The organism is Leifsonia sp. KNZ12-8B (assembly GCF_056755495.1).
Map to the genome: position 1 here is coordinate 1 of NZ_JBPGXM010000005.1, position 56,126 is coordinate 56,126.

Consider the following 56,126-nt stretch of genomic DNA (forward strand, 5'->3'; position numbering starts at 1 on the left):
GGCCCCCCCCCCGCGGCCCCCCCGGGGGGGCCCCCCCCCCGGCCCCCCCCCCCCCCCCCCCCCCCCCCCCCCCCCCCGGCCGCGGGGGGGGGGGGGGCGGGGGCCCCCCCCCCCTTCGATCCCGCGGGAGCGCGGCTACTTGCCGGCTGCCGGCGTCGGGAAGGTGACAGAGCCGCTGTCGCCGGCGTCCGAGACCGCCGCGGCGACGAAGGCCTTGAACTGCTCGGCGTCGGTGAAGCCGCCCTGGTAGCGCTCGCCGTTCACGAAGACCGTCGGCGTGCCGAAGCTGCCCGTGGTGGGGTTGACGAGCTGCTTGTCCTTGACCGCGGCCTGCGTGCGGTTGGTGATGAACTTCGCGTACGTCTGGTCGTTGACGCACTTCGTGATCGCGTCGGACTCGACGCCCGCATCCTTGAACACCTTGAGGATCTCGGCGTTGGTGAGTCCGCTGCCCGTCTGCTCGTCCGGCTGGTTGGCGAACAGCGCGCTGTTGACGTCGAAGAACTTGTTCGGCTCGGAGTTGGCGACGCAGGCCATCGCGGCGGCCGCCCTGGTCGAGTACTCGTTGTTCTGCGCCGAGTCGAGGATGGCGACCGGGTGGATCTCGAGGGTCGCGTTCCCGTCCGCCATCAGCTGCTTCATCTGGTCGGAGTTCGTGGTCTCGAACTGGTTGCAGTACGGGCACTGGTAGTCGAGCCAGATCTGGATGTGCGCCGTCTTGCCGTCGAGCGTCTGCTTGGTCGCGGTCGGCTCCTCGCCGGACGCGATCGCCGGCGTGGTGACGGCCTGGTCGGCCTTCTGGAGGAGGATGCCGCCGCTCAGCATGTTCTTCGGGTTCGCGACGTTGCTGGAGGCGCTGACGCTGGTGAAGATGACGACGCCGATGATGGCGAGCACCGCGACGATGCCGACGATCACGGAGCTCTGCACGATCACCTTGCGGCGCTTGGCCTTCTTGGCGGCCTCTTCGCGCATCTTCCTGGCGGTCTCCCGCGCCTCTTCGCGGCGATCCCGCTTGGACGGGCTGGACGCCCCTCTCCCCGTTGCCATTCAGCTCATCCCATCGACAGGTGACAATTCCCTGTCGATCGTAGGGGGGAATTGCTTTGAAGCGGCTGTGCCGGAGGGTCAGACGGCGGTGCGGACCGCCCCCGTTCGGGGCGTTGTTATGCGATTCGACCGACCGCCAGACTCGTGCGCGAGCATGAGGAGGGCGCGATGGGTGCGCGGCAGTTGGGCAAGAAGGGCTGGGCGGGGATCGGACTCGGCGCCGTCCTGGTCCTGATCATCGGGATCTCGGCGAATGCGGCGGCGCACAGCGGCGACGACACGGCTGCGGAGGTCGGAGAGGCGCAGACCGTCGCAGCCTCGGCCGAGAGCACCAAGCCGACCCCGACTCCGACGCCGACTCCGACCCCCACCCCTGTGGTCACGACCGTGACGGAGGAGGTGCCGGTCGCCTTCGCCGCCACAACCGTGGAGGACCCCAACCGCGACGTGGGGATCAGCGAGGTGACGACGGCGGGTCAGAACGGCGTCACCACCCGCACGTGGCGCGTGACGACGGTCGATGGTGTCGAGACCGGCCGCGAACTCGTGTCCGAGGTCGTGACGACCCCGCCCGTGGACCAGGTGACGAGTGTCGGCACGAGGCAGCCGGCGCCTCCGCCGCCTCCTGCCGCGCCGCCCGCACCATCGGGCTGCGACCCGAACTACGGCGGATGCGTGCCGATCGCCTCTGATGTCGACTGCGCGGGCGGCAGCGGCAACGGCCCCGCCTACGTGCAGGGGCCCGTCCAGGTCATCGGCGAGGACATCTACGATCTCGATCGCGACGGTGACGGGATCGGCTGCGACGCATAGCCGATCCCGTCGGAGCGACCCCTTACGCCTCCGTCAGCGCCCGCGCCGTCGCCTCCTGGCGGCCGAGCGGGACCAGGCGGGTCAGCTGGGTGACGTGGGCGGGGGTGAGCTCCTCCAGCGTCGACACCTCCAGCAGCTTCATCGTGCGGACGAGCTGGTCGGTGAGGATCTGGATGGTGCGGTCGACGCCGGCGCGGCCGCCGGCCATCAGGCCGTACAGGTAGGCGCGGCCGATCAGCGTGAACTTCGCGCCGAGGGCGTACGCGGCGATGATGTCTGCGCCGTTCATGATGCCGGTGTCGATCGCGACCTCGGTGTGCGCGCCGACCTCCTTCACGACCTCCGGGAGGAGGTGGAACGGGATGGGCGCGCGGTCGAGCTGGCGGCCGCCGTGGTTGGAGAGCACGATGCCGTCGACGCCGAGGTCGACCAGCTTCTTCGAGTCCTCGACGTTCTGCACGCCCTTCACGACGATCTTGCCCGGCCACATGCTGCGGATGATGTCGAGGTCCTCGAAGCTGATCGACGGGTCCATCGCGGCGTTCAGCAGGTCGCCGACCGTGCCTCCGGTCGAGGAGAGGGACGCGAACTCGAGCTTCGGGGTGGTGAGGAAGTCGTACCACCACCACGGCCGCGGGATGGCATTGATGATCGTGCCGAGGGTGAGCTGCGGCGGGATCGAGAAGCCGTTGCGCTTGTCGCGGAGGCGGGCGCCCGCGACCGGGGTGTCGACCGTGAAGAAGAGGGTGTCGAACCCGTTGGCGGCGGCGCGCTTGACGAGCTCGTACGAGATCTCGCGCTGGCGCATGACGTAGAGCTGGAACCAGTTGCGGCCGTTCGGGTTCGCCGCCTTCACGCCCTCGATGGAGGTGGTGCCGAGGGTGGAGAGGGTGAACGGGATGCCCGCGGCCCCGGCCGCACCGGCTCCGGCGACCTCGCCCTCGGTCTGCATGAGGCGGGTGAAGCCGGTGGGCGCGATGCCGAACGGGAGGGCGGAGGGGCCGCCCCAGATCGTGCACGAGGTGTCGACCGTCGACACGTCGCGCAGGATCGACGGGTGGAACTCGATGTCCTGGAAGGCCTGGCGGGCGCGCGCCAGCGACAGCTCGCCCTCCGCGGCACCCTCGGTGTAGTCGAACGCGGCCTTGGGGGTGCGGCGCTTCGCGATGCGCTGGAGGTCCTCGATGGTGAGGGCGTTCTCGAGCCGGCGCTTCTTGAGGTCGAGCTCGGGCTTCTTGAACTGCATGAGCTCGAGGAGCTCGACCGGCTTGGGGAACTGGCGGTTGACCATGTGCGTGCCTAACGGTGTTCGTGGACGGGGGACGGGGACGCGGCGGAGGCCGTGACGGGGGAGGCGTCGCGGTAGTAGCCGCTGATGTGGTCGTGGATGCGGGTGCGGGCGGCGCCCGGGTCGCCGGCGGTGATCGCCTCCAGCACCCCGCGGTGCTCGGCGCGGAGGCGGCCGGCCATCGCCGCCCAGTCGTCGACGCGCGCGGCGCCGGCGAGCACGTAGCCCTCGATGGAGCTGCGCAGCCCGGACATCGTCGCGGCGACGACCGTGTTTCCGGAGGCGTCGGCGAGGGCGAGGTGGAACTGGGCGTCGAGCGCGAGGAACTCCTGGGGCGTGAGCGCCGCGTCGTCCATGGCGTCGAGGAGGTGGCGGGCGTCGTCGAGGTCGGCGCGGCCGGCCGTCCCGCCCGCCCGTTCGGCGAGGTCGGCGGCGACTGCGGTCTCGAGGAGCAGCCGGGTGCGGACCACGTCGGCGACCGGGAACCCGCTGGCCGCGACCTGCAGCCGCATGAGGGCCTGCATGCCGCCGCCGGGGCGGGCCACGATGATCGCGCCGGAGCTCGGGCCGGAGCCGGTCTGCGTGCGGACGAGACCCATCGCCTCCAGCACCCGGATCGCCTCGCGGACGCTGGAGCGGGCGACGCCCAGGTCGGCGGCCATGGCGCGCTCGGCGGGGAGGTGGTCGCCGGGGCGGAGGCGGCCGTCGACGAGCTGCGCCTCGATGTGGGCGAGCACGCCCTCCCAGGCCTTCGGCTCTGTCGTCACGCGCGCCTCCCGCGTCATCACTGTGGTCCGACCATGTGGTCCGACCACACTACCACGCGGGCGCGGGCCTCAGTCGGCGGCAGGGGAGGCGGAGAGCTCCACGTCCTCGACGCGGGCGTGCGGCATCGCGAGGGCGGCGACGATCGTCAAGGCGGCGACGATCGCCGTGGCGACGAAGACGGCGGTGGAGGCGGCCTGCACGGTGCCCGGGTCGTGTTCACCCCCGGCCGAGCCGGCGATGATCGCGTTCGCCACCGCGCCGAACACGGCGACACCGACGGCGCTGCCGATCGAGCGGGCGAACATGTTCGTCCCGGTCACCACGCCGCGCTCGTTCCACGGCACGCTGGACTGGGCCGCGATGAGGGTCGGCGTCGCGACCAGGCCCATCCCGAGTCCGACGACGAAACAGCTGATCGCCACCCACGCCACGCTGGGCTGGAGCGACGTCGCCGCCAGCGCAGCGGCGCCGATCACCGCCAGGGTGGTGCCGATCAGGGCGGTGCTCCGGAAGCCGATACGCAGGTAGAGGCGTCCCGACTGGCTCGCCGCCAGCGGCCAGCCGAGGGTCAGGGCCGCCACGGCGAGGCCCGCGACCAGCGGCGCTGAGCCGATGGTCCCCTCCAGGTAGGTCGGCACGTACGACGTCAGCCCGATCAGGATGGCGCCGATGCCCAGCGACACGATCGTCGTCGTGAGCAGGAGCCGGCGGGAGAGCACCCACAGTGGAAGGACCGGCTCGGCCGCCCGCCGCTCCACCAGCACGAACGCCACGAGCAGCAGTGCACCGAGGCTGAAGGCGCCGATGCTCCATGCCGAGTCCCACGCCCACGCCTGGCCGCCTTCGAGCACCGCGAGGATCAGGAGGCTCATCCCCGCGGTCAGGAGGATCGAGCCCGCGTAGTCCACCCGGTGGCGTCGGCGCTCGATGCTCTCGTGGAAGGTGCGGATCAGCATCCAGGCCGCGAGGATGCAGAGCGGCACGTTGACGAAGAAGATCCACCTCCACGACAGGAACTGCGAGAACACCCCGCCGAGCGTCGGCCCGACCACCGAGGAGATGGCCCACACGCTGGCCAGGTAGCCCTGTGTCTTCGCGCGCTCGGCGACGGTGTAGATGTCGCCGGCGATCGTGATCGACATCGGCTGGATGGCGCCGGCGCCGAGCCCCTGAACCGCTCGGAAGGCGATCAGCGCGGGCATGCTCCACGCGAACCCGCAGAGCACCGACCCGAGCAGGAACAGGGCGATGCCGACGAGCACGATCGGCTTGCGCCCGACCGTGTCGGCCAGCTTGGCGTACACCGGCACCGACACCGCCTGGGCGAGCAGGTAGATGGAGAACAGCCAGGGGAACTGCGCGAAGCCGCCCAGGTCGCTCACGATCGACGGCACCGCGGTCGCCAGGATCGTGGAGTCGATGGCCACGAGGCCCGTCGTCAGCATGAGCGCGATGAGGATGGGGCCGCGTTCCGATCGGAAGCCGACGCTCGCCCGGGTTGGTTCGTTCACACGGGTCAACAACATGCGCGACCTTCGCGCGCATTCCCGGCTTGACGTGAAAGAAGTCTTTCGCAATACTCTGAAACATGTCTTTCGAATCGCGCCCCGAGCAGCGCCGCACGGTCACCGACCCGCGCGCCCTCCGCGCCCTCGCGCATCCTCTGCGCATCGCGCTGCTCGACCACCTGATGTCGTTCGGCCCGCGCACGGCGAGCGAGTGCGCCGAGGTCATCGGCTCCACCCCCTCCAACTGCAGCTACCACCTGCGTGCGCTGGCGCGCTTCGGACTCGTGGAGGCGGTGGAGGCCGCGGACGGCCGCGAACGCCCCTGGCGCTCGGTGTCGACCGGCCTGAGCTACGGCGACACGGACAACCCGGACGCGGAGCTGGGCTCCGGCACGATCGAGCGCGCCCTGGCCGACCGCCAGGTCGACGACGAGGCCGCCCTCGTCCACCGCGCCATCGCGCAGCGCGACGAGCAGCCGCGCGAATGGCGCGAGGCGACGATGCTCTCCGGCTACGCCCTGCGGCTCACGCCCGCCGAGCTGCGCGCGCTGGGGGAGAAGCTGGATGCGCTCATCCGCCCGTACATCGCTCTCACGCGCGTGGACGCGCCGTCCGATGCGGACGTGGTCGCCCTCCACCTGAACGCCTTCCGGCACCCCGACGCGCTCGCCGTGGCCCGTGCCCAGGACGACGCCGCCCAGGACGACGCCCAGGAGGCCGCGGAATGAGCAGCCGTCACCTCCTCCTGCGCCGCGACTACGGGCTGCTGTGGTCGGCCGGACTCGTCTCGGACACCGGCGACTGGCTGCTGATGATCGCGCTTCCGCTGTTCGCGTTCTCGGCGACGGGGTCGGCGCTCGGCGCCTCCACCGTCTTCCTGGCGGAGCTCGTGCCGATGCTGCTGCTCGGCAGCCTGCTCGGCGTGCTCGTCGACCGCTGGGACCGCCGCCGCACGATCATCGTCGTCGCGCTGCTGCAGGCGGCTGCCCTGCTCCCTCTCCTCGCCGCCTCCGCCGACCGGATGGGCATCGTCTATGCGGTGGCCGCCGTGGAGGCGGTGCTCGGCGCGATCATCAACCCGGCACGTCAGGCGATCGTCCCCGGCATCGTCGGCGCGGAAGAGCTCGGCGCCGCGAACGGCCTGATCGCCGTCAGCGACAACCTCGCCCGGCTGGTCGGCTCGCCGCTGGGCGGCGCTGCCTTCGCCTTCTGGGGCCTCGGCGGCATCGTGCTGGTGGATGCGGCGACCTTCGTCGCGACCGCCCTCCTGGTGCTCGGCACCCGGCGCGGCATCGGCCGGGCGCCGGTGCAGCAGGCGGGGGAGGAGGCCGTGGGGCATGCCGAGCGCCGCCTCCTGCACGAGTGGGTGGAGGGGCTGCGCACCCTCCTGTCGTCCGGCACGCTGCGCACGATGACCCTCATCGCCGTGCTCGCGGGCGCCGCGCAGGGCATCTTCCTCGTCCTCTTCATCGTGTACCTGACGGACGACGTCGGCGCGGGCGACGCGGGCGTCGGGCTGGTCCGCGGCCTCCAGGCGGTCGGCGGTGTGCTCGGCGGCCTCGTGACCGGGAGGCTGCTGCGCCGGTTCGGTGCGCGCGCCGTGGTCGGCGTCGGCTTCCTGGTCTTCGCCGCGCTGCTGCTGGTCACCTGGAACCTCGCGCCGGTCACCACCGTGCTCGCCGTCTACGCCGGCCTCTTCATCGCGATGGGCATCCCGGCCGTCGCCACCGGCACCGGCGAGATCACGATCGTGCAGAGCGCGACGCCTCCCGCCGCCCTCGGCCGCGTGATCGCCGCCGTGACGACACTGGGCGGCGCGGCGCAGGGCGTCGGCCTGCTGCTCGGCGGAGCGCTCGCGGAGACGGTCGGCGCCGTCCCTGTGCTCGACGCGCAGGCGGCCCTGTACGCACTCTGCGGGGTGCTCGCCCTGGTCCTCCTGCGCGGACACGGGAGGCCGCGCGATCCGCTGCGCTCGCCCGCCGCCGAGGTCACGCAGCCGAGCGCGGCATCGTAGCGGATCGCCGCGAAACCCGCCCGAATTGCCCGGGTTTCCTGGGTCGGGCACGTAGGGTGTCCGTGTGTGGCGACTGGATAGGAAGACGGAGGACGACGCGATGGCGTCGGACCTCAGGGACGACGACGCCCTGCATCCCGCCGGCAACACGACCGCTCCGCACATGCTGAGCCTCGGCGATCCGGCCCTCACCGCCGGCAACATCGCCGAGCCGGTGTGGCAGCGCTGGCGCGACGAGATCGCGGCGATCGGGGGCACCTCCCCGCTGCTCCACTTCGAGGACGGCCCCCGCACCCGCATCGAGCTCAGCACCACGCACCCGGGCGGTCTGCCGCAGTTCATCACGGGCAAGAGCACCCTGCTGTCGAGTCTCATCCGCGACGAGCTGGCGCTGCGCACCGCGCGCGCCGCCGCCAATGCGATCACGGCCAAGGGCATCGAGCTGCGCTCCGTACGCGGCATCGAATCGGTGCACCTGGCGATCGGGCTGGCGCAGTGGAGGCACGGCGGCGACGAGTTCTTCGCCCCGATCCTGCTGCGCCCGCTCGCGATCCGCCGCTACGGCCGCGACTTCGAGCTCAAGCTCAAGGGTCAGCCGTTCCTCAACCCGCAGCTGGCGGAGGCGCTCGCCGAGCAGTTCCAGATCACCCTCGACGCCGACGCTTTCGTGGCGCTCGCCGTGCAGAACGGCGTGTTCAAGCCGCAACCGGTCATCGACCGCCTGCGTGGGCTGACCTCCCACCTGCCCTGGTTCAACGTGCAGCCGCGGCTCGTCGTCTCGTCGTTCGCCGACGTCGCCCCGGCGCTGCGTGCCGAGGCCGACGACCTCGACGCCGTGATGCTGGATGCGCTGGCCGGCAACCCGACCGCGCGCACGACGGTCGAGAGCGCCTTCAACCCGGTGGACCCGATCAAGCAGGACGAGCGCCCGCCCGCGACCGACACCCTCCTCCTCGACGCCGACGAGGCGCAGGAGAACGTCGTCGCCCAGATCGCCGCCGGCAACTCCATCGTCGTGAAGACGCTGCCGGGCACCGGCGGCACGCAGACCATCGTCAACGCCATCGGCGCGCTGGTCGGCCAGCACAAGCGCGTGCTCGTCGTGACCCCGCGCCGGTCGAGCCTCGACGACATCGCGCAGCGGCTCGCGCGCGCGGGCCTCCCGGGCCTCGCCGTCACGCCGCGCACGCTGCGCCGCGACCTCATCCAGGCCATCGGCCGCAACGAGAAGGCGGAGCAGCCGCGCGTCACCGATGTGGACGAGGCGCTGGTCCGCCTCCGCAAGGTGCTGCTCGACTACCGCGCCGCGCTGACCCGCCGCGACCCCGTGCTCAAGGTGTCGGTGCTGGATGCGCTGCGCGAGCTGTCGCACCTGTCGCTGCTGCCGGCGCCGCCCTCCACCACCGCCCGGCTCGGCCGCCGCTCGATCGAGGCGCTCGCGCACGACCGCGCCTCGGCCGCCGACGCGCTCATCCGCGCCGCGCGCCTGGGCGAGTTCCGCTACGGGCCCAACGACTCGCCGTGGTACGGCGCCTCCTTCACGACGACGGAGGAGGGCAAGGCCGCGCACGAGCTGGCCAAGAAGCTGAACCGCGCCGAGCTGCCGCGCCTCATCGACCGCGCCAACGCCCTCATCGGGCAGACCAGGATGCGGCCGTTCGAGTCGATCGCCGAGCTCGGCGTCTACCTGCGGCTCCTCGCCGACATCCGCGAGACCCTCGACCGCTTCACCCCGGCGGTGTTCGACCGCTCGCTGGCGGAGCTGATCGCGGCCACCTCCTCCCGCCGCGAGTCCCCGGCGATGTCCGGAGCCAACCGCCGGCGCCTGCGCAAGCTCGCGCTGGAGTACGTGCGGCCCGGCGTGCACGTCACGGACCTCAACGAGAGCCTGCGTCGCATCCAGCAGCAGCGCATCCTCTGGAACCGGTTCGCCGTCGCCGGTGTGGTTCCGGAGGTGCCGGTCGGCATCGCGGACGTGCAGGTCGCCTACCAGCGCGTCGCGGAGGACCTGGCCCGCCTCGACATCCCGCTGCGCCGCACCGGCACTCCGAACTCGCTGGCCGCGCTGCCGATCGAGATCCTCACCCGCCAGATCGCGGGCCTCGCCGCCGAGTCGGAGGTGCTCGCCAACCTGCAGGAGCGGACCGCGCTGCTCGGCCAGCTGCGCGAGCTCGACCTCGACCCGCTGCTGTCGGACCTCTCCATCCGGCACGTGCCGGAGACGCAGGTGAGCGCCGAGCTGGAGCTGGCGTGGTGGCAGTCCGTCCTCGAGACGCTGCTCGCCTCCGACCGCGCCCTGCTCAGCGCCAACACCAGCGTGCTCGACCGGCTGGAGGCCGACTTCCGGCTCGTCGACGAGGCGCACGCCTCCGCCACCGGCAAGCAGCTCGCGTGGATGCTCGCCGAGACCTGGAAGATCGGCATCGTGGACTGGCCGGACGAGGCCGCCGCGCTGAAGCGCCTCCTGACCACCGAGAACCCGACCGCGCAGTCGCTGAACGCCGCCGCGCCGCACCTGGCACGGCCGTTGGCTCCGGTGTGGCTGGTCTCGCCGTACGAGGTCCCCGACATCAGCGGGGAGGTGTCGTTCGACGCCGTGCTGCTGGTCGACGCGGGCGCCTCCAGCCTCGCCGAGAACGTCCCGGTGCTGCGCCGCGCCAAGCAGGTCGTCGCGTTCGGCGACCCGGTCACGCAGACCCCGTCGCGGTTCGACATCGGCGTGCACGAGTACGGCACGACGGTCGACGCCGACGACCTCGACGCGATGCACGCGGACTCCGCGCTCGCCCGGCTCTCCGAGCTGCTGCCCGTCTATACGCTGACGCGCAGCTACCGCGCCGGCGGCGAAGACCTCGCCGAGCTCGTCAACCGCCGCTTCTACGGCGGGATGATCGACTCGTTCCCGTGGGCGGGCACCTTCCTCGGCCACGGCAGCCTCGCGCTGCACTACGTGACCGGCGGCCAGGGCATGCCCGACACCGACACCGGCGCTGTGGAGAGCACCGACGCCGAGGTCGCGACCGTCGTCGACCTCGTGCTCAAGCACGCGACCGAGCGGCCGCGCGAGTCGCTCATGGTCATCACCGCGAGCGAGCGGCACGCCGTGCGCGTCAACCAGGCGGTGCTGGCCGCCTTCTCCAAGCGCAGCGAGCTCGCCGACTTCATCCTGGGCGACCGGGCGGAGCCGTTCACCGTGGTCACCCTCGACCAGTCGGTCGGCCAGAGCCGCGACCGCGCGATCTTCAGCATCGGCTACGGGCGCACGCCGCACGGCCGCCTGCTGTCGAACTTCGGCGCGCTGGCCGAGCCCGGCGGCGACCGCCTGCTGGCCGTCGGGATGACCCGCGCACGCCGCGGCATGGACATCGTGTCGTGCTTCAAGCCGGAGGACATCGACGAGTCGCGCATGCGGCACGGCATCGCGGCGCTGGCCCAGGTGCTGGGGGAGGCCGACCAGCTGCAGGCGGCGGCGCCCGAGTACCTCAGCCACGACGCGGACCCGATGGTGCTCGACCTCGCCAAGCGCCTGGTGCGCCGGGGTCTCGACGTGCACCTCGGCTACCGCGGCAAGCTGACGCTGGTCGCGTCGCATGGCGGCCGTGCGGTCGCGGTCGAGACCGACGAGGATGTCAACAAGGGCAGCCTCCGCGAGTCCCTCCGCCTGCGCCCCGACGTGCTGCGCCGCCTCGGCTGGCACTACCTCCGGGTGCACAGCTTCGAGCTGTTCGCCGACCCGGACGCGGTCGCCACGCGCATCGCGAAGCTGATCGGAGCGGAGGTCGGCACCGAGACGGCGCCGATCACGATCCCGGTCGGCTGAGCGCCGTTACCCTGGAGGGGTGACCTCCGACCGCGACCAGCGCACCGTCTCCGGCGATCCGGCGCGCCCGCGGCGCAGCCGCCGCGTGCAGCGGCCGGGCGCGCCCGGAGCGGACCCGACGCCGGCGCTGCCGGCCGCGCCCGAGCCGGCCGCGACCGACAGCGACCACACCCCGTCGTTCGGATCGAACGACGAGCGCCTGCGCCGCGACGTCCCCCCGCACTGGTGAGCGGCCCCGCCCCGAGACCAGACCAGGGCACGATTTGCCCCAAATCGCGGTTATCAGCGCCGCATAACCGCGATTCGGCGCAAATCAGCGGGACTAGATCTGGGGGTCGGCGTGCTTGCCGGTGCCCTGCGGCGGGGTCTGCTGGGTGGCGAGGAGGTCGCGGATCTCGGTGAGCACGTCCAGCTCGGTGACCGGGGCCTCCGGCTCGACGACGCCCTTCTTGCGGAGGCGCTCCGCGCGCTTGCGGACCTCGTTGATCGGGTAGACGAAGACGAAGTACACCACGACCGCGACGATCAGGAAGTTGATGATCGACGCGACGACGGCGCCGAACTTGACCTGTGCGTCGCCGATGGTGAGCGTGAGCGCGTTGTCCAGGCTGTCGCTCATCGACAGGGCGCCGATCAGCGGGTTGAAGATGTTGGTGACGATCGAGTTCACGACCGCCGTGAACGCGGCGCCGATGACGACCGCGACGGCCAGGTCGATCACGTTGCCGCGGAGGATGAACTCCTTGAAACCCTTGAGCATGACCGGTCCTTTCTGCAGGAGGGGTGGTGCTGACTAGGCGGCGGACCCCGCGGAGGAGGACGACGACCCGGACGACGAGGACGACGAGGAGGAGGACGACGAGGACGACGATCCCGACGAGGACGACGAGCCCGATCCCGACGAGGACGACGAGCCCGATCCCGACGAACCCGACCCCGCCCCCGCCTTCGTCCCCCGCGAGTCGGTGCGGTAGAACCCGGACCCGTTGAAGGTCACGCCGACGGCGCCGAACACCTTGCGGAGCGAGCCGCCGCAGTTCGGGCACACCGTCAGCGCGTCGTCGGTGAAGGCCTGCTGGATGTCGAAGGCGTGGCCGCAGTCGCGGCACTGGTAGGAGTAGGTGGGCATCTGCTTCCCGTGGTCGGTCGGGTCCGGAGTGGACCGGTGGGTCAGGAGAACTGGACGATCCGGGTCGGCGTCACGGCGCCGTCGACGGGCTGGTCGTGCCGCTCGCGCGGGACCTCGTCCACGAGCTCGCCGTCGTAGAGCACGGCGTAGACCGGAGGACATTTTTCCATGCTGCCGAGCGTCTTGTCGAAATAGCCGCGGCCCCAGCCCATCCGCATCCCGCTCGCATCGACGGCCGCCGCTGGGACGAGGATGAGGTCGACATCGTTGATCGCGATCGGGCCGAGCAGCTCGCCGACGGCCTCCGGCATCCCGAACAGGCCCTCGGTCTCGGTCTCGCCGTCGCCGGTCGTCCAGTCGAGCAGGCCGTCCTCGCGCGAGATCGGGAGCAGCACGCGCAGCCCCTGGACGTGCGCCCAGTTGAGGAACGGGCGGGTGTCCGGCTCGATCGGCGTCGACAGGTAGGCCGCGACCGAGCGGGCGGAGAGATCGGTCGCCAGGTCCACCAGGTTGCGGGTCAGCCCCGCGGTGGCGCCGGAGCGCTCGGTCGACGTGAGGTTCTGCCTGCGTTCGCGGAGCTCGGCGCGGAGCGCCCGCTTGCGGTGCTCGGCGGTATCCGGGTCCATACCGCAATCCTAGAAGACCGAGCCTGTGACCGCCGGAAATGCGGATACTGTAGGCGGCATGGCAAACCACGTGACGAAAGCGGTCATCCCTGCGGCGGGTCTGGGCACCCGGTTCCTCCCGGCGACGAAGGCGATGCCGAAGGAGATGCTTCCGGTGGTGGACAAGCCGGCCATCCAGTACGTCGTCGAGGAGGCCGTCGACGCCGGCCTGCACGACGTGCTCATGGTGACCGGCCGCAACAAGAACGCGCTGGAGAACCACTTCGACCGCAACGCCGAGCTCGAGGACACCCTGCAGAAGAAGGGCGACACCGACCGCCTGCAGAAGGTCAACTACTCCACCTCGCTCGCCGACGTGCACTACGTGCGCCAGGGCGACCCCAAGGGCCTCGGCCACGCGGTGCTCCGCGCCAAGATGCACGTGGGCCGCGAGCCGTTCGCGGTGCTCCTCGGCGACGACATCATCGACCACCGCGACCCGCTGCTGACCCGCATGCTCGACGTGCAGCACGAGCTCAACACCACGGTGGTCGCGCTCATGGAGGTCGACCCCGACAGCATCCACCTCTACGGCGCCGCCGCGGTCGAGCCCACCGACGAGGACGACGTCGTGCGGATCACCGGCCTGGTCGAGAAGCCGGACAAGGAGCACGCCCCCTCCAACCTGGCCATCATCGGCCGCTACGTGCTGCGCCCCGAGGTGTTCGACGTGCTGGAGCGCACCGAGCCGGGCCGCGGCAACGAGATCCAGCTGACCGACGCCCTGCAGTCGATGGCCGAGGCGCCCGACTGGACCGGCGGCGTGTACGGCGTCGTCTTCCGCGGCCGCCGCTACGACACCGGCGACCGCCTCGACTACATCAAGGCCATCGTGCAGCTGGCCGTCGACCGCGAGGATCTCGGCCCGGAGCTGCGCCCGTGGCTGCGCGACTTCGCCGGCGGCCTGCAGGACGACCCGCAAGAGGTCGTCGAGGAGATGCCGGCCGAGCCGGTGCAGCCGGTGGAGCAGCCGGAGCCGGCCGAGAGCTGAGCGGAGCGCGGCGGAGGTACGGGAGACGGCGAAGGAGGAGTCCGTGGCGATCGTGATCCCCACGCTCGGCGAGGGCCGGGTGGGGTTGCGGCCCATCCGCCTGCGGGATGCGCGCGCGCTCGAGCGAGCGCTGCTCGACAACCGCTCGTGGCTGCGGCAGTGGGAGGCGACCAGCCCGTACTCGGCGGGCGCGTTCGACACGCGGGCGAGCATCCGCTCCCTGCTGGCGAACGCCCGCGCCGGCCACGGCCTCCCCTTCATCGTGGAGTACGACGGCGAGCTGGCCGGCCAGCTGAACGTGTCGTCGATCACCTACGGCTCGCTGTCGAGCGCGACCATCGGCTACTGGATCGCCGAGCGGTTCGCCGGGCACAACATCACCCCGACAGCCGTGGCGCTGGCGACCGACTACTGCTTCTACCAGCTCGGACTGCACCGGATGGAGATCTGCATCCGCCCCGAGAACGCGCCGAGCCTGCGCGTGGTCGAGAAGCTGGGCTTCCGGTACGAGGGACTGCGACGGCGCTACATCCACATCAACGGCGACTGGCGCGACCACTTCTGCTTCGGCCTGGTGTCGGAGGAGCTGACCCAGGGCGTGCTGCGGCGCTGGCTCGACGGCCAGGTGCCGGCGGACGCCGCGACGATCAGCGCGGAGGACCGTGCGGCCTCCAGCAACCCTCTGCCGGTGGCGCGCGTTCGCTGAACGTCGACTCGACGGCCGCTGAGCGGAAGACACACCCGTCCACCTGCCGGGGCCCGGCGCGTGCGGGCCTCTAGCGTAGAGGCATGAACGGGGATGTGATGGGCGGTGGGGTGGTCGTCGCCATCGCGGCCGCCCTCTGGGTGGCCTATCTGATCCCGGTGTGGCTGCGCCGGCGCGAGTACCTCGCGACGGAGCGCAACGCCGTACGGCTGCAGCAGACGCTGCGCATCCTGGCCGAGACGAGCGAGCTGCCCGACGAGGTGCGCATGGAGGCCACGGCCCGCACGGTCGCAGAGCAGCAGCGCATCCTGCGCAAGGCGGAGGAGAAGCGGATGGCCGTCGCCCGCGCCGAGGCCGCCGCCCACGCCCGTCGCGAGCAGGCGATCGCGGAGGAGCGTCGTCGTGCCGCCGAGGAGGCGGAGCGCGCCGCCGCCGAGGCCATCGCCGTCGAGCGCGCCGCCCGGGCCGCCGCCGCGCAGCGCGCGCGGGCGCTGTCCGCGTCGACCCGCGCCTCCAGCCTGTCTCCGCAGCGCCGCCGTCGGCTCCGTCGCGCGCGCGCCCTGAGCACGCTCGCACTCGTGGTCGCCGCGGTGGGCGTCGCCGCGGGGACCGCCCTCATGGCCTCCACCGGCGTCTGGCTGGTGCCCGCGCTGTCGGCCGCACTCGGTGTCGCCGCGGTCGGGATGCTCACCCGTCTGGCCCGTCCGCAGGAGGCTGCGCCCGCAACCTCCGTCGTGGCGCCGTACGCGCCTCCCGCGCCCGAGCTGTACGACGACGCCCAGCACGACCTGCCGGTGCAGGAGCGCCTGCGCCAGAGCTGGACGCCGCGCCCGCTCCCGAAGCCCCTCCACCTCTCGCCCGGGACCGTGGCCGCCGCCGCGATGGCGTCGATCGACGCGGCCACCGAGCTGCGCCGCGCCGCCGCCCGTGCGGACTTCGAGCGGAAGGCGGCGGAGGTCGCCCCGCCGGCCCCCGCGCCCGTGCCGTTGCGTCCGGTGGCCGTAGCGACGGGGTCCGCCGAGATTCCTGCCGCGTCCGCGGCGCCCGTCTCGCCGGTCGCGCCTGCGGCCCCGGTCGCTCCCGTCGCTCCCGTCGCCGAGGCGCCCAGCCGTTACGCGAGCATGGGCATCCTCGACGCGATGGACGACCGCGCCCTCGACCTGGACGCCGTCCTCCGGCGTCGCCGGGCGGCGAGCTGAGCGGTGCTCGATTTCGATCTGACCGGGATCGGGTGCTATTGTTTCTAAGCAGTTCCCCGGGGCTATGGCGCAGTTGGTAGCGCGCTTCGTTCGCATCGAAGAGGTCAGGAGTTCGAATCTCCTTAGCTCCACCACAGAGTCCGGAAGGCCACCCGAGAGGGTGGCCTTCCGGCGTTTCCGGGCTCTAGATTGTGCTCGTGGAAGAGGCGACGGCCGGCCGCGAGGCGCTCGACGCGCTGGCGGCGGAGTACGCGGACGACCCGCGCGTCCGCTTCGGCACGATGTTCCGCAGCCCGGGCCTCCGTGTCGACGGCAAGATCTTCGCCTTCCTCGGTCACGGTGACGGGCTCATCGGGAAGCTCCCGCGTGACCGCGCCGTCGCGCTGATGACGGCGGGCGTGGCGCACGACGTCACCATGGGCACGCGCACGATGAAGGAGTGGGTGGCCCTGCCTCCCGACACGGCGGAGGGCTGGAGCGGCTACGCGCGCGAGGCATACGCGTATGTGCGTGCGCTCGCGGACGGGAGCGAGATGCAGCGGCCGGACACGGCGATCGACTGACCGATCGGCGGCCCTACTCGGTCGCCTGTCGGTCGTAGCGGGATCGTGCTTCGGCGATCGCCTCCCGGTGCGACAGCGACCAGTCGGCGAGGGCCTTGACCAGGTGAGTGAGACTGGCCCCCGTCTCGGTCAGCCGGTAGTCGACCTGGGCGGGGACCGTGGGGTACACGGTGCGCAGCACGAGGCCATCGCGCTCGAGGCGTCGCACCGTCACGGTGAGCATGCGTTGTGAGATGCCGTCGATCGCTCGCTGGAGCTCACGGAAGCGCCGGGGACCGGAGGCGAGTTCGACGATGACCAGCACCGACCATTTGTCGCCGACGCGGTCGAGCACATCCCGGATCCCGCAGTCGGGATGATCCTGCGAACCGCAGGGCTCCAGATCGGCGGCGTCTGGTCTGACGCGGGGGGTTACCGCGGTGTGCGTGGCGGACATTGAAGTGCCTCCTTGTGCGGGCCGGACCCGGGTCTGAGGATGAGTTCCGGTGACCGGCTGGTTACCAACGATAACCACCTCGAAGGACTCTGCATGATTCTCGTCACCGGTACCAGCGGGCAACTGGGCTCCCTGACCCTCCAGCATCTCCGCGGCCGGCAGACGCCCGCCATCGGGGCGAGCAGGACGCCCGGACCGGCGGGACGGGCGATGAGTTTCGACGACCCGGCCACCCTCGACCTGCGCGATGTCACGACGCTCGTGCTGGTGTCGGCGGGCTACGCCGAGGACGACGTCGTCATCGCGCGACACCAGCGCGTCGTCGAAGCCGCTCGCCGCGATGGTGTCGAGCACATCGTCTACACCAGCGTCGTGGGCGAGGGCGACCACCTCGGGTTCGCACTGGCTCACCGCGCGACCGAGCGGATGATCACGGCCAGCGGCATGGCGTGGACGATCCTGCGCAACGGGCTGTACGCCGAGTTGATCGGCGACCTCCTCGGCTGGCAGGACGGCGTGCTGCAATCACCGTTCGGTGAGGGGAGGGTCGCCGCCCCTGCGCGCGACGACCTCGCCCGCGCGGCGGCCACCGTCGCACTGTCGCCCGAGCGCCACAGCGGACGGATCTACGAGCTCACCGGGCCAGCGTTCGGGATCGTGGGCATCGGACACGTGCTGGATGCCTCGATCCACGACCTGTCCGTGGGCGACTACCGCGACCAGCTGACGTCATCGCCCGGCCTGCTGCCGTTCCAGGCTCCGATGCTGCTGAGTATCGCCACGGCGATGCGGCACGGCTTCCTCTCCACCCACCACAGCGACCTCGCCGGCCTCCTGGAGCGGGAGCCCCAGGACGGACTCGGCGTCGCTGCGGCGGCGGCAGCCTCCGCTCGGGCCGCTTAGACGACCAGCAGCACCGCCAGCACCAGCATCAGCACCGCGATGCCCGCGTCGAGCACGCGCCACGCCACCGGCCGGGCGAAGACCGGTGCGGCGAACCGGGCTCCGAATCCCAGCAGGGTGAACCAGAGCAGGCTCGCGGTCGCGGCTCCCGCGCCGAACACCCAGCGGCCGGGATCGCCGTGCGCGGCCGACAGCGAGCCGATGAGGAGGACCGTGTCGAGGTACACGTGCGGGTTCAGCCACGTGATCGCCAGGCAGGTGCCGACCGCGGCGAGCAGGGAGGTGGCGGTGCCGTTCGCCGCGGTCAGGGCGCCCGGCTTCAGCGCCCGGCGTGCCGCGACGACCGCATAGCCCACGAGGAAGGCGAAGCCCGCCCACCGCACGATCTCGAGGGCCAGCGGAGCGCTCTTCACCAGCGCGCCGATCCCGGCGACGCCCGCCCCCATCAGCACCGCGTCGCTGAGCACGCAGATGACGACGATCGGGAGCACGTGCTCGCGCCGCAGCCCCTGCCGCAGCACGAACGCGTTCTGCGCGCCGATCGCGACGATGAGGGAGGCGGAGGAGCCGAGGCCGGCCAGGAAGGTGCCGAGAGCGCTGCTGAACATCGATTCGACGCTACGGGGTGCTTCCGATCAAGTACAGCTCATGATTCTTACTGTGCATTAGCATCACTGTCGATGGATGCGAACGCCGAGCACCTCCGGACCCTGGCCGCCGCGGTCGATCACGGCACCTTCGACCGGGCCGCCGTCGCGCTGCGCATCACGCCGTCCGCCGTCAGCCAGCGGGTGCGGGCGCTGGAGGAGCAGAGCGGCCGCGTGCTGCTGCGGCGCAGCAAGCCGATCGAGCCGACGGAGGCGGGCCGCGTGCTGCTGCGCCTCGCCCGGCAGCTCGCCCTGCTGGAGGCCGAGGCCGCCGCCGAGCTGGCGGGGGAGGAGGGCGCCACCGCGAGCATCCCGCTCGTGATCAACGCCGACTCGCTCGCCACCTGGGCGCTGCCCGCTCTCGCCGCGGTGCCGGGACTCGCGTTCGACATCACGCTCGACGACCAGGAGCACACGCTCGACCGGCTGCGGGACGGCACCGCGATGGCCGCGATCAGCTCCGACCCCGAGCCGGTGCAGGGCTGCACGGTGTCCCCGCTCGGCTCGATGGTCTACCGGCCGGCGGCGAGCCCGGCGTTCGTCGAGCGCTGGGCGCCCGAGGGATGGACGCGGGAGGCCGCCGCCGCCGCGCCGATGCTGGTCTTCGACCGCAAGGACGCCCTTCAGGACCGCTACCTCGACCGCTTCGCACCCGGCGCACGCCCGCCCCGGCACTACGTGCCCGCGTCGACCCAGTTCGTCGCCGCGGCCGAGCTCGGCCGCGGCTGGGGGATGCTGCCGGACCTCCAGGCCGCCGGCCTGGTCGCCGACGGCCGCCTCAGCGTGCTCGACGAGGAGGGCGCCGTCGAGGTGCCGCTGTACTGGCACCAGTGGTCGCTGCGCTCCTCCGCGCTCAGCGCCGTCGCCGACGCCATCGCCGCCGAGGCGGCAGGCAGCCTGCGGCCTACAGCGTCGCGAGCACGAGGTCGAGCGCGTCCGCGAAGCGGTCGGCGCTCTCGCGCGTGATGCAGAGCGGCGGCTTGATCTTGAGCACGTTCTTGAAGTCGCCGGTCGGCTGCACGATCACACCCTCGGCCAGGAGGCGGTCGCAGACCAGGTGCGCTTCGGCCGTGGCCGGTTCCAGCGTCTCGCGGTCGCGCACGAGCTCCACCCCGAGGTAGAGGCCGAGGCCGTGGACCGCGCCGACGAGCGGGTGCCGCTCGCCCAGCTCGCGCAGCCGGGCCGCGAGGTGGTCGCCGACCGTCGCCGCGTTCTCCTGCAGGTGCTCGTCGCGCATGATGTCGAGGACCGTCAGGCCGACGACCGCGCTCACCGGGCTGCCGCCCGCTGACGAGAAGAAGCTGCCCTCCGCCGCGAACGACTCGGCGATCTCCCGCCGGGTGATGACCGCGCCGAGCGGCTGCCCGTTGCCCATCGCCTTCGCCACCGTGATCACGTCGGGGATGACGCCCTGCTGCTCGGAGCCCCAGAAGTAGTGGCCCATCCGGCCGTAGCCCACCTGCACCTCGTCGGCGATGCAGACGCCGCCGCGGGCACGGACGCGCTCGTAGACGCCGGCCAGGTAGCCGTCGGGCAGCATGACGCCGCCGGCGTTGCCGAACACCGGCTCGGCGATGTACCCGGCGATCCCGATGCCGGCCGCGTCCAGCTCGGCCAGGTCGGCGTCGAGCTCGGCGAGGTAGGCCGGTCCTGAGCCGGCGCCGCGGTGGGCGCCGTGGAAGATGTTGGGGGAGGAGACGAGCTTCACCCAGTCGGGTCGCGTCTCCAGCGCCCGCGGGTTGTCGCCGAGCGACGACGTGACCGCGTCGGCGCCGACGGTCCAGCCGTGGTACGCCTCCTTCACCGCCAGGATGGTCCGGCGGCCGGTGTGCGTCTGCGCCAGGCGGAGGGCGAGGTCGACCGCCTCCGAGCCGCTGTTGACGAGGAACACGGTGTCGAGGCCCTCCGGCGCGATCGCGGCGAGCCGCTCGGTGAACCGCGAGAGCTCGTCGTAGTGGAACCGGGAGTTGGTATTCAGGCGCGCCCACTGGTCGCGCACCGCCTCCACCAGCCGAGGATGCCCGTGGCCGAGCTGCGTGACGTTGTTCACCATGTCGAGGTAGCTCTGCGCCCGGGTGTCGAGCAGGTGGTGACGCCAGCCGCGCTCGATCAGCGGCGGCTCGGTGAAGTAATGCTCCTGCACCTGCGCGAACGTCGCATCCCGCCGGGCGAGCGACGCGGCCGGGTCCGGCTGGGGCGCGGCGAGGGCCACCCCGAACAGGGCGGACGGGTCGGGCGAGATGGCGCTCCACCGCTCGACGGGAACGGCCGGCGTGACCAGCGCGGGCGGACGCCACCCGCGCAGCCGGCTGAGCTGCACGGTGAGCCGCACCGCCGTGCCGAGCTCGTCGCCCGCGGCCACGGTGGCGGTCGTCAGCGGGCGGCTGAGGCCGTCGAGCCACAGCTCCAGGCCGTCGCCGCGCAGCAGCCACGCGCCGCCGACGAGGGCGAGCTCGCCGGAGAAGGGGGCCAGCACGGGCACGCCCTCCGGCGCCTCCAGCGTCACGGCGAGGGCGATGGTGGCGGAGGCGGAGGTGCGGTTCACCCGCGCACGCGTCAGGCGCGCCTCGCCGTACCGGGTGACGGCGTGGCCGGCCTCGCGGCAGACGCGGGCGAGCACGGCCGCCTCGGCGCCGTCCTGGAGCCAGGCGCCGGCGTCCTGGTCGCGGCCCAGCACGGAGAGATCGGTGAGGTTGCGCCCGGTGGTCTCGAGCGCGACCAGGCGGCCGAGCGCGGGAGGCTCGGTCGCCGCCGCCACCTGCAAGCGGCCGCGGATCAGCGCCTCCACCTCGGTCGCGTCGAGGCGGCGGGCGACGTCGAAGGCGACCCATTCGTGCGCGCGGTTCTCGTCCGCATAGGCGTTGTCGCCGTCGAGCGCGACCTGCTGCTCGCCGCTGACGACGAGCACGGCGCCGCGCAGCACGACCAGCGGCCACAGCGCGGCCAGGTCGGCGTCGTCGAGCGGGGACTCGGCGTGGAAGGCCGCCACGACCTCCAGCACGGCGTCGATCGGAGCGTCGGGGACGTGATGCAGCGCGCTCGTGACGGTCGCGGCGAGCTCGGCGACCAGCCAGCCGTCGGCCACATCGCCGAAGTCGATGACGCCGGGGCCGCCCTCGCCGAGCACGATGTTGTCGTCGGTCACGTCGCCGTGCACCGCCTGGACCCGCAGCCGCGAGCGCAGCGGCTCCAGGCGGGCGAGGGCGTCGTCGGCGGCGCGGCGGACGACCGCGCGCTTGGCCGGCTGCTCCACGTGCTCCAGCAGCAGGTCGATGACCTCGCCGCTGACCCGGGCGTCCCACTGGGTGGTCCGGTCGAGGCCGGGGTGGCGCAGCTCCGACAGCCCGGCCGCGACCGTGCCGGCGAGCGCGCCGAGGGTCCGCAGCTGCTCCCGCGTCGGCCGCGCGACGCCGGTCAGCGGGTCGCCGTCGAGGTAGCGCAGCACGCGGGCGAGGAGCGTGCGGCCCTGCGCCTCCACCTCCACCAGGTCGTCGCCGTCGAGCGAGCGGATGACCTCCGGGATGCGGATGCCGGAGCCGGTGAGGGCCGCCAGCGCCGCGTTCTGCGCCCGCAGCTCGTCGGCCGAGAAGACCGGGTTGGCCAGCTTGAGCACGTACCGGTCGTCGCCGGTGTCGACGAGGAAGTTGCGGTCCTGCTGGCTGCCGAGCTCGGTCACCCGCCCGTGGAGGCCGAACCGCGCGGCGGCGATGGCGACGGCGTCGTCGGCCGTGACGTCGGGGCGCGGGAGCGAGGGCTGAGCGAGGAAGTCGAAGTTCGGCACGGAGCACTCCAGGAGGGTGGCGACAGGTCGCCAGCGACAGGCCGCTGCGACAGTCCGGTGCGACAGGTGAGGCCAGTCTAATGAGGAGGTGCCGCCCACCTCGCACCCAGGCAACGCACGGGGCCTCCCCGTAGCATCAACGGGTGAAATCCTGGAGGACAGCGGCGCTGGCGTTCGTGCTGGACGCGGCCCTCGTCCTCCTCTTCGTCCTCATCGGCCGGCGCAGCCACGGCGAGAGCGCGGGCGTCTCCGGGCTGCTCACGACGCTGTGGCCGTTCCTCATCGGCCTGGTCGTCGGCTGGCTCGTGACCTGGGCCTGGACGCGGCCGCTCGCCATCGTCTGGCCGGGCATCCCGATCTGGCTGATGACGGTCGCGCTCGGCATGCTGATCCGCACGGCCTGCGGGCAGGGCGTGCAGCCGAGCTTCATCGCGGTGGCCGCGGTGGTGCTCGGCGTCTTCCTCGTCGGCTGGCGGCTGGTCGCGCTGCCGTTCGCCCGGCGGCGGAGGCTGCGGCAGGACACGGCCTCGGTGACCGCGGTGCGCTGACGGCGACCGTCAGAACGGCGCCGCGACGCCCGTCGCCGAGTGATGGGCCTTATCGCCGGAGCTTGACAAGGTCGAGTCCGTGCGGCGATACGACGGCTGACTGACTCGCGGCGGTGAAGAGGCGTGAGACTCAGGCGGCGAGGTGGCGGCCCGAGTCTCAAGCACTCAGCTGCGACGCCTTGCCCGAGCGAAGAGCATGTTACCCACAAACGCGATCGCCGCCACGAACAGCGGGACCACGATCGTTTCCCAGACGGGCCATCCGACACTCGTTCCGAAGAACGCGAGCACGACTCCGACAGTAACTGCGAGGAGCAGACTCGCGCCGAGAATGCTGCCCTGCTTCGCGTCGTTTGCGCTCATGTTAGACATTCTAGTTCCCCTTTAGCTAAGCACGCAGACTACAGATGTCGCGACGTAGGTCGCCGCCATTGCGGTGGCAAGTCCACCAGCGGTTACAACGTCGACACCAGGAATCCAGACCGTCACAAGCGCGACCACCCCTCCAGTCCCGCCAACGACAAGCGCCGCGGCCGATCCCTGGTGGTTGCAGTCTGAGATCTTCTTCAACGCGGCATTGGTGTTGCTCGCAGAAACAAGCGTTCCATTCGCCATCACCTTGACGCTCTTGGTGGTGGACGACCACCCGGCCCCCTTCGCGCCGACTGAGAAGCGATAGGCCTTACCTCCCGTTGCAGATCTGTAGGGGAAGTTGGCATAGGAAATGTTGATCGACGTCGAGGTGGTCGTGAAGCCCGCGTACGGACCCGCGTATCCATCACGGGACACGATGACGGTGTACAACGTAGCTCCGGGGACAGCGCTCCACCCGACTGTCGCACTCTTGGTGTACAGATTCACGTGGACGTTCGAGGGTGCTGCACCAGCCGCATTCGCTGCATGAGCTCCTGCTCCTAGCACCATGGCAAGAATCAGGGCGCCAATTGCCCCTAGCCGTTTGAAAGTACGCATCGTTCAATGCTCCGTTCTTCCTTGAATGGAGTGGACGGAGTTTGCGACCCGTCGCCGGCGCGATCCTTGTCCTCGACCCTGCACGTAACTCGCGCTGGCTCGAGTCTGTCGATCGGCCGTAGCCGGCGGCCGAGTCAATAACGCATTTGCGGGGCCGCGTGCGTCAGGTTGAGTGCCTTTCTCCGACCTGGAAGCAGACGCGCGGTGGAATCTCGGTAGGTTGAGACCATCTGAAGCGGACGACTCATGAGTTACCGGGTCATGACCGAATCCACCCAAGGCGGCTACAGCAGCGCAGCGACCCCCGTGGCCACGCTGTAGATCGCGAGCCCGGCCAGCGCTCCGACGACCGTGCCGTTGATGCGGATGAACTGGAGGTCGCGCCCGACCTGCGTCTCGATCTTGTCGGTGGTCTCGGCCGCGTCCCAGCCCTGCACGGTCTCGCTGATGACGTGCGCGATGTCGCTGCGGTAGGTCGACACCAGGTGCAGGGCGGCGCCGGAGAGCCGGGCGTTCAGGGAGGCGCGCAGCTCCGCGTCGTCGAGGATGCGCCGGGCGGCGTCCGCGACGAACGCCTGCGCGCGGAGCCGCAGCTCGCCGTCCTCGTCATTCAGCGCCTCCACCGCCGCCGTGCGGGCCGCGGTCCAGGCGGACGCGGCGAGCTCGCGGATGCGCGGGTCGTCGAAGGCGCGCGCCTTCGCCCCCTCGAGCCGTTCGATGGTCGCCTCGTCGTGCTGCAGGCGGTCGGTCAGCTGGCCCAGATACGCGTCGAGGGAGCGGCGGAGGCGGTGCTCCGAATCCTCCCGCACGTCCCGCACGAAGCGGCGCGCCTCGGAGTGCAGCCGTTCGTCCACCAGCCGGTCGACGAACGACGGCAGCCACGACGGCAGGCGCCGCGAGACCACGGAGGCGAACGCCTCCGGATTCGCGGCCAGCCACTCGTCGAGGCGGTCGAGGAGCAGGTCCACCGCCTCCCGGTGGCCGCCCGACTCCAGCACGCGCTCGCCGAGCCGGCCGAGCGGCGGGCCCCACAGCGGCGCGACGAGGTGCGTGCGGACCACCGCCTCCACGGCATCCCGCATCCGCTCGTCGTCGAGGAGGCCGGCGAGACCTGTGAGCCCGCGCGACGCCTCCGCCACGACCCGGCGCGCGTTCACCGGCTCCTCCAGCCAGCCGGCGGCGGCGCCGGCGAGGTCGATCGAGCCGAGCTTGCGCGCCACGACGTCGTCGGAGAGGAAGTTGGTCTCCACGAACTCGCCCAGCGCGGCGCCGATCTCGTCCTTGCGGGTCGGGATGATCGCGGTGTGGGGGATGCGGAGGCCGAGCGGATGCCGGAACAGCGCGGTGACGGCGAACCAGTCCGCGAGCGCGCCGACCATCGCCCCCTCCGCCGCGGCGCGCACGTAGCCGAGCCAGGCGAACCGGTCCTCGAGCGCGAACGACACGGTGAAAACGACCGCCGCGACGACGAGCAGGCTCGTCGCGAGGACCTTCATCCGGCGCAGGGCGCTGCGGCGCTCCGCGTCGCGGTCGGCGATGGTGGCGGTCACGCGACCAGGTGCAGCTCGCGGCTGGTGTTGTTGAGCCGGTGAGCGCCGTCGTGGTCGGCGACGACGATGTCCTCGATCCGCACGCCGAACCGGCCCGGCAGGTAGATGCCGGGCTCGATCGAGAACGTCATGCCGGCCTCGATGGACCGCTCCTCGCCCTCCACCAGGTACGGCGGCTCGTGCGTCGTGACGCCGATGCCGTGCCCGACGCGGTGGATGAAGTACTCGCCGTACCCGGCGTCGCGGATGACCGCGCGGGCGGTCCGGTCGATCTCCTGGCACGGCACGCCGACGGCGACCGCCTCGAAGGCCGCCTGCTGCGCCCGCTTCACCGTCTCGTACACCTCGTGCTCCTCGTCCGTCGGCTCCCCGACGTGCACAGTACGCGTGGTGTCCGAGCCGTAGCCCTCCAGGAGGCCGCCGAAGTCGAGGACGACCATGTCGCCCTCCTCGATCACCCGGTCGGCGGCGTCGTGGTGCGGGTCGGCGCCGTTGGGCCCGCTCGCGACGATCGTGAAGTCGACCTGCGCATGGCCGTGCTCGCGGAGCAGCCGGTCGAGTTCGCCGGCGATCTCCCGCTCCCGGCGCCCGGAGAACCGGACGCCGAGGATGTCCTCGAAAGCCGCGTCGGCGGCGGCGCCCGCGGCGGCCAGCCGGTCGACCTCGTCGGGCGTCTTCACCGCCCGCAGCAGCGGGAGCGCGTGCGAGATGGCCTCGAACCGGGCGTGCGGGAGGCGCTGCTGCAGCCCGAGGAGGTGCATCGACCACAGCGCGTCCGACAGGGCGTACCTGCCGTCGGGCTTCAGCAGGGCGGCCGCCGGCACGTACTCGTCCTCGCCGTCGCGCCAATCCACCAGGCGGATGGCGGAGGAGGCGCGGGTGCCGGCGGCGCTCTCGCGCTCCAGCGCGGGGACGAGCATGGCGGGCTCGCCGCCCGCGGGGACGACCAGCAGCGTGATCCGCTCGGTGGTCGCCACCGGCAGGTAGTCGGCGAAGTAGGCGAGGTCCGGTCCCGGGGCGATGAGCAGACCGTCGTACCCCGCGGCGCGGGCCTGCTCGGCGCCGCGCGCCAGCCGGTCCGTGAAGTGCCGTGCGGTGAGCTGCTGCATGCGTGCCTCCCTTGATCGGCCGCCGGGCGGCGGCGCCTCGCTCAGTCGGGGATCGGGCCCAGCCAGGCGTTCGCGACGGTGCTGTGGGCCGACTCGGCGTCGGACGGGTGGAAGAGCCCGGCGAGCACGTCGCGGTAGAGCCTCCCGAGCTCGCTGCCCGAGAAGAAGGTGGAGCCTCCCGAGACCCGCACGGCGTGGTCGACCACGCGCCGGGCGGTCTCGGTCGCGCGGATCTTGAGGCCGACGAGCGCGGGGAACCAGAAGGCTCCGCGGTCGACCAGGGCGTCGACGTCGCCGGCGATCGCGTCGAGCTGGGGGAGCAGCGCGTCCTGCTCGATCGCGGCGTCGGCGACCCGCCAGCGGATGTCGGGGTCGGCCGAGTAGGGGCGGCCGTCGTTCTTGAGGCTGGTGCGGCGGTGGGCGGCGGCGACCGCCAGCTCGAGCGCGCGGGCGCCGATGCCGGTGTAGACCGCGGCGAGCAGGGTCTCGAAGGCCGCGAAGATCGCGAAGACCAGCGGGTCGGGATTGGGACCGGGGTCCAGCCGGGCGACGATCCGGTCGGCCGGGGAGACGGCGCCGTCGAGCACGGTCGTGTTGCTCTGCGTGGCGCGCATCCCGAGCGTGTCCCAGTCCTCCCTGATCTCGAAGCCGCCGCCGGCGCGGTCGATGAACCCGTAGACGATCTTGGGGGCGTCCGGGCCGGTGGAGTCGAGGCCCATGGTGCCGAGCCTGGTCCACGCAGGGGAGAGGGAGGTGAAGATCTTGCGGCCGTGGAAGCTGTACGAGCCGTCGGGGCGCGGCCTGGCCTCCGTCGTCGAGCCGAACAGGACCAGGTCGTTGCCGGCCTCGCTCAGCCCGAAGGCGAACACCTCGCCCTGGCCGGCCTCTCGCAGCAGGAAGTCGAGCGCGTGATGGCCGCGGTCGCGCAGGATCTTCGCCACGCCCGTCCACACGAGGTGCATGTTGACGGCGAGCGCGGTCGCGGGCGCCGCACCCGCGAGGCGGACCTGGAGCCGCGCGGTCTGCTGGAGGCTGAGGCCCAGGCCGCCGAACTCTTCCGGGACCAGCGCCTTCAGGTATCCGGCGTCCGCCAGCTCGGCGAAGTCTTCGGTGAAGAAGCGGTTCTCGGCGTCGTACCCGGCGGCGCGGGAGCGGAACCGCTCCAGCCGGTCGTCGGGGAGGAGGCGCTCGTGCAGCAGGTCGTGCTCGGTCACGCCCCTCAGCCTAGGGGAGCGCGACCGGGCACGGCAGTGGTCGGCGACCGCCTTACTGGGCGGTGTACGCCTTACTGGGCGGTGTAGCCGCCGTCGACGAGGTGGTAGCTGCCGGTGATGAAGCTCGCGGCGTCGGAGGCGAGGAACGCGACCAGGGCGGCGACCTCCTCCGGCTCGCCCAGGCGGCCGAGTGCGTGCTTGCCCTCGAGGAACGCCAGCGCGTCCTTGTCCATCGACGCCTCGACGAGCGGGGTGCGGATGAAGCCGGGGCCCACCGCGGTGACGCGCACCTTGCGGTCCGCGTATTCCAGGGCGGCGTTCTGGGTGAGGCCGAGCAGCGCGTGCTTGGCGGTCACGTAGGCCGACGAGTTCGCGAACCCGACGCTGCCGAGGATGGAGGCCATGTTGACGATGGCGCCTCCGCCGTTCTCGGCGATGGCGGCCAGCTGCGCCTGCATCCCGTAGAACACCGCGTTGAGGTTGACCTCGATGACCTTCCGCCACCCGTCGAGCGGGTAATCGCCGACCGGGGCGGCCGGACCGCCGATGCCGGCGTTGTTGACCGCGATGCGCACGGGCGCCAGCTCGTTCGCCGCGGCGATGCTCGCCGTAGCGAAGGCCGGGTCGGTCACGTCGCCGGCGAGCGCGCGGGCCGTGCCGCCCGCCGCCTCGATCTCGGCCACGACGGCCTGCGCATTCTCCTCGTTCAGGTCGGTCACGAGGACCGCCGCGCCGCTCGCCGCGAGCGTGAGCGCGACGGCGCGTCCGATGCCCGAGCCGCCTCCGGTCACGATCGCGGACCGATCGGCGACGTCGTATTGAGCCATGGACTTCTCCTTCCAGTTATCCGACATCTGTCGGATAAGTACATTGTACGATCATTTCGTGGACGCCAGGCAGGAGAAGTCGACCGCTCGATTGAGAGCGGCGATCCTCGAGCTCGCGACCGCCGGACCCGTCAGCGCCGTCACGGTGTCGCGGCTGGCGGCGATCGCAGGCGTCCATCGCTCCACGGTGTACACCTACGCGTCGTCGCCGGTCGAGCTGCTCGAAGACGTTCTGCGGTCCGACCTCGACACGCTCCGCGCCTCCTACCTCACCGATGTGGCGCCCGCCGACGCCGCCGCGGCGATCACCGGCGTCACCCGCGCGGTGCTGGAGCACGTGGACCGGTACGACGTGATCTACCGTCGCGGCCTCGGCCCCGACAGCGGCTCGGCGAGCCTGCACGCGATGCTCAGCGAGCACTTCCAGGGCTCGATCGAGCTGCTCCTCGACCAGCACAGCGTCGCGGTGCCGGCCGACGACGACACCGAGCGCCGCGCCGTGGCGCGCTACATCGCCGACGGCACGATCGGCGCGATCGACGTGTGGCTCAGCCGTCCGCGACCGCGTGACGTGGCGGCGTTCCTCGCCCTGGTGGGCCGCGTCGCCCCGACCTGGTGGCCGGCCACCGTATGATCGCGCGGCTGCGGGAGTTGTGGCGGAGGCTCTGGCGCCGGCCGCCGCTCCTCCACGTCGCGAGCGATGTCGGCACGGGGCCGGTGGTCGTGCTCGTCCACGGCATCGCCTCGTCGTCGCTCACCTTCAAGAACGTGGTGCCGCTCCTGGAGGGCGACCACCGGGTGATCTCGATCGACATCCTCGGCTTCGGCCGGTCCCCGGCGCCCGCCGACGCGACGTACACGATCGAGGAGCACGTCGCCGCCCTCCGCCGCACCCTGCGGTCGCTGCGGCTGCGGCAGCCGTTCGTGCTCGTCGGCCACTCGCTCGGCAGCCTCATCGTCGCGCGGTACGCGGCCGAGAACCCGGGCGCCCTCAGCAGGCTCGTGCTGGTGAGCCCGCCCGTGTACGAGACGCCGACCGACATCGGCGACCGCCGGGTGCGCACCAGGGTCAGCGCGTACCTCCGGGCGTACGAGTACCTGCGCACCAATAAGGACTTCACCCTCGCCAACGCGGCCGTGGTCGCCCGGCTGATGCCGATCAAGGGCGTGTTCGACCTGACCGAGAGCAACTGGCGCCCCTTCGTGCTCTCGCTCGAGAACAGCATCGAGCGGCAGACGGTGGTCAGCGATGTCGCCCGCGTGCGGGTCCCGGTGCAGGTCGTGTACGGCGCGCAGGACGCCTTCATCGCCCCGGGCAGCCTCGCCGTGATCGAGGCGATGCGGCACGTGACGATGCACCGGGTGGAGGCCGCCGACCACATCATCCGCAAGCGCGTCGCCCGCGTGGTGGCCGCGGCCTGCCGGACCTGACGGGTGCGGCGCCACCGGGCGCGACGCCACGGCGGGCCTACGCTGGGGGCATGGAACAGCGGATCCTCGGAGGGACCGGGCGCGACGTCTCGGTCGTCGGCCTCGGCACCTGGCAGCTCGGCGCGGACTGGGGCGACGTCACGGAGGACGCCGCGCTCGACGTGCTGCAGGCGGCCGTCGAATCGGGCGTCACCTTCTTCGACACCGCCGACGTATACGGCGACGGACGCAGCGAGCAGCTGATCGGCCGGTACGTCACCGAGCATCCCGAGGTCCCGCTGACGGTCGCCACCAAGATGGGGCGGCGCGAGGCCCAGGACCCCGACAACTTCACGCTCGCGAAGTTCCGGGAGTGGACCGACCGCTCCCGCCGCAACCTGGGCGTCGACACCCTCCACCTGGTCCAGTTGCACTGCCCGCCGACTCCGGTCTTCAGCACCGAGGCGGTGTACGACGCCCTCGACACGCTCGTCGCCGACGGCGCGATCGCGAACTACGGGGTGAGCGTCGAGACGACGGCGGAGGCGCTCGCCGCGATCGCGCACCCGTGCACGGCGACGGTGCAGATCATCCTGAACGCGTTCCGGCTGAAGCCGCTCGACGAGGTGCTGCCGGCGGCGAAGGAGGCCGGGGTCGGCATCATCGCACGCGTCCCGCTCGCGTCGGGGCTGCTGAGCGGCCGCTACACCGAGCAGACGGCGTTCGCTCCCGACGACCACCGGAACTACAACCGTCACGGCGAGGCGTTCGACGTGGGCGAGACCTTCTCGGGCGTCGACTACGAGCAGGGCGTGGAGGCCGCCCGGGAGTTCGCCGCCCTCGTGCCGGAGGGTGTCACGCCCGCGCAGGCGGCGCTCGCCTGGGTGATCGCGCAGGACGGCGTCACCACCGTCATCCCCGGCGCCCGCACCCCGGAGCAGGCCCGCGCCAACGCGGCCGCCGCCTCCGTCACGCTCCCGGTCGACTTCGACGCAGCCGTCCACGACCTCTACGACCGCCGCTTCCGCGCCGCGGTCCACCCCCGCTGGTAGCCCCTCCGTAGCCGAGCCCCTCACTGCGCTCTCGCGCGGAGGAGGTGCCGGATGCGGGACGTGAGCTCGGCCGGTGCGGCCAGGTCGTCGGCGGTGACGCGCACCATCCGCCAGCCGAGGTCCTCCACGCGTTCGCGTCGTGCGATGTCCCGGCGCCAGATCCGCTGATCGCTGCGGTGGATGTCGCCCTCGTACTCCAGGGCGAGGCGCGCTCTCGGGTAGGCCAGATCCACCCGCGCGACGAAGCGGCCGTCGGCGTCCTCCAGGTCGAGGTTGACGGACGGCTCCGGCAGGCCTTCGTCGGCCAGCAGCAGCCGCAGGCGCGTCTCGCCCGGCGACTCGGCACCCCGGCGGATGCGCCCGACCGCGAGGCGCGCACGGGCGATCCCGCGTCGACCGGACGACGACCCCACATGGCGGGCGATCCGGACGACGTCGGTCAGCGGTTCGGGACCGGAGACGAGGTAGTCGCCGACCGACACCAGGGCCGCGGGGCCGAGCATCTGCGCGAGGTCGAGCCAGGTCTGCTCCGGGGTGGTCACGGGCAGCCCGTCGACCGAGCCGGTCTGCCAGGCGGACAGCTTGTGTCCGACGAATCCCGGCACGGTCGGTGAGCGGCCGGCGCCAGGGACGCTCACATGGATCTCATCGCCGACCGAGCGGGGGAGCGGAGCTCCGTACAGCCGAGCGGCGGTCGTGTGGCTGAATGCGAAGTCATGCCCGCGGTGGAGGGCGAAGGCGTGGCAGCGCGAGCGCAGCCCGTCCTCATCCCGCGGGATCCGGATGCCCTTGATCGGTGCGATGAGGTCTTCGCTGCGGAGCCGCCGGCTCGAGACGCCCCGGGCGCGAGCGGAGGACGTGCGGAACGGGGCGGAGCGGAGCTCCACCGGGAGGGCTGCAGATCGTCGTGCCATGGGAACACCCTGCACGCCCGCGCAAACCGCCCGGAGAGTTATCCACACCCACCAGCGCCGAGCCCAGCGCTGCGCCGATGAGCTGCCCGGTGCCGACCCAGCCGTACGCCTCGGCCGTGTCCGAGAACTTCACGCTCGCCGAGACGATCGCGAACAGCACCGCCAGCGCCGGCGCGATGCCGACGCCCGCGATGAGCAGCGTCAGCGACAGCCCCCACCACGACCACAGCATGAAGGTGGAGATCACGACGCCGACGGTCACGATCAGCATGCGGCGCGCAGTTGCCCACGGGCCGATCGGCACGTGCCCGATGGCCAGGCCGCCGACCAGCGAGCCGATCGACCAGATGGCGAGCACGATGCCCGAGAACGGGGAGCCCTCGCCGAAGTTCGCGACGACCCCGGCCTCCACGGCGGCGCACGAGCCGATGAGCAGGAATCCGACGACCGTCGCCAGCAGCACCGGCGGCCGGGCGAGCACGACGCCGAACCGGCGCTTCGACCGCGGGATGCGGACCCGGCCGACCTCGGGCGAGGCGATGAACCACGCGCCGCCCGCGAGCATGATCGCCACGGCCATCAGGATGCCCTCGACCGTGCCGATCTGGGTCGACACGAACGTGATCACGACCGGCCCGGCGATCCAGATGATCTCCTGCGCGGAGGCGTCGAGCGAGAAGAGCGGGGTGAGCTGACGCGAGTTCACCATCTTGGGGTAGATCGTGCGCACGGCCGGCTGGATGGGCGGCATGCTCAGGCCGGCGAGGAACGCCACCGCCATCGTCACAGGGACCGGCATGACGAGCACGCCGATCACCGCGACCGCAGCCGAGCACGCGATCAGTGTCGTCCACAGCACGACGCGCATCCCGAGCACGCCCATGAGCCTGCTCGTCATCGGGCCGGCGATGGCCTGCCCGATGCTCATCGCGGCGAGCACAAGGCCGGCCGCGCCGTAGCTGTGGTGGATGCGCTCGATGTGGAGCAGGAACGCCAGCGACAGCATCCCGAACGGGAACCTCGCCGTCAGCTGGGCGGCGATGATGCGCGCGACGCCCGGCGTCTTGAGGAGGCTCGAATAACTGCTCACGACATGCCACTCTATCGGGCGCACCCGACGCTCCGGAGGCCGACGCGACGCCCGAAATGGGTGTGGAAATGTGCATAACTTTGTCCACACCTGTGGATGACACGCCCACTAGATGTGGGGGCATGGAAATGTCGGTGCCCCGCTATATAGTGGTCCCTGCCGCCGGACGCGGCACCGTCTGAGAGGGAGAGACATAGTGGCAATCACTGTCGTCAAGCGCAACGGAGAGCGTGAGCCGTACGACGCCAACAAGATCAACCTGGCCATCGAGCACGCGGCCAGGGGGCTCGACGAGAACATCACCTGGGTGACGCAGATCGCGAGCGAGCTGGAGCTCACGCTGTTCGACGGCATCACCACCCAGCAGCTCGACGAGGCCGTCATCCAGGTCGCCCTCCAGAACGTCAAGGACGACCCGGCGTTCGACACCGTGGCCGCGCGTCTGCTGCTCAAGACCATCTACAAGCGCGTGCTCGGCGACTACGCCAGCGAGGACGAGCTGGCCGGCCTCCACCGCGACCGCTTCCGCGCCTACATCGAGCGCGGCGTCGCCGAGACCCTCCTCGACGGCCGCTTCACCTCCGCGTTCGACCTCGACCGGCTCGCCGGCGCCCTCGAGCCGTCGCGCGACGAGCTGCTCAAGTACATCGGCGTCGTCACCCTCAACAACCGCTACGGCATCAAGGCGCGCAACGGCGACTCCCTCGAGGTGCCGCAGTACTTCTGGATGCGCATCGCGATGGGCCTGTCGCTCAACGAGGCCGACCCCACCAGCCACGCGCTCGCCTTCTACGAGAAGATGTCGAAGCTCGAGTACCTGGCCGCCGGCTCCACGCTGGTGAACGCCGGAACGGCCTACCCGCAGCTCTCCAACTGCTTCGTCATGGAGATGCAGGACGACATCGAGCACATCGCCAAGAGCGTCCGCGACGTGATGTGGCTCACCAAGGGCACCGGCGGCATCGGCCTCTCCGTCACCAAGCTGCGCGCCCAGGGCTCGCCCATCCGCTCCAACAACACCACCTCCACCGGCCCGATCCCGTTCATGCACACGATCGACTCGGTGCTGCGCGCGGTCAGCCGCGGCGGCAAGAAGTTCGGCGCCCTCTGCTTCTACATGGAGAACTGGCACATGGACTTCCCGGAGTTCCTGGACCTGCGCCAGAACTCGGGCGACCCGTACCGTCGCACCCGCACCGCCAACACGGCGGTGTGGATCAGCGACGAGTTCATGAAGCGCGTCCAGAACGACGAGGACTGGTACCTCTTCGACCCGCTGGAGGTCGCCGACCTCAACGAGCTGTACGGCAAGGCGTTCTCGGAGCGCTACGCCCACTACGTCGCCGAGGCCGAGGCCGGCAACCTGCGCATGTTCAAGAAGATCAGCGCGCGGGCCCAGTTCAAGGACATCCTGATGAGCCTCCAGACCACCAGCCACCCGTGGCTGACCTGGAAGGACACGATCAACAACCGCGCCCTGAACAACAACACCGGCACGATCCACCTGTCGAACCTCTGCACCGAGATCACGCTGCCGCAGGACCGTGACAACGTGTCTGTCTGCAACCTGGCCTCGATCAACCTCTCCCGCCACCTCGGCGTCGACGGGACGATGGACTGGGAGCGCCTGGAGGAGAGCGCCCGCCAGGCGGTCCGCCAGCTCGACAACCTCATCGACATCACGGTGTCGAGCGTTCCGGAGGCCGACTTCTCCAACCAGCAGAACCGCGCCATCGGCCTCGGCGTCATGGGCTTCACCGACCTGGTCGAGCGCCTCGGCCTCTCGTACGAGAGCGAGGAGGCGTACGCCCTGATCGACGAGATCATGGAGCACGTCTCGTACGCGGCCATCGACGAGAGCGCCGACCTTGCCCAGGAGCGCGGCGCGTACCCGAACTTCGAGGGTTCGCGCTGGTCGAAGGGCATGGTGCCCTACGACTCGATCGCGCTGACCGAGGCCGACCGCGGCACCCCGATCACCGTCGACCGCACGATCCGCCTCGACTGGGACCGCCTGCGCGAGAAGGTCAAGGGCGGCATGCGCAACGCGACGCTCATGGCGATCGCGCCCACGGCCTCCATCGGCCTCGTCGCCGGCACCACGCCCGGGTTCGACCCGCAGTTCTCGCAGATCTTCAGCCGCTCGACCTCGTCGGGCAAGTTCCTGGAGGTCAACCGCAACCTGGTCGCGGCGCTGCAGGAGCGCGGGCTGTGGGAGGAGACCCGCGAGTCGATCCTGCGCTCGCAGGGCGACATCCAGGGCATCGCCGCCATCCCGGACGAGATCAAGGCCGCCTTCAAGACGAGCTTCCAGCTCTCGCCGTACGCCTTCATCGAGGTCGCGGCGCGCGCCCAGAAGTGGATCGACCAGGCGATCAGCCGCAACATGTACCTCGAGACCCGCGACCTCGGCGACATGATGGACATCTACTCCGCGGCGTGGGAGAAGGGCGTCAAGACGACGTACTACCTCCACATGAAGCCGCGTCACCAGGCCGAGCAGTCGACCGTCAAGGTCAACAAGGCCGAGGAGATCGCCGGAGGCCGCAAGGGCTTCGCGACCGCCGGCGCCGCCGCTGCGCCGGCCGCCGCTCCCGCCGCCGCCCCGGCTCCCGCCGCTCCCGCACGCCGTGGCTTCGGCTTCGGCGGACTCACGCAGGCCGGGGGTGACAACTGATGAACAGCACCACGATCGAGGAGTACTACGTGCCGGTCGACCCGATGGACGACCTGCAGTGCGAGTCCTGCCAGTAACCAGAGCCGAGTAACGAGGAGAAGAGAAACACCATGGGCATCCTGGGAACGGGCATCGAAGAGGGCCTGCTGCTCAAGCCGGTGAAGTACCAGTGGGCGATGGACCTGTACGACCAGGCCGTCGCGAACACCTGGTTCCCGAACGAGATCCAGCTGGGCGAGGACATCGCCGACTTCAAGAAGATGACCGACGAGGAGCGTCACGCGGTCACCTTCCTGATGAGCTACTTCAACCCGAACGAGCTGCTGGTCAACAAGGCCCTCGCGTTCGGCGTGTACCCCTACATCAACGCGGCCGAGGCGCACCTCTACCTCGCCAAGCAGATGTGGGAGGAGGCGAACCACTGCATGTCGTTCGAGTACGTCCTCGAGACGTTCCCGATCGACCGCGAGCAGGCGTACAACTCCCACGTCGACGTGCCGTCGATGGCGCGCAAGGAGGAGTTCGAGGTCCGCTTCATCAAGCGGATGACCGAGCAGGCGCTCGACATCACGACGACAGAGGGCAAGCAGGACTTCATCCGCAACCTCGTCGCGTACAACGTGATCCTCGAGGGCATCTGGTTCTACTCGGGCTTCATGGTGGCGCTGTCGTTCCGCCAGCGGAACCTGCTGCGCAACTTCGGCTCGCTGATCGACTGGGTGGTGCGCGACGAGTCGCTGCACCTCAAGTTCGGCATCAACCTCATCCTCACCGTCCTGGAGGAGAACCCCGAGCTGCAGACGCCGGAGTTCGCCGCCGAGATCAAGCAGATGATCCTCGACGCCGTGGAGATGGAGGAGCAGTACAACCGCGACCTCCTGCCCGGCGGCATCCTGGGCCTGAACGCCAACTACATCAACCAGTACGTGCGGTACCTGGCCGACCGCCGCCTGGAGGAGCTGGGCTTCGAGGCCGAGTACAAGGTCTCCAACCCGGCCAAGTGGATGGCGACCGCCAACGACACGCTCGAGCTGGTGAACTTCTTCGAGTCCACCAACACCTCGTACGAGTCGAACGCGAAGGCGTCCACCGGCCGCTGAGGCACCGCGCAGCGTCCACGAGAGGGGCCCCGGCACACCGTGTCGGGGCCCCTCTCGCGTGCTGGGAGGATGGAGGCATGAGCTCTCCCGTCATCGACCCGGCCGAGCTGCGCGCCGCGCTCGCCTCCGGCCGGCCGCCCCGGCTGCTGGACGTGCGGTGGAGTCTCGGCGGCCCGCCCGGGCGGCCCGCGTTCGAGCGCGGCCACCTCCCGTCGGCCGTCTACGTGGACCTCGACACCGAGCTCGCCGGTCACGGCGCGCCGACCGACGGGCGCCACCCGCTGCCCGCGGAGGGTGACCTGCAGGACGCCGCCCGCCGCTGGGGGCTGCACGACGGGGACGCGGTCGTCGTCTACGACGACGTCTCCGGCACGTCCGCCGCGCGCGCCTGGTGGCTCCTGCGCCACGCGGGCGTCGCCGACGTGCGGGTGCTCGACGGCGGCCTCGCCGTCTGGGTGGCCGAGGGAGGCGCGCTCGAGGAGGGGCCCGCGCAGCCGGCGCCCGGCGACATCACCCTCCGGTACGGCGCCCTCCCCACGCTCGATGCGGATGCCGCCGCCGCACTCGCCGCACGCGGCGGCGTGCTGCTCGACGCGCGGGCCGCCGAGCGGTTCCGGGGTGAGGTCGAGCCCGTCGATCCGCGCGCGGGCCACATCCCCGGCGCGGTCAGCGCTCCCACGACGGCGAACCTCGGCCCCGACGGGAGACTGCTGCCGCGGGCCGGTCTCGCGGCCCGCTTCGCCGCGCTGGGCGTGCGTCCCGGCGTCGAGACGGGCGTCTACTGCGGTTCGGGCGTCACCGCCGCGCACGAGGCACTGGCGATGGTGTCGGCCGGCCTGCCGATGCCGGCGCTGTATCCCGGCTCGTTCTCGGCCTGGTCGAACGATCCCGCCCGGCCGGTGGCCGCGGGGGAGTGAGCGCGGGGGAGTCAGGGCGGCCGGCCCCGTCATACGCCGCAACAGCCGACCGGGCACCCAGCTGGGTTGTCTATCGTTCCTCCATGACCACGATCGACGCGCTCCCCGTCCCGACCCCCGGCGTCCTGCCGGAGGTCGAGGTGTGCGACTCGGTCGCGGCGCTCATCGGCAACACCCCGCTGGTGGAGCTGCACTCGCTCACCCGCGGCCTCGACGCGCGCATCCTGGTGAAGCTGGAGGGGCGCAACCCGGGCGGATCGTCGAAGGACCGGATCGCGCTCAACATGATCCGCACCGCGGAGGCCGCGGGCGTGCTCGCGCCCGGCGCCACCATCGTGGAGGCCACCAGCGGCAACACCGGCATCGGCCTGGCCCTGATCGGCCGGCTGACCGGGCATCCCGTCGTCATCGTGCACAGCGCCGACATCTCGGCCGAGAAGCGGGCCGTGCTCGCCGCCTACGGCGCCCGCCTGGTCGAGGCCGACTGGGAGGCGGCGCCCGACGACCCGGCGAACCCGCGCGCCGTCGCCGACCGCATCGCCGCCGAGACCCCTGGCGCGTGGCGGCCCGCGCAGTTCGCGAACACGGCGAACCCCGACGCGCACTACCGCGGCACCGGCCCGGAGATCTGGCGGCAGACCGGCGGCCGGGTGACGCACTTCGTCGCGTCCATCGGCACAGGAGGGACCGTCAGCGGAACCGGCCGCTTCCTCAAGGAGGCGACGGGCGGCGCGGTGCGCGTCGTCGGCGCGAACCCGGTCGGCTCCACCTACGGCGGCGGCCCGGCCGGGCGCATCCTCGTGGACGGTGTCGGGACCGCCTGGCCGCGGGACCACTGGCCCGAGACGTTCGACCACGCCGTCGTGGACGCCGTCCACACGATCGAGGACGCCGAGGTCTACCGCACCGTGCGCCGGCTGGCGAGCGAGGAGGCGCTGCTGCTCGGCCCGTCCTCCGGGCTCGCCGTCGCGACCGCGCTGCGGGTCGCGCAGGACGCCGCTCCCGGGTCGCTCATCGTCGCCGTGGCGCCCGACGGTGGTATCAACTATCTGACGAAGGCGTTCGCCCCCGAGTGGCTGGCGGCCGCGGGACTCGACTCCGACTGACGCGAAGGGCATTCATGGCACTCCTCCACTTCGGCTGGTTCCTGGGCGCCGGCTTCGGCGTGCAGGGCTGGGGCGACCCGACCTACGGCATCGGCTACGACTGGCGGCAGCCTCCGGTGTACCAGGATGCTGCGCGCACCTTCGAGGCGAACGGCTTCGACCTGTTCATCATCGAGGACGGCGTCACCGTGCCCGACACCTACGGCGGCACCGCGGAGGTCAACCTGGCCGCCGCCCGGTTCGTGCCCAAGCACGACCCGCTGCCGCTCGTGCCGTACCTGCTCGGCGCCACCAGCCGGCTCGGCGTCGTGCCGACCCTGAGCGCGAGCTTCTACGAGCCGTTCACCGCGGCGCGGCTGCTGAGCACCCTCCAGCACTTCGCCCACGGCCGCCTCGGCTTCAACGTCGTCACCAGCGGCTCCGACCTGGCCGCGCAGAACTACGGGCTCGACAAGCAGGTGGAGCACGACCTCCGTTACGACCGTGCTGACGAGTGGGTGGAGGTCGTGCGCAAGCTGTGGCGGTCGTGGGAGCCCGACGCGATCCTCGAGGATGTCGAGAACGGCGTCTACGCCGACTACCGCAAGGTGCACACCATCGATCACGAGGGCCGGTTCTTCCGCGTCCGCGGCCCGCTCAACACGGCACCGGCGCCCGAGGACCCGGTGATGGTGCAGGCCGGCGCGTCCGGCCGGGGCCGGGACTTCGCGGGCAAGAACTCCGAGGTCGTGCTGGCCCTGGCCTCCACACCCGAGCGGATGCGCGAGTACCGCGACAGCATCCGGGAGGTCGCGGTCGAGAACGGCCGCCCCGCCGACAGCCTGAAGGTGCTGTTCGTCGTGCAGCCGATCGTCACCGCGAACGCGGAGGAGACGGCGACCGTCACGCTCGCGCGCTCGGAGCTGACCCAGGCGGCGATCGACGAGCAGCTGCAGTCGATCTCGTACCTGACCGGGGTCGACTTCAAGACGTTCGATCTCGACGCGCCGCTGCCCGAGCTCACGACGAACAGCAACCAGGGCACGCTCGACAACTTCGTGCGGTCGGCGCCGGAGGGCTCGACCCTGCGCGAGATCCTCGCCACGCGGGCGAAGAAGGACGGTCTCGCGATCATCGGCACCGCCGACGAGGTCGCCGACCGGCTCGGCGAGCTGGGGGAGGCTGTCGGCGGCGACGGCTTCCTGTTCACCGGCCAGGTGCACCCGGCGAACGTGCACCGCACGCTCGACCGGCTGGTCCTGGCGCTGCGCCGCCGCGGGCTCATCCGGACCGAGCTCGGAGACGGCGGCCTGCGGCAGAACCTGCTGGACTTCTGATGGCGGTCCGCTTCGGCGCCGCGGCTCCGACGCCCGCGGACATCGCGGCGATCGCCGACGGCGAGCGGGTGGAGCTGACCGCGGAGGCGCTGGAGGCGCTGGCCGCCTCGCGCGCGATCGTCGACCGGGCGATCGCGTCCGGTGAGCCGGTGTACGGGCTCAACCGCCGGCTCGGCGCCGGCCGCGACGACGCCGTCGACCCGGCCGAGTTCGCCGAGTTCCAGCGCCGCACGATCGCGAACCACCGCGGCGGCGTTGGCGACCCGCTGCCGGTCCGCGAGGCTCGGGCCGTGGTCGCGGCCAGGCTGGCGGGCTTCACACGGGGTGGCGCGGGGGTGCGGCCGGAGCTGGCGGAGGCGTACGCGGCGCTGCTCAACGCCGGTGTCACTCCACTCATCCCCTCTCGGGGCTCGGTCGGCGCGGCGGACCTCACGGTGCTCGCGGAGGTCGCGGCGGTCGTGACCGGCGAGGGCCTCGTCATCGGGGCCGACGGCGGCGAGGTGCCCGCGGCCGACGCGCTCGCCGCCGCGGGACTCGGCCCGCTCGCGCTGGCGCCGCACGAGGCGCTGGCCGCGCTCAGCTCCAACGCCTACGCCATCGGCGTCGGCGCGCTCGCGCTTCGCGAGGCCGCCGCGGTGGCTGAGGCCGCGGACCGTGCCGTGGCGCTCTCCCTGGAGGCGGTGGCGGCCACCAGTCCGGCCGGCAACCCCAGCCCGTACGGCGAGGTCGTCACCGAGGCGCGGGGCGGATCCGGCCAGCGTGCGTCGGCCGCCGCCATCCGGGAGGCGCTCGCGGGCGGCGCGGTGACGGCCGCAGGCCGGGCGGTGACCGTGCAGGACCCGCTGGCGTTCCGCACGGCGCCGCAGCTGCACGGCGCGCTGCGGGAGGCGGTCGACCGGCTCCGCGCGGAGCTGGGGCTGGAGCTCGCGGCGCGCGCGGAGAATCCGGTCGTCGACGTCGCCTCCGGAGCGATGGTCTCGGGAGGCAACTTCCAGGCGGTTCCGCTCGCTCTCGCCTTCGAGGGCCTGCGGCTCGCACTCGCCCACGTCGCGAGCGCGTCGGAGCGGCGGTCCGCCGCCCTCTCGCTGGCGCTCGCGCCGGCGCGGGCCGCCGGGCGCACGACCGTGCCGGGGCTGCTGCTGTACTCGGCGGCCGCCGACGCGGCCGAGCTCAAGCAGCTGGCGGTTCCGGTGACGCTCGGCAGCACGACGCTGTCCGGTGTCGAGGATCACGCCTCGCTCGCGGCGCCCGCTCTCCGGCTCGCGCAGCGATCGCTCGCGCTCACCCGCGAGGTGCTCGCGATCGAGGCGCTGCATGCGGTCGACCTGCTCGGCACGGCGGAGGCGGAGGCGGCCGGATCCGGCACGGGCCCGCTCGCCGCGGCCATCCGCGTGTCCGCCAACACGCGGACACCGGCCGGTCGGCTGGTGTCCGACGTCGGCCGGCTGCTGGGCTAGGGTCGCCTCGGACCGGCACCGGGCCGGCCCGAGAGAGGATCTCCGTGCGTCGTGCAACCGGAGGCGGCCTCGCCGCCGCGTTCGTCGTCATGCTCGTGGCCGGTGCGGTGCAGGCCGCTCCGGCGGCCGCCGTCCCGGCCCAGCCGTCGGGCCGCCTGGTCGCTCCGACGCCGGTCGGGCCCGCGGACGGAGCGGACGACGGGGGTTCGGACGCGCCGCTGCCCCAGGGCCTCACCCAGGCCCTCGAGCGGGACCTCGACCTGACGCCCGACGAGTACCTCGCGAGCGCGGACGCCGCCGCGAAGGCGTCCGACATCCTCCCGCAGCTGCAGGATGCCGGGATCGCCCCCGCCGACGTCTGGCTCGACGACACGACCATCAACGTCCACGTCACCACGCCGGAGGAGCAGCAGGCCGCGGCCGGGCTGGGAGCGACGCCGACCGCGGCCGAGCCTCCCGCGGCGCCCGACCTCTCGCGGCCGACCTCCGCGTACGCGGACCTGCTCAACGGCACCGGATGGACGCAGAACGGCGTCCTCTGCTCGACCGGGTTCAACGGCTTCACCGCCTCCAACGCCCGCTCGGTGGCCACCGCCGGGCACTGCCTGCTCGCCGGCGGCCCGGCGCCGGCCGGGACCGTCACCGCGTCGATGGTGAACCAGTCGGCCCCGAACCAGGGCGGCGCGATCGGCGCCGTCATCGGGCCGCTGGACAAGGCGTCCTTCCGCTACGGCAACGGCAACGACGGCGGCCTCATCATGGCCACCAACTCCGCCGTGAACCTGCTGCCGGCCACCTCCACCTGGAACGGCGGATCGGTGCCGGTCCGCGGGATGATCACGGCGACGGTCGGCGCCCCGATCTGCAAGTCCGGCCGGACGACGGGGTGGACCTGCGGCAAGGTGATGGCGGTGAACTACGCGCAGGAGGTCGGTGACGAGACCGGCACCAGCATCACCACCGTCAACTCTGTCGCGACGACCATGTGCATGTTCCGCGGTGACAGCGGCGGCGCGGCGATGATCGGGTCGTACGCCGTCGGCATCAACTCGTCGGGCTCGTGGTCGACAGCGCAGTGCACCGATGCCGACGGCTTCTCGGCCATCTACCCGCTCCAGGGATCCTCGCAGAGCTTCACGGCGACCCATCCCGGCTGGCGGCTCGCGCTCAACATGACGACCGCGCGCGTGGCGGGCGCCGACCGGTCGGCGACGTCCGTGCAGGTGTCCAAGCAGGCGTACCCCTCCCGTGCGAGCGTCGTCTACGTCGCCAACGGCTGGAACTTCCCCGACGCGCTCGTCACCGGGCCGGCTGCGGTCACCCAGAACGGGCCGGTCCTGCTGGCGCCGCTGGCGCCCGGACTGCCGAAGACCGTCGCCGACGAGATCCGCCGGCTCGCGCCGGCACGGATCGTGGTGGTCGGGGGTACCCAGGCGGTCTCGGCCGGGACCGAGGCCCAGCTGCGGGCGATCGTCGCCAACGTGAGCCGCGTCGCCGGCGGCGACCGCTACGACACCGCCCGCCGGCTCGTCGCCTCGGTCTACACGAAGGCCGGCATCCCCAACCTGTACGTCGCGAGCGGCATGGGCTTCCCCGACTCGCTCGCCGCCTCGGCGGCCGGCGCCTCCGACGGATCGCCCGTGCTGACCGTGCCCGGCAGCAACGGCGCGGTCGACAGTGCGACGATCCAGGCGATCCAGCGGCTCAAGCCGCAGAAGATCACGATCGTCGGCGGCACCGCCTCCGTCTCCGCCGGCATCGCGAAGCAGCTCGCCGGCCAGGCGAAGGTCGTCCGCATCGGCGGGGCGACCCGCTGGGAGACCTCGCAGCTGCTGGCGAAGACCGTGTTCGCCAGCGGAACCACCATGCTGCTCGCCAACGGCGTCGGCTTCGCGGACGCGCTGGCCGGTTCCGTGCTGGCCGGCAAGAAGCACCAGCCGCTGCTCATCACCCAGCAGGGCTGCGTGGAGAAGCCGGTGCTGCAGGCGATGGCGAGCTGGCAGACGCAGGCCGTCACCCTGATCGGCGGCACCGCCTCGCTCGGCACGGCGGTCCAGGGCATGCGGTCCTGCTGACCGGCTAGAGCTCCTTCCGGAACCCCAGGTACGACACCCGCTCCCAGTCGTCCTCCAGATCGAAGAGCGGGCTGTACCCCAGGGAGAGGTAGAGGGCGACGGCCTCGGGCTGGCGCGCGCCGGTGGTCAGGACGACGGTCCTGATGCCCCGGCGCGCTGCCTCCCGCTCCAGCTCGGCCATGACCCGCCGGGCGAGCCCCTGGCGGCGGAAGGCGGAGTGCGTCCAGACCCGCTTGACCTCGACCGTCGTCTCGTCCTCACGCATGAACGCGCCGCCCGCCACCGGGCGTCCGTCGTCGACGAGCAGCAGGAAGGTGCCGCCCTGGGCCTCCGTGAACCGCTCGGCCGGGTAGCGCGACAGCTCCGCGGACGACGGGATGCCGTCGTTGAGGCCGTACCGCTCGTCGTACTCGCGCGACAGCTCCTCGACCAGCGGGGCCGCCAGCGGGTCGTCCGGGCGGGTGACGACGACGGTCGCGCGCTCGGCGAGCGGAGGGGGAGTCTGCGGCAGCGGTTCCATCACGCATCGACCATAACCGCAGTCGGCCGGCGTCGCGCATCCGCGCCGTCCGCACGGCCGCACACGACGGATTTCGCGCACGTAATCGCGAAATATCCCCGAAACATGCAGGAAAAGCGGCGACGCACGCGCGAATTAGTGTGAAGGTACCCGGCTGTGCCTGGGGTATTCTCCCCTTACCCCTCCTGCACACACACTGCACCAGGAAGAAGGACGACAATCATCATGCGCATCCGATCCGCGGCTCCCATCGCCGCCATCGCCGCCGTCGCGGCCCTGTCCCTCACGGGCTGCGTCGACAACTCCACGCCGAGCAGCGACTCAACGTCGAGCGCCGCTGCCTTCGACGTCAAGAAGGACGACTCGCTCGCGAACCAGCTCCCCGAGAAGGTGAAGTCGGCAGGCAAGCTCGTCGTCGGCATGGACAACACCTACCCGCCGAACGAGTACAAGGACGACAACGGCAAGCCGGTCGGCTGGGAGGTCGACCTCGCGAAGGCGATCGGCGCCAAGCTCGACGTCGACGTCGACTTCGCGATCGCCAAGTTCGACAACATCATCCCGAGCGTCGCCGGCGGCAAGGACGACTTCGGCATGTCGTCCTTCACCGACACCACCGAGCGCGAGCAGCAGGTCGACTTCGTCAACTACTACTCGGCCGGCATCCTCTGGGCCGCGCAGAAGGGGAAGGACATCGACCCCGACAACGCGTGCGGCCTGAAGGTCGCGGTGCAGTCGACCACGTACGAGGACACCGACGAGGTGCCCGCCAAGTCGAAGAAGTGCACGGACGCCGGCAAGCCCGCCATCCAGGCCCTCCGCTACGACACGCAGGACGACGCCACCAACGCGGTCATCCTCGGCAAGGCCGACGCCCTCAGCGCCGACTCGCCCGTGACCCTGTACGCGATCTCCAAGTCCAACGGCAAGCTCGAGGCGGCCGGCGAGACCTTCGACGAGGCGCCGTACGGCCTCCCCGTCGCCAAGGACTCCGACCTGACCCCGGTGCTGCAGAAGGCGGTGCAGGGGCTCATCGACGACGGCACCTACAAGAAGATCCTCGACAAGTGGGGCGTCGCCGACGGCGCCGTCGAGACCGCCGAGCTCAACGCGGCCTCGAAGGGCTGACCTCCATGTCCCAGGGCACCACCCCCGGTCGGCCGGCGACGGGATCCCTCCCGTCGGCGGCCGGCCAGCCGGCCTCTGAGCCCATCAAGGCCGTCAAGCTCCGGCACCCGTGGCGGATCGTCATCGCCGCGGTGCTCATCCTCCTGCTGGTGTGGTTCATCATCGATGCCGCCCAGCGCGACGCGTACGGCTGGCAGTACGTCGGCAAGTACGTGTTCGACAAGCGCATCAGCGCGGCTGCGCTCGTCACCCTCCAGCTCACGATCTACTCGATGGTGATCGGCATCGTCCTCGGACTCGTGCTCGCGGTGATGCGGCTGTCGCCGAACCCCGTCGTCAAGAGCGTCTCGTGGCTCTACCTGTGGATCTTCCGCGGCACCCCGGTCTACGTCCAGCTGGTCTTCTGGGGCCTGTTCTCGCTGATCTACCCGCAGATCTTCCTCGGCGTCCCGTGGACCGACTTCGGGGTGAACCTCGACCTCGGCTTCATGCAGAACGCCTTCGTCATCGCCGTGATCGGCCTCGCGCTCAACGAGTCGGCCTACATGGCCGAGATCGTGCGCGCCGGCCTGCTGTCGGTCGACGAGGGCCAGGAGGAGGCGGCGACCGCCCTCGGCATGTCGTGGTGGCAGACGATGACCAGGATCGTGATCCCGCAGGCCATGCGCGTGATCATCCCGCCGACCGGCAACGAGGTCATCTCGATGCTGAAGACCACCTCGCTGGTGGCGGCGATCCCGCTCACGACCGACCTGTACGGCGTCGCCCGCGACATCTCGGCCGTGACGTACACGCCCATCCCGCTGCTCATCGTGGCGTCGCTCTGGTACCTGCTGTTCACCTCCATCCTGATGGTGGGCCAGTACTTCCTGGAGAAGCGCTTCTCGCGGGGCGTGAACGCGCGCCGACCGGACCGGAACGAGCCTGCGCTCGCGACCGGTGCCCTCCCGGCCGCAGGAGCGCCGGACGGAAACGACCTCGGAGGCAAGGGATGACCGACGTGACCCCCATGGTGCTCGCGGAGGGCGTCTCCAAGAGCTTCGGCAGCAACGAGGTGCTCAAGAGCATCTCGCTCTCGGTGAAGCCGGGGGAGGTGCTCTGCATCATCGGGCCATCGGGCTCCGGCAAGTCGACCTTCCTGCGCTGCATCAACCACCTGGAGCGCGTCGACCGCGGCCGGCTCTCCGTCGACGGCGAAGTCGTCGGGTACCGCCAGCACGGCGACAAGCTCTACGAGCTGAAGCCCAAGGAGGCCGCGCGCCAGCGCCGCGAGATCGGCATGGTCTTCCAGCGGTTCAACCTGTTCCCGCACATGACCGCGCTCGAGAACGTCATCGAGGCGCCGATCCGCGTGAAGGGCCTGCCGAAGGCGCGGGCGGTGGAGCGGGGCAAGGAGCTGCTGGCCCGGGTGGGCCTCGCCGAGAAGGGCGACCACTACCCGTCCCAGCTCTCCGGCGGCCAGCAGCAGCGCGTCGCGATCGCCAGGGCCCTCGCGATGGACCCGAAGCTCATGCTGTTCGACGAGCCGACCTCCGCGCTCGACCCCGAGCTCGTGGGCGAGGTGCTCGACGTCATGAAGGGGCTGGCGCAGTCCGGCATGACGATGGTCGTCGTCACGCACGAGATGGGCTTCGCCCGCGAGGTCGCCGACGAGCTGGTGTTCATGGACGGCGGCGTCGTCGTCGAGGCCGGCGACCCGCGCGAGGTGCTGGCGAACCCGCAGCACCAGCGGACGCAGGCCTTCCTTTCGAAGGTGCTCTAGCCTCCACCCCGCCCTCCGTTCCGGACTTCTGCACGCTCGCGCCCGGCGTGTCGCGTGCAGAAGTCCGGAACGGATAGGGTCGGGGGATGCGTCCGGTCGTCTTCATCACGGGGGCCAGCCGGCCCGGGTCCATCGGCGACGGCGTGGCCCGGCGCCTCGCGGCAGACGGGTGGGATGTCGCCTTCGCCTTCTGGGACGACTACGACGCCGCGATGCCCTGGGGCTCCGGCACGCACGAGGAGCTGGCGGACGCGCTGCGCGACCTCGGCGCGCAGGCCCTGCCGGTGTCCGTGGACCTCGCGCACCCGGAGGCGCCCGCGCTGGCGCTGAACCGGGTGCGGGCGGCGCTCGGCCCGGTGCGGGCCCTCGTCGCGAGCCACGCCCACTCGGTCGATAGCGGCCTCCTCGACACCTCGGTGGAGGCGTTCGACCGGCACTTCGCGGTGAACACCCGTGGCACCTGGCTGCTGATCAGGGCGTTCGCCGAGCAGTACGACCAGCCGCACGGCGCCGGCCGGATCGTCGCGCTGACGAGCGACCACACTGCCCACAACCTCCCGTACGGCGCGAGCAAGGGCGCGCTCGACCGCATCGTGCAGGCCGCGGCCGTCGAGCTCGCGCACCTCGGCATCACGGCGAACCTCGTGAACCCGGGCCCGATCGACACCGGCTGGATGGCGCCGGAGCTCGCCGAGTCGCTGCGGGCCGAGACCGCGCTCGGCCGGCTGGGCACGCCCGCCGACACGGCCGACCTCATCGCGTTCCTGCTGAGCGACCGCGGCGGCTGGATCAACGGCCAGCTCCTCCACTCGAACGGCGGCTTCCACCTGCCCGTGTGACGGCGACTCGTCGGCCTCAGGCAGAACAGGCGGCGGCTACTTCTCTCTCGTCATCGTGGCGGGGGAGGCGAGCATGGAGCGCACGGCGCCGGTGACGGCGGTCGTGATCCAGCAGGCTGCGCCGGCCAGCACCCAGATCAGCTGCTCCCTCGGGCTGACGACGTCCGCCCCGAGGAGGACGAGAACGCTGAGGGCGACAGCGGCGGAGAGGGCGTACGTCCCCGCAGGGAAGAAGCATTCCAAGGTCAGCAGAATCCCGATCGATCGTCTGCTCGTTCCCGATAGGCGGTAGGCCGCCACTTCACTGCTGCGCGACACGGTGATGATCGACGTCAGGAGGCCGCCGACGATCCCGAGCACCAGCGGAAGGTATTGTCCGGCCCGTGCGCCCCAGTCGTGAACAGGATCGCTGGTGAGCGAAAGCTGCGGGCTCCCGAGTATCGCTCCGCCGCGGGTCTCGAGCGCTGCGGCGAGGAGCGGGGTGAGGGTCCGAGGATCGTGAAACGGGGTCAGCGAGACGATGCACACCGGGCCGGAGCCCGTGCCGGCGGGCAGTGGGAGCACGACCGCCCTGTTCGTTGGGATGCCTTCCGGCTGCTGCACCGCGGTCAGGAGCTGTCGAGTCTGCGATGGTGCCACCGTCACCGTCCGTGCGCCATTCGTTCGGCCGAGTTCGGAGCCGATGACGCCCGGTTCTGTCGTCAGTTGACGGAAGAGGGTGCTGCTTGCGGTGAAGACCCTGGTGTTGGCTCCGATCTCGGGGATGTCGAGCGTTCCCGCATCGATCAGCAGGCCGGCGCGATCCACCTCCGGCAGGCGGGTGAGGGCTTCGCATGACGATCGGCTGATCTCGACGTCTGTGCGTGGCGACGTCGATCGCAGCGTGAGGATGCTGACTCCGCGGCCTTCCAACTCCTGGAGTCGTTGGGAGAACTGGGAGGATTCGGAGGCGTAGAAGGCTGCGGCGACCGACCCGGCTACGATCGCCAGCGCCACGCTCATGATCGTGCGCGACCGGAGGTTCACCGCGTTCCGGAGCGCCTCGCGCAGCAGTGCCCGGAACCTCCAGTGGCGCACGCTCACGGTGCCGTCCCTCGGAGGGCGACGACGGAGGACGCTGAAGCGATCATGACCGGGTCATGGGTTGCGACGATGATCGTGCTGTGCCCGCTGACCTTCGCGAAGACACGGGCGAGTTCTCTGGTGTTCGCTTCATCCAACGCGGCCGAGGGCTCGTCCGCCACGATCAGCGGTCTGTCGGATGCGAGAGCACGGGCGACGGCTACGCGCTGGCGTTCGCCGCCGGACAGGGACCGCGTGAGCATGTCCATCTCCGCGCCGAGGCCCACCCGGGTGAGGGCGATCTGAGCGAGCCGGGCCGCATCAGCCACCTGGAGGCCGTCCGCCAGCGGGCCGATCATGACGTTGTCGAGGGCGGTACGCGCCGCGATGATGTTCGCGTCCTGAGCGATCCAGCTCACCAGCGACGGGGATGGCTTCAGCGCCGCAGACTCATCGCCGAGGGTGACGGTGCCGCGGGATGGCGCTCGGAACCCCGCGATCATCGCCAGAAGCGTCGACTTCCCGCTGCCCGACGGGCCTACGAGCGCTGTCACCGCGTGGGAGGGGAAGACGCCGGAGAAGCCGGTGAACACCTCCCGGGACCCGTATCGAGCTGTCGCATCGCGGACCGTCACCTGCATCGTGACAACGTCTCAGCCGGGAGATCGGAGGGGTCGCGTGCCACTCGCGTCCCGATGAGCTTCGCAGGGACGAGAGCCACGCCAACCTCTCCCGGGTCGGCGGACACCGGAACCGGCGCCGCTTCATACGCATCGCCTTCGGCGGTGCCCGCCACGAAGAGACAGGATGCGCCATCCTTCATCGTGAATACAGCGGAGGCTGGAACGCTGCCGAAAGCCCGTGCTGCCCCCGCCTCGAGTTGCGCACCCTCGACCTGCGTCTGCGAGACGGCATCGCCCTCGGTATGGGAGCTCTTGAGGTCTCCGCGACCGACACCCGCGGCGATGGCGGCCCAGACGCTCGGGATCTCCTGGCCTGGTACCGGGAGTGCTGATACGGGGACCTTCTCGGAACCGATTCGCACCGCGTATCCGACGTCGCCGGCCGGCGGTCGCAGCACGTCTCCATCGGTCGGCTCCACGCCGATCGACACGATGGGTGCTGTCCCCGTGATCGCTGGCGCCTGCTCTGCGATGCGCTGCCCGATGCGGACGTTCACCGCGGTGATCGCACCGAAGTCCGGTGGCACGAACAAGACGTAGGAGGGCTGGAAGACGCCGTCTTCGGCGTAGCCGGCCCTGTGCTGGAACCGTTGGACGGCTTCGTGATAGCGCACCCCGTACGAGTCATCGGCGAAGCCGGCATCCAACAGCCCGAGCGAGACCAGAAGATGACCGAGGGCTTGAACGTCATCACCGGAATCACCGACGCGCAGTTCGCGGTACAGCGGCGAGTCTCCCTGCAGCGCCCACAGCGGGTGCCCATCGACCGAGATCACCTCGGTGCCCGTGGAGAGCGCGGCTCCGCCGGCGCGCACCGTGACGGCCGTGATCGTCCCCGGGACGTCCACGAACGCTGTGGGCGTCGTTCCGCTCGTACCCGTGATGATCACTGCGCGTCGCTCGTCGACGTGCCGACTTCCGACCGTCGTGAGTGCTCCACGGGTCCCCGTTGTCGACTCGCGCTGCTCATGCTCGGCTCCGCCCAGGCTCGTCACGAGCAGGATCAGTGGAGTGCCCCACAGGGCGGCCAGCAGTGCGGTCGCAGCGAGTCCCGTCCACCGTCTGCGCGGGCGAGGGCCGCTGGATGTTCTATCCATCGACCGGGCAATCCGCGAGGTCGATGCCGTGTTCCTTCACCAGCTCGACGTTCTCCGAGTAGTCGTCCGCGGGCGTGATCCCCCGGGAACGCAGGCAGTCGGCTACGATCCGGGCGGATTCGGAGGTGTCCTCGTGGGCGATCTGCCAGAGCTGATCGACCTGCGCCCAGTTGTCTCGGTAGCACTCATCATCCACGCCGGATTCCACCGCGGCCGCGGGGACGCCGAAGTCCATGAGGTCACCCTTGACCGTCGGGGCGGCCAACGTGTATCCCTTGCGCGAGAGGCACGCCTGGTACGCCTGGAAGCCGGTCTGATACTCGTCCCAGGTGACGCCTCCGTCGGCCAGCGCTTCTTTCTGTTGCGAGGAGATCGACGCCGCACCGGATGGGTGGACCGGCGAACCGGCCGACCCACTGCAGCCGACCAGACTCCCCGCGACGAGACCCGCCACGAGGGCCGCGAGCAGGGGCCGACTCACGTGCGGATGAGAGGGGTGCTGCCGAAGGGCGACGGGCTTGTGATGGCGTGCTCGCCGCCGAAGACCCGGTAGCCGACAGGGCCCTGAACCACCGAGCCGGACGCCTGCTTCCAGGGCGTGTAGAGCGCCGTTCCACCCGAAGCGGTGTACCCCACCCGGATCTTCACGTAGCCGCAGAGGCTCTGCTGACCGGAGGTGTAACTGTTGTCTGTTGCGGTGCTGGTGCCGACATACGAGTCGTAATAGGTGCACTTGCCGTTCGTGGTTCCGACCGCGCTCGCCGGCGCGGCGAACACCGAACCAGCCACCGTGACCGCCACGGCCGCACCGACTGCAGCCAGCGTGATTCTTCTCTTCCTCTTCACGTCATCTCCCGTCCCATCGAAGCGTCATGCTCCGATGTCGTTCATCATCGAATCGACGGTCCACCGGGCGGACGACGCCGCCAGGTCTCCCCTTTCACGGAGGTTAGCACTGAAACGTGAAATACAGAATAGGTATCGACTAGCCGCCCAGCACTTTGCGGATGCGCTGGAGAGACACCGTCTCGGCGGTTCCGAGGCTCTGGGCGAAGAGGGAGACGCGGAACTCCTCCAGCATCCACCGGGCGTGCACGATCTTCTCGGGCGAGTGCGGGGCGAGCGGGATGCGGCCCCCGGCGTCCGTGTAGAGCGCGACGGCCGTCTCCACCTGGGTCTGCCACGCGCGGTCGCGGCCGGGGTTGACCGGGAGGGCCTGGATGCGCTGCGTGATGCCGTTCAGGTAGCGGGGGAGGTGCCGCAGCTGCTCCAGGCCCGTGGCCGACACGAAGCCGGGGAACACCAGCCCCGCGAGTTGCGCCTTCGCGTCGTTGAGCGCCCCGAGGTACGCCAGCGCGGTCGTGCCCGAGATCGCCTTCTCCGCTGCCCGGGCGGCGGTCAGGATGCGCGTGACCAGCGCGACGGTCTCGAACATCGCGTCCATCACGATGGCGGAGACGCGGTCGCGCACCGCTTCGAACTCGGCGCGCATGAAGACGAGGCCGTCCGGCTTCATCCGGTACAGCACCGAGTCGATGACCGCGAGCAGGCAGTCGTCGAACAGCGCCTTCGTGTTCGGGTACGGGCTCGCCGCGAGGGTGAGCTTCTCGTTCGAGGTCAGGTGCTGCTGCACGTATGCGACGGGAGACGGGATGCTCGCGAGCAGCAGCCTCCTGACGCCGCCCGGCAGCTCGCGGGCCTGGTCGGCCGGCGTGCTCATGAGGCGGATGCTGACGCTCTGGCCGTCGTCGACGAGCGCCGGGTAGGCGCGGATCGTGTTCGTGGAGCCGCCCGGGCCCTTCGTGGTCGAGTCGACGAAGCGGGGCAGCTCGTCGACGTCCCAGGTCGTGATGCCCGAGCGCTCGATCGCGTTGGGCGTGCGCGCCTCCGCCACCTTGGCGACCGAGTCGCGGGCGCGCGAGCGGAGGCGGTCCTGTAGCGCCGACAGGTCCTTGCCGGCGGCCAGCGGCCGCCCGCGCTCGCCGATCACCTGGAACGTCGGCCGGAGGTGCGGCGGGAGGCGGTCGAGGTCGAAGTCGGTGCCGCTGACGCGCGACCCGGTGAGCCGCGAGATCACGGCGGCGAGCGTGTCGACGAGCGAGGCCGCCGGCCGCTCGCCCTCGTGCGCGCGCATCCCCGCGGTGCCGGCCAGCTCGCCGAGCAGGCGCTGCGCCCAGTCGGCCGCCGGCACCACCTGGCGGCGGATCGCCTTCGGCAGCGACTTGATGAGCGCGGTCACGAGCTCGTGGCGGAGGCCGGGGACCTGCCAATCGAAGCCGTCCGGCAGCAGTCCGGCGAGCAGCGGGAGCGGCACCTGCACGGTCACGCCGTCGTCCTCGGCGCCCGGCTCGAACCGGTAGCGCAGGGTGAGCCGCTGGTCGCCCTGCCGCCAGACGGGCGGGAAGGCGTCGTCGTCGACCTCCGCCGCTTCCTCGTCGAGCAGCGACTCGGGCGTCATGGTGAGCAGGTCGGGCGTCTCGTTGCGCGCCTTCCGCCACCAGCCCTCGAAGGAGCGCGTCGAGACGACGTGCGCGGGGATGCGCTTGTCGTAGAACTCGAACACGACCTCGTCGTCGCTGAGGATGTCGCGGCGCCTGGTGCGCTCCTCCAGCTCGCGCAGCTCGTCGCGCAGCCGGCGGTTGGCGCGGTCGAAGGCCTGCTTGGAGTCCCACTCGCCGTCGACCAGCGCGTGCCGGATGAACAGCTCGCGCGAGAGCTCGGCGTCGATGCGCGAGTATTGGATGCGGCGGCGCGGGATGATCGGCACGCCGAACAGCGTGACGCGCTCGTACGCGACGACCGCACCCTGGTTCTTCTCCCAGTGCGGCTCGCTGTACTGCCGCTTGCAGAGGTCGCCCGCGATCGGTTCGGCCCATGCGGGGTCGATGGCGGCGTTCATCCGCGCGAACAGGCGGCTGGTCTCCACGAGCTCGGCGCTCATGATGGCGGCCGGCTGCTTCTTGGCGAGCGCCGAGCCGGGGAAGATCACGAACCGGGCCTGCCGGGCGCCCAGGTACTCCGACTGCCGCGAGCGTGCCCCGCCCTTGTTGCCGGAGGCGGTGAGGTCCTTGAGCCCGATGTGCGAGAGCAGTCCGGCGAGCAGCGACTTGTGGATGCCGTCGGGGTCGACGCGCGGGTCGCCGATCGTCAGGCCGACGGGCTTCGCGAGCTGCCGCAGCTGGCGGTAGACGTCCTGCCACTCCCGCACCCGCAGGAAGTTGAGGTACTCGGCCTTGCAGAGCCGGCGGAAGGCGCTCGAGGAGAGTTCGCGCTGCTTGTCCTCCAGATAGTTCCAGAGGTTGAGCAGGGTGAGGAAGTCGCTCGTCGGGTCGACGAACCTGGCGTGCTTCTCGTCGGCGCTGCCGCGCTTCTCGACCGGGCGCTCTCGGGGGTCCTGCACGGTGAGGCCGGCGACGATGGCCATGACCTCGCGGGAGGTGTTGTGCTGCTTCGACTCCACCACCATCCGGGCGAACCGCGGGTCGATCGGCAGCAGCGCGAGCGAGCGGCCGACCTTCGTCAGGCGGTTCTCGCCGTCCTTGCCCTTCGTGATCGCACCGAGCTCGGTGAGGAGGTCGAGGCCGTCCTTGATGCCGCGCGAGTCGGGCGGGGTGAGGAAGGGGAACGCGGCGATGTCGCCGAGGCCGAGCGAGATCATCTGCAGGATGACCGCGGCCAGGTTGGTGCGCAGGATCTCCGGCTCGGTGAACTCGGGCCGCTTCTCGAAGTCCTCCTGCGAGTAGAGCCGGATCGCGATGCCGTCGCTGGTGCGGCCCGACCGGCCGGAGCGCTGGTTCGCGCTCGCCTGCGACACGGCCTCGATCGGGAGGCGCTGCACCTTCGCGCGCACGCTGTAGCGGCTGATGCGGGCGGTTCCCGCGTCCACGACGTACTTGATGCCGGGCACGGTCAGGCTCGTCTCCGCGACGTTCGTGGCGAGGATCACGCGGCGCCGGACGCCGGGGACCGTGGACGGCTGGAAGACGCGGTGCTGCTCGGCGGAGGACAGCCTCCCGTACAGCGGCAGCACCTCGGTGCCGGGGAGGTTGCGGCCGCGGATCGCGTCGGCGGCGTCGCGGATCTCGTTCTCGCCCGAGAGGAACACGAGCACGTCGCCCGGCGCCTCCCTGGCCAGCTCGTCGAGCGCGTCGTTGATGCCCTGCAGGTAGTCGCGGTCGGCCGAGGGGACGGGGTCGGGGTCGTCCTCGTCATCCATGACCTCGGCGACGAGCGGCCGGTAGCGGACCTCGACCGGGTAGGTGCGGCCGCTCACCTCGACGATCGGCGCCGGGGTGCCGTCGGCGGCGGCGAAGTGCGCGGCGAAGCTCTCCGGGTCGATCGTCGCCGACGTGATGATCAGCTTGAGGTCGGGCCGCTGCGGGAGGAGCTGCTTGAGATACCCGAGCAGGAAGTCGATGTTGAGGCTGCGCTCGTGCGCCTCGTCGATGATGATCGTGTCGTAGCGGCGCAGCAGCCGGTCGTGGTGCATCTCGTTCAGCAGGATGCCGTCCGTCATCAGCTTGATGCGGGTGTCGGCCGATGCGCGGTCGGTGAAGCGCACCTGGTAGCCGACGAGGCCGCCGACCTGCTGGCCCAGCTCCTCCGCGATGCGCTCGGCGATGGTGCGGGCGGCGAGCCGGCGCGGCTGCGTGTGCCCGATGCGCTCGCGCCCCAGCTCGAGCGCGATCTTCGGCAGCTGGGTGGTCTTGCCCGATCCGGTCTCGCCCGCGACGATCACGACCTGGTTGTCGCGGATGGCGCGCGCGATCTCGTCCCGCTTCTGCGAGACGGGCAGCTCGGGCGGGAACGTGATGCGGGGGAGGGAGGCGGCGGGCGCTGACATGAGCCCTCCAGTCTACCGGGCGGCACCCCCGTGAGAGTTATTGAAGACACGACGATGGAATTTCTTCGCGAACGCGGTTCAGTCTGCCAAGCTTTCGCCGTGGCGGAACTCTATGACCTCGGACTCACACTGGGCGACCTGGACTTCGGCGGTATCGATGCCGAGTCCGATTCTGGGCTCCAGAGGTATTTCGTTACAACTCCATACGTGAATGCCGCACTCAGTGGTCGTCGGCGCACCTTCCTTGGAAGGAAGGGCAGTGGAAAATCTGCACTCTTTGGTCACCTACCTAAGCTAGTTTCCGATAGCTCTCGCCCAGAGACCGTGGTACTGCTACTGACGCCAGATCAGTATGCGTGGAGTGCGCTACGCGACTACAAGGAGCAAGGAATCCTTGAAGAGCAAGCACATACAAATGCGTGGAAACTGACGCTGGCAATTGAAATCGCCGGGGAATTGGTGGGTCTGGAGCGGACCTGGACACCCGCAACAGGCGAAAAGCTGAAGAAGGTCAAGCGGTTTCTCGATGACAACTATGGCACGATAAAACCCGGCCTTGGGAAGACGGCGAAGTCGA

The 56,126-nt window shown here is 71.2% G+C and carries 52 protein-coding genes and 1 tRNA gene (1 of these 53 running past the window's edge); 28 read left to right on the forward strand and 25 right to left on the reverse strand.

Translation table 11 applies throughout. The features are described 5' to 3' along the window. Positions 1-135 precede the first annotated feature (135 nt). The gene (locus tag ACR9ZG_RS01295) at positions 136-1,050 is read right to left on the reverse strand and encodes a DsbA family protein (protein ID WP_481283011.1); all 915 of its coding nucleotides are present in this window, start codon (positions 1,048-1,050) and stop codon (positions 136-138) included. Between the two features lie 168 nt (positions 1,051-1,218). Here ACR9ZG_RS01295 and ACR9ZG_RS01300 point away from each other — a divergent pair, with 168 nt between their 5' ends. Further along, complete coding sequence (locus tag ACR9ZG_RS01300) at positions 1,219-1,863, forward strand: G5 domain-containing protein (RefSeq protein ID WP_481283012.1); 645 nt, start codon at positions 1,219-1,221, stop codon at positions 1,861-1,863. Positions 1,864-1,885: 22 nt separating this feature from the next. On the opposite strand, the gene ACR9ZG_RS01305 is transcribed toward ACR9ZG_RS01300, so the two are convergent. The 3 genes from ACR9ZG_RS01305 to ACR9ZG_RS01315 form a co-directional block, all read right to left on the reverse strand. Next, complete coding sequence (locus tag ACR9ZG_RS01305) at positions 1,886-3,154, reverse strand: alpha-hydroxy acid oxidase (protein ID WP_481283013.1); 1,269 nt, start codon at positions 3,152-3,154, stop codon at positions 1,886-1,888. A gap of 8 nt (positions 3,155-3,162) precedes the next feature. Then, a complete protein-coding gene (locus ACR9ZG_RS01310; protein ID WP_481283014.1) occupies positions 3,163-3,918 on the reverse strand; it encodes a FadR/GntR family transcriptional regulator in 756 nt (251 codons plus the stop codon). 69 nt (positions 3,919-3,987) lie between these two features. Beyond that, positions 3,988-5,430, reverse strand: coding sequence for an MDR family MFS transporter (locus ACR9ZG_RS01315; RefSeq protein ID WP_481283015.1), 1,443 nt, complete (start codon positions 5,428-5,430; stop codon positions 3,988-3,990). A gap of 77 nt (positions 5,431-5,507) precedes the next feature. Between ACR9ZG_RS01315 and ACR9ZG_RS01320 the strand changes: the two genes are divergently transcribed. The 4 genes from ACR9ZG_RS01320 (at position 5,508) to ACR9ZG_RS01335 (ending at position 11,490) form a co-directional block, all read left to right on the forward strand. Beyond that, positions 5,508-6,155: an ArsR/SmtB family transcription factor gene (locus tag ACR9ZG_RS01320; protein ID WP_481283016.1), complete on the forward strand. Its 648-nt coding sequence runs from the start codon at positions 5,508-5,510 to the stop codon at positions 6,153-6,155. Next, positions 6,152-7,441: an MFS transporter gene (locus tag ACR9ZG_RS01325; protein ID WP_481283017.1), complete on the forward strand. Its 1,290-nt coding sequence runs from the start codon at positions 6,152-6,154 to the stop codon at positions 7,439-7,441. The genes ACR9ZG_RS01320 and ACR9ZG_RS01325 overlap by 4 nt, the downstream gene beginning before the upstream one ends. A gap of 100 nt (positions 7,442-7,541) precedes the next feature. Beyond that, complete coding sequence (locus ACR9ZG_RS01330) at positions 7,542-11,261, forward strand: AAA family ATPase (protein ID WP_481283018.1); 3,720 nt, start codon at positions 7,542-7,544, stop codon at positions 11,259-11,261. A 19-nt stretch (positions 11,262-11,280) separates the two neighbouring features. Continuing rightward, positions 11,281-11,490, forward strand: coding sequence for a hypothetical protein (locus ACR9ZG_RS01335; protein ID WP_481283019.1), 210 nt, complete (start codon positions 11,281-11,283; stop codon positions 11,488-11,490). Positions 11,491-11,583: 93 nt separating this feature from the next. On the opposite strand, the gene mscL is transcribed toward ACR9ZG_RS01335, so the two are convergent. Genes mscL through ACR9ZG_RS01350 form a run of 3 tightly spaced genes read right to left on the reverse strand, consistent with a single transcriptional unit; the run spans position 11,584 to position 13,016 of the window. Continuing rightward, positions 11,584-12,021, reverse strand: coding sequence for a large-conductance mechanosensitive channel protein MscL (gene mscL / locus ACR9ZG_RS01340; RefSeq protein ID WP_481283020.1), 438 nt, complete (start codon positions 12,019-12,021; stop codon positions 11,584-11,586). Between the two features lie 33 nt (positions 12,022-12,054). Next, positions 12,055-12,390 carry an FmdB family zinc ribbon protein gene (locus ACR9ZG_RS01345; RefSeq protein ID WP_481283021.1) on the reverse strand — a complete coding sequence of 112 codons (336 nt, stop codon included), beginning with the start codon at positions 12,388-12,390 and terminating at the stop codon, positions 12,055-12,057. A gap of 41 nt (positions 12,391-12,431) precedes the next feature. Beyond that, positions 12,432-13,016: a 5-formyltetrahydrofolate cyclo-ligase gene (locus ACR9ZG_RS01350; RefSeq protein ID WP_481283022.1), complete on the reverse strand. Its 585-nt coding sequence runs from the start codon at positions 13,014-13,016 to the stop codon at positions 12,432-12,434. A 58-nt stretch (positions 13,017-13,074) separates the two neighbouring features. Here ACR9ZG_RS01350 and galU point away from each other — a divergent pair, with 58 nt between their 5' ends. The 5 genes from galU (at position 13,075) to ACR9ZG_RS01375 (ending at position 16,514) form a co-directional block, all read left to right on the forward strand. Further along, complete coding sequence (gene galU, locus ACR9ZG_RS01355; protein WP_481283023.1) at positions 13,075-14,046, forward strand: UTP--glucose-1-phosphate uridylyltransferase GalU; 972 nt, start codon at positions 13,075-13,077, stop codon at positions 14,044-14,046. A 43-nt stretch (positions 14,047-14,089) separates the two neighbouring features. After that, positions 14,090-14,752, forward strand: a complete 663-nt coding sequence (locus tag ACR9ZG_RS01360) for a GNAT family N-acetyltransferase (RefSeq protein WP_481283024.1) — start codon at positions 14,090-14,092, stop codon at positions 14,750-14,752. Positions 14,753-14,835: 83 nt separating this feature from the next. Then, positions 14,836-15,951 (forward strand): hypothetical protein, encoded by a 1,116-nt coding sequence (locus ACR9ZG_RS01365; protein ID WP_481283025.1) that lies wholly within the window; start codon positions 14,836-14,838, stop codon positions 15,949-15,951. A 58-nt stretch (positions 15,952-16,009) separates the two neighbouring features. Then, positions 16,010-16,085: transfer RNA gene (locus ACR9ZG_RS01370), tRNA-Ala, on the forward strand. A gap of 63 nt (positions 16,086-16,148) precedes the next feature. Beyond that, entirely contained in the window at positions 16,149-16,514 is a 366-nt protein-coding gene (locus tag ACR9ZG_RS01375; RefSeq protein ID WP_481283026.1) for a hypothetical protein, read from the forward strand. Between the two features lie 13 nt (positions 16,515-16,527). Here ACR9ZG_RS01375 and ACR9ZG_RS01380 read toward each other — a convergent pair whose 3' ends face one another. Further along, entirely contained in the window at positions 16,528-16,950 is a 423-nt protein-coding gene (locus tag ACR9ZG_RS01380) for a winged helix-turn-helix transcriptional regulator (RefSeq protein ID WP_481283027.1), read from the reverse strand. A gap of 93 nt (positions 16,951-17,043) precedes the next feature. Between ACR9ZG_RS01380 and ACR9ZG_RS01385 the strand changes: the two genes are divergently transcribed. Then, complete coding sequence (locus tag ACR9ZG_RS01385) at positions 17,044-17,853, forward strand: Rossmann-fold NAD(P)-binding domain-containing protein (protein ID WP_481283028.1); 810 nt, start codon at positions 17,044-17,046, stop codon at positions 17,851-17,853. Here the strand turns inward: ACR9ZG_RS01385 and ACR9ZG_RS01390 are convergent. Continuing rightward, positions 17,850-18,461, reverse strand: coding sequence for a LysE/ArgO family amino acid transporter (locus ACR9ZG_RS01390; RefSeq protein WP_481283029.1), 612 nt, complete (start codon positions 18,459-18,461; stop codon positions 17,850-17,852). The genes ACR9ZG_RS01385 and ACR9ZG_RS01390 overlap by 4 nt on opposite strands. Positions 18,462-18,533: 72 nt before the next feature. Here ACR9ZG_RS01390 and ACR9ZG_RS01395 point away from each other — a divergent pair, with 72 nt between their 5' ends. After that, positions 18,534-19,466: an ArgP/LysG family DNA-binding transcriptional regulator gene (locus tag ACR9ZG_RS01395; RefSeq protein ID WP_481283030.1), complete on the forward strand. Its 933-nt coding sequence runs from the start codon at positions 18,534-18,536 to the stop codon at positions 19,464-19,466. On the opposite strand, the gene ACR9ZG_RS01400 is transcribed toward ACR9ZG_RS01395, so the two are convergent. Beyond that, positions 19,405-22,281 (reverse strand): aminotransferase, encoded by a 2,877-nt coding sequence (locus ACR9ZG_RS01400; RefSeq protein WP_481283031.1) that lies wholly within the window; start codon positions 22,279-22,281, stop codon positions 19,405-19,407. The two genes, ACR9ZG_RS01395 and ACR9ZG_RS01400, sit on opposite strands and share 62 nt — an antisense overlap. A 143-nt stretch (positions 22,282-22,424) precedes the next feature. Between ACR9ZG_RS01400 and ACR9ZG_RS01405 the strand changes: the two genes are divergently transcribed. Further along, positions 22,425-22,829, forward strand: a complete 405-nt coding sequence (locus ACR9ZG_RS01405) for a DUF3054 domain-containing protein (RefSeq protein WP_481283032.1) — start codon at positions 22,425-22,427, stop codon at positions 22,827-22,829. Positions 22,830-22,994: 165 nt separating this feature from the next. Here the strand turns inward: ACR9ZG_RS01405 and ACR9ZG_RS01410 are convergent, their stop codons facing one another. From ACR9ZG_RS01410 to ACR9ZG_RS01435, 6 genes are all read right to left on the reverse strand, one after another. Continuing rightward, on the reverse strand, positions 22,995-23,192 hold the full coding sequence (locus ACR9ZG_RS01410) for a hypothetical protein (protein ID WP_481283033.1): 198 nt from the start codon (positions 23,190-23,192) through the stop codon (positions 22,995-22,997). Positions 23,193-23,213: 21 nt separating this feature from the next. After that, complete coding sequence (locus ACR9ZG_RS01415; protein WP_481283034.1) at positions 23,214-23,633, reverse strand: hypothetical protein; 420 nt, start codon at positions 23,631-23,633, stop codon at positions 23,214-23,216. A 452-nt stretch (positions 23,634-24,085) separates the two neighbouring features. Beyond that, positions 24,086-25,351, reverse strand: a complete 1,266-nt coding sequence (locus ACR9ZG_RS01420; RefSeq protein ID WP_481283035.1) for a DUF445 domain-containing protein — start codon at positions 25,349-25,351, stop codon at positions 24,086-24,088. Further along, entirely contained in the window at positions 25,348-26,460 is a 1,113-nt protein-coding gene (locus ACR9ZG_RS01425; protein WP_481283036.1) for a M24 family metallopeptidase, read from the reverse strand. The genes ACR9ZG_RS01420 and ACR9ZG_RS01425 overlap by 4 nt, the downstream gene beginning before the upstream one ends. Before the next feature lie 41 nt (positions 26,461-26,501). Further along, entirely contained in the window at positions 26,502-27,674 is a 1,173-nt protein-coding gene (locus tag ACR9ZG_RS01430; protein WP_481283037.1) for an acyl-CoA dehydrogenase family protein, read from the reverse strand. A gap of 71 nt (positions 27,675-27,745) precedes the next feature. Continuing rightward, entirely contained in the window at positions 27,746-28,501 is a 756-nt protein-coding gene (locus ACR9ZG_RS01435; protein WP_481283038.1) for an SDR family NAD(P)-dependent oxidoreductase, read from the reverse strand. 58 nt (positions 28,502-28,559) lie between these two features. Here ACR9ZG_RS01435 and ACR9ZG_RS01440 point away from each other — a divergent pair, with 58 nt between their 5' ends. From ACR9ZG_RS01440 to ACR9ZG_RS01450, 3 genes are read left to right on the forward strand one after another with little or no spacing between them, the layout of a single operon-like run. After that, positions 28,560-29,135, forward strand: a complete 576-nt coding sequence (locus ACR9ZG_RS01440) for a TetR/AcrR family transcriptional regulator (RefSeq protein WP_481283039.1) — start codon at positions 28,560-28,562, stop codon at positions 29,133-29,135. Continuing rightward, positions 29,117-29,932: an alpha/beta fold hydrolase gene (locus ACR9ZG_RS01445; protein ID WP_481283040.1), complete on the forward strand. Its 816-nt coding sequence runs from the start codon at positions 29,117-29,119 to the stop codon at positions 29,930-29,932. The genes ACR9ZG_RS01440 and ACR9ZG_RS01445 overlap by 19 nt, the downstream gene beginning before the upstream one ends. A 50-nt stretch (positions 29,933-29,982) precedes the next feature. After that, positions 29,983-30,963, forward strand: a complete 981-nt coding sequence (locus ACR9ZG_RS01450; protein ID WP_481283041.1) for an aldo/keto reductase — start codon at positions 29,983-29,985, stop codon at positions 30,961-30,963. Between the two features lie 20 nt (positions 30,964-30,983). Here the strand turns inward: ACR9ZG_RS01450 and ACR9ZG_RS01455 are convergent, their stop codons facing one another. After that, on the reverse strand, positions 30,984-31,601 hold the full coding sequence (locus ACR9ZG_RS01455; RefSeq protein WP_481283042.1) for an endonuclease domain-containing protein: 618 nt from the start codon (positions 31,599-31,601) through the stop codon (positions 30,984-30,986). Between the two features lie 127 nt (positions 31,602-31,728). Next, positions 31,729-32,967, reverse strand: a complete 1,239-nt coding sequence (locus tag ACR9ZG_RS01460) for an MFS transporter (RefSeq protein ID WP_481283043.1) — start codon at positions 32,965-32,967, stop codon at positions 31,729-31,731. Between the two features lie 196 nt (positions 32,968-33,163). On the opposite strand from ACR9ZG_RS01460, the gene ACR9ZG_RS01465 reads away from it, so the two are divergent. The 7 genes from ACR9ZG_RS01465 to ACR9ZG_RS01495 all read left to right on the forward strand — a co-directional run bounded on the left by ACR9ZG_RS01465 (position 33,164) and on the right by ACR9ZG_RS01495 (position 43,615). Continuing rightward, entirely contained in the window at positions 33,164-35,644 is a 2,481-nt protein-coding gene (locus ACR9ZG_RS01465) for a ribonucleoside-diphosphate reductase subunit alpha (RefSeq protein ID WP_481283044.1), read from the forward strand. A gap of 110 nt (positions 35,645-35,754) precedes the next feature. After that, positions 35,755-36,744 (forward strand): ribonucleotide-diphosphate reductase subunit beta, encoded by a 990-nt coding sequence (locus ACR9ZG_RS01470; RefSeq protein WP_481283045.1) that lies wholly within the window; start codon positions 35,755-35,757, stop codon positions 36,742-36,744. Positions 36,745-36,821: 77 nt separating this feature from the next. Continuing rightward, entirely contained in the window at positions 36,822-37,661 is an 840-nt protein-coding gene (locus ACR9ZG_RS01475; protein WP_481283046.1) for a sulfurtransferase, read from the forward strand. 83 nt (positions 37,662-37,744) lie between these two features. Continuing rightward, on the forward strand, positions 37,745-38,767 hold the full coding sequence (locus ACR9ZG_RS01480; RefSeq protein WP_481283047.1) for a PLP-dependent cysteine synthase family protein: 1,023 nt from the start codon (positions 37,745-37,747) through the stop codon (positions 38,765-38,767). A 14-nt stretch (positions 38,768-38,781) separates the two neighbouring features. Continuing rightward, the gene (locus tag ACR9ZG_RS01485; protein WP_481283048.1) at positions 38,782-40,083 is read left to right on the forward strand and encodes an NtaA/DmoA family FMN-dependent monooxygenase; all 1,302 of its coding nucleotides are present in this window, start codon (positions 38,782-38,784) and stop codon (positions 40,081-40,083) included. Next, a complete protein-coding gene (locus ACR9ZG_RS01490; protein WP_481283049.1) occupies positions 40,083-41,540 on the forward strand; it encodes an aromatic amino acid lyase in 1,458 nt (485 codons plus the stop codon). Before ACR9ZG_RS01485 ends, ACR9ZG_RS01490 begins: the two co-directional genes overlap by 1 nt. 44 nt (positions 41,541-41,584) lie before the next feature. Then, the gene (locus ACR9ZG_RS01495; protein WP_481283050.1) at positions 41,585-43,615 is read left to right on the forward strand and encodes a cell wall-binding repeat-containing protein; all 2,031 of its coding nucleotides are present in this window, start codon (positions 41,585-41,587) and stop codon (positions 43,613-43,615) included. 4 nt (positions 43,616-43,619) lie between these two features. Here the strand turns inward: ACR9ZG_RS01495 and ACR9ZG_RS01500 are convergent, their stop codons facing one another. Then, complete coding sequence (locus tag ACR9ZG_RS01500) at positions 43,620-44,135, reverse strand: GNAT family N-acetyltransferase (protein WP_481283070.1); 516 nt, start codon at positions 44,133-44,135, stop codon at positions 43,620-43,622. A gap of 225 nt (positions 44,136-44,360) precedes the next feature. Between ACR9ZG_RS01500 and ACR9ZG_RS01505 the strand changes: the two genes are divergently transcribed. The 4 genes from ACR9ZG_RS01505 (at position 44,361) to ACR9ZG_RS01520 (ending at position 47,864) form a co-directional block, all read left to right on the forward strand. Beyond that, positions 44,361-45,263 (forward strand): ABC transporter substrate-binding protein, encoded by a 903-nt coding sequence (locus ACR9ZG_RS01505; RefSeq protein ID WP_481283051.1) that lies wholly within the window; start codon positions 44,361-44,363, stop codon positions 45,261-45,263. Between the two features lie 5 nt (positions 45,264-45,268). Further along, positions 45,269-46,258: an amino acid ABC transporter permease gene (locus ACR9ZG_RS01510; RefSeq protein ID WP_481283052.1), complete on the forward strand. Its 990-nt coding sequence runs from the start codon at positions 45,269-45,271 to the stop codon at positions 46,256-46,258. Continuing rightward, on the forward strand, positions 46,255-47,025 hold the full coding sequence (locus ACR9ZG_RS01515) for an amino acid ABC transporter ATP-binding protein (RefSeq protein ID WP_481283053.1): 771 nt from the start codon (positions 46,255-46,257) through the stop codon (positions 47,023-47,025). The genes ACR9ZG_RS01510 and ACR9ZG_RS01515 overlap by 4 nt, the downstream gene beginning before the upstream one ends. A gap of 86 nt (positions 47,026-47,111) precedes the next feature. After that, entirely contained in the window at positions 47,112-47,864 is a 753-nt protein-coding gene (locus tag ACR9ZG_RS01520) for an SDR family oxidoreductase (protein ID WP_481283054.1), read from the forward strand. Between the two features lie 36 nt (positions 47,865-47,900). On the opposite strand, the gene ACR9ZG_RS01525 is transcribed toward ACR9ZG_RS01520, so the two are convergent. The 6 genes from ACR9ZG_RS01525 to hrpA all read right to left on the reverse strand — a co-directional run bounded on the left by ACR9ZG_RS01525 (position 47,901) and on the right by hrpA (position 55,549). Further along, entirely contained in the window at positions 47,901-48,947 is a 1,047-nt protein-coding gene (locus tag ACR9ZG_RS01525) for a hypothetical protein (protein ID WP_481283055.1), read from the reverse strand. Then, complete coding sequence (locus ACR9ZG_RS01530) at positions 48,944-49,567, reverse strand: ABC transporter ATP-binding protein (RefSeq protein ID WP_481283056.1); 624 nt, start codon at positions 49,565-49,567, stop codon at positions 48,944-48,946. The genes ACR9ZG_RS01525 and ACR9ZG_RS01530 overlap by 4 nt, the downstream gene beginning before the upstream one ends. Further along, positions 49,558-50,499 (reverse strand): peptidoglycan-binding domain-containing protein, encoded by a 942-nt coding sequence (locus ACR9ZG_RS01535; RefSeq protein ID WP_481283057.1) that lies wholly within the window; start codon positions 50,497-50,499, stop codon positions 49,558-49,560. Before ACR9ZG_RS01535 ends, ACR9ZG_RS01530 begins: the two co-directional genes overlap by 10 nt. 199 nt (positions 50,500-50,698) lie before the next feature. After that, complete coding sequence (locus tag ACR9ZG_RS01540; protein WP_481283058.1) at positions 50,699-51,187, reverse strand: hypothetical protein; 489 nt, start codon at positions 51,185-51,187, stop codon at positions 50,699-50,701. Beyond that, entirely contained in the window at positions 51,184-51,552 is a 369-nt protein-coding gene (locus ACR9ZG_RS01545) for a hypothetical protein (protein WP_481283059.1), read from the reverse strand. The genes ACR9ZG_RS01540 and ACR9ZG_RS01545 overlap by 4 nt, the downstream gene beginning before the upstream one ends. A 139-nt stretch (positions 51,553-51,691) precedes the next feature. Next, the gene (gene hrpA, locus ACR9ZG_RS01550; RefSeq protein WP_481283060.1) at positions 51,692-55,549 is read right to left on the reverse strand and encodes an ATP-dependent RNA helicase HrpA; all 3,858 of its coding nucleotides are present in this window, start codon (positions 55,547-55,549) and stop codon (positions 51,692-51,694) included. A gap of 54 nt (positions 55,550-55,603) precedes the next feature. Here hrpA and ACR9ZG_RS01555 point away from each other — a divergent pair, with 54 nt between their 5' ends. Next, positions 55,604-56,126: the beginning of a P-loop ATPase, Sll1717 family gene (locus tag ACR9ZG_RS01555; protein ID WP_481283061.1), read on the forward strand. It continues 968 nt past the right edge of the window; the window shows 523 of its 1,491 coding nt (coding positions 1-523); the start codon lies at positions 55,604-55,606; the stop codon falls past the right edge of the window.

What these genes read in the sequence shown, in the direction of transcription:
- ACR9ZG_RS01305 (WP_481283013.1), bottom strand. Translation starts at nt 3,154, where the DNA reads ATGGTCAACCGCCAGTTCCCCAAGCCGGTCGAGCTCCTCGAGCTCATG.
- ACR9ZG_RS01300 (WP_481283012.1), top strand. Translation starts at nt 1,219, where the DNA reads ATGGGTGCGCGGCAGTTGGGCAAGAAGGGCTGGGCGGGGATCGGACTC.
- ACR9ZG_RS01350 (WP_481283022.1), bottom strand. Translation starts at nt 13,016, where the DNA reads ATGGACCCGGATACCGCCGAGCACCGCAAGCGGGCGCTCCGCGCCGAG.
- hrpA (WP_481283060.1), bottom strand. Translation starts at nt 55,549, where the DNA reads ATGTCAGCGCCCGCCGCCTCCCTCCCCCGCATCACGTTCCCGCCCGAG.
- ACR9ZG_RS01325 (WP_481283017.1), top strand. Translation starts at nt 6,152, where the DNA reads ATGAGCAGCCGTCACCTCCTCCTGCGCCGCGACTACGGGCTGCTGTGG.
- ACR9ZG_RS01470 (WP_481283045.1), top strand. Translation starts at nt 35,755, where the DNA reads ATGGGCATCCTGGGAACGGGCATCGAAGAGGGCCTGCTGCTCAAGCCG.
- ACR9ZG_RS01320 (WP_481283016.1), top strand. Translation starts at nt 5,508, where the DNA reads ATGTCTTTCGAATCGCGCCCCGAGCAGCGCCGCACGGTCACCGACCCG.
- ACR9ZG_RS01490 (WP_481283049.1), top strand. Translation starts at nt 40,083, where the DNA reads ATGGCGGTCCGCTTCGGCGCCGCGGCTCCGACGCCCGCGGACATCGCG.
- ACR9ZG_RS01480 (WP_481283047.1), top strand. Translation starts at nt 37,745, where the DNA reads ATGACCACGATCGACGCGCTCCCCGTCCCGACCCCCGGCGTCCTGCCG.
- ACR9ZG_RS01365 (WP_481283025.1), top strand. Translation starts at nt 14,836, where the DNA reads ATGAACGGGGATGTGATGGGCGGTGGGGTGGTCGTCGCCATCGCGGCC.
- ACR9ZG_RS01500 (WP_481283070.1), bottom strand. Translation starts at nt 44,135, where the DNA reads ATGGAACCGCTGCCGCAGACTCCCCCTCCGCTCGCCGAGCGCGCGACC.
- ACR9ZG_RS01390 (WP_481283029.1), bottom strand. Translation starts at nt 18,461, where the DNA reads ATGTTCAGCAGCGCTCTCGGCACCTTCCTGGCCGGCCTCGGCTCCTCC.
- ACR9ZG_RS01380 (WP_481283027.1), bottom strand. Translation starts at nt 16,950, where the DNA reads ATGTCCGCCACGCACACCGCGGTAACCCCCCGCGTCAGACCAGACGCC.
- mscL (WP_481283020.1), bottom strand. Translation starts at nt 12,021, where the DNA reads ATGCTCAAGGGTTTCAAGGAGTTCATCCTCCGCGGCAACGTGATCGAC.
- ACR9ZG_RS01425 (WP_481283036.1), bottom strand. Translation starts at nt 26,460, where the DNA reads ATGCAGCAGCTCACCGCACGGCACTTCACGGACCGGCTGGCGCGCGGC.
- ACR9ZG_RS01475 (WP_481283046.1), top strand. Translation starts at nt 36,822, where the DNA reads ATGAGCTCTCCCGTCATCGACCCGGCCGAGCTGCGCGCCGCGCTCGCC.
- ACR9ZG_RS01330 (WP_481283018.1), top strand. Translation starts at nt 7,542, where the DNA reads ATGGCGTCGGACCTCAGGGACGACGACGCCCTGCATCCCGCCGGCAAC.
- ACR9ZG_RS01485 (WP_481283048.1), top strand. Translation starts at nt 38,782, where the DNA reads ATGGCACTCCTCCACTTCGGCTGGTTCCTGGGCGCCGGCTTCGGCGTG.
- ACR9ZG_RS01515 (WP_481283053.1), top strand. Translation starts at nt 46,255, where the DNA reads ATGACCGACGTGACCCCCATGGTGCTCGCGGAGGGCGTCTCCAAGAGC.
- ACR9ZG_RS01510 (WP_481283052.1), top strand. Translation starts at nt 45,269, where the DNA reads ATGTCCCAGGGCACCACCCCCGGTCGGCCGGCGACGGGATCCCTCCCG.
- ACR9ZG_RS01520 (WP_481283054.1), top strand. Translation starts at nt 47,112, where the DNA reads ATGCGTCCGGTCGTCTTCATCACGGGGGCCAGCCGGCCCGGGTCCATC.
- ACR9ZG_RS01295 (WP_481283011.1), bottom strand. Translation starts at nt 1,050, where the DNA reads ATGGCAACGGGGAGAGGGGCGTCCAGCCCGTCCAAGCGGGATCGCCGC.
- ACR9ZG_RS01530 (WP_481283056.1), bottom strand. Translation starts at nt 49,567, where the DNA reads ATGCAGGTGACGGTCCGCGATGCGACAGCTCGATACGGGTCCCGGGAG.
- ACR9ZG_RS01395 (WP_481283030.1), top strand. Translation starts at nt 18,534, where the DNA reads ATGGATGCGAACGCCGAGCACCTCCGGACCCTGGCCGCCGCGGTCGAT.
- galU (WP_481283023.1), top strand. Translation starts at nt 13,075, where the DNA reads ATGGCAAACCACGTGACGAAAGCGGTCATCCCTGCGGCGGGTCTGGGC.
- ACR9ZG_RS01385 (WP_481283028.1), top strand. Translation starts at nt 17,044, where the DNA reads ATGATTCTCGTCACCGGTACCAGCGGGCAACTGGGCTCCCTGACCCTC.
- ACR9ZG_RS01435 (WP_481283038.1), bottom strand. Translation starts at nt 28,501, where the DNA reads ATGGCTCAATACGACGTCGCCGATCGGTCCGCGATCGTGACCGGAGGC.
- ACR9ZG_RS01450 (WP_481283041.1), top strand. Translation starts at nt 29,983, where the DNA reads ATGGAACAGCGGATCCTCGGAGGGACCGGGCGCGACGTCTCGGTCGTC.
- ACR9ZG_RS01410 (WP_481283033.1), bottom strand. Translation starts at nt 23,192, where the DNA reads ATGAGCGCAAACGACGCGAAGCAGGGCAGCATTCTCGGCGCGAGTCTG.
- ACR9ZG_RS01505 (WP_481283051.1), top strand. Translation starts at nt 44,361, where the DNA reads ATGCGCATCCGATCCGCGGCTCCCATCGCCGCCATCGCCGCCGTCGCG.
- ACR9ZG_RS01345 (WP_481283021.1), bottom strand. Translation starts at nt 12,390, where the DNA reads ATGCCCACCTACTCCTACCAGTGCCGCGACTGCGGCCACGCCTTCGAC.